Consider the following 57,671-nt stretch of genomic DNA (forward strand, 5'->3'; position numbering starts at 1 on the left):
ATATTATGTATCTTGAAGATGAAAAATTATTAACTATAACTCAAAAAAATAAAAAAAGTATATTAGAAGCATTAGAAAAAATAAATTCTACATTTAATGAACTTAATATAAAGGTAGCTTATATTAAAATACTTAATAATTTACTCAAATTTAATAAAGGAATAGAAAACTATTTTTATTCTAAGAAACCAGGTTATAATACTATATTTCAAAAAAGAATTGATCAAAATGATGATAGTGAATATTTATTTACTAAAATCAAGGCAAGTTTAAAATCTGACTTTAATTTAGAAGGTTTTAACTCATTAGAGGCTGAGAAATTTTTTAACATAATTGATGAAATTGAAAGTAATATTTTATTATTATTTAAAGATGAAGAAGTATATGAATTTAATAATTATCTTATAAATTTGATTAATGATAAAAAATTAGATGATTTTATTTGGTTAAATACTATTTATAATTTATATAAAGAAAATCAAAGCATCCGCAATATAGTAAATGATTATAGAACATTTAATTCTATTGAATTTTCAGATTTATATAAAATGTATTTATTTGTAACAGATTATAATATTAATGAACTTTTATTTATAGGTGAATCTAAAGTAATTAGTGATGAATATTTATTAGATGTTAATAAGTTTTTTAACTATATGTATGATTTAGTTGAAGATATGAAAAATTTTGTTGCAAAAGAGAATAAGAAAGATATATTAAGCTTTGATTCTAAATTCAATACATATACTAATATAAAAACTCCTACTAAGAGTGAATTTATTTCCATAGTTAGAAAAATATTTGTAGTTATGAGAGATTTATATGAGAATGATAATACTAAATTATTATTAGATAATGTTTATCCTGTCTTAGTTAAATCTTTTTACGCTCCACTAAAAAATAACGTCAAGATAAAATATGAATTTAATGAAGATTTTATTTTTGCTTTAGAGTATATTCAAATAATTATTGAAGTTATGAGTGATACTGATGAATAATTCCTTGCAAGAAAAAGATTATTATTTAGTATATAATGATTATTACAATTTTGATTATTCTAAAGAACTAAATGTTTTATACTTACCTTTAATTGGTGCAAACGCTATAAAAATTTATGAATTTCTTGCTACTAAACTTTTAAATGATAAGAATATGACTGTTAATTCCATTCACTATGAACTTATTGATATGTTGGGGATAAATATTAAACAATTTGTTCTTATTAGAAAAAAATTAGAAGCTCTTGGATTGTTACAAACATATTACTTTGAGAAAGATAATAAAAAATTCTACATATATAAAATTCTTAGACCACTTAATTTTTACGAATTTTTAAATAATACTTTGTTGTCAGAATTATTGCAAAATGCTATTGGTTATGAAGCATACACATTAATTAAAGATAGATTTAGTCTTAATAAAGTTTCATTCGAAAATTTTTTAGATATTACAGCTAAATTTTCAGAAGTTTATTCTGATGAAGAAGTAGAATATAATATAAATAAAAATTCTAAAATAAGCTATGGTCCCAATTTAGACCAATATTATTTTGATTTTTCAAAATTAAATTATCTACTTAGTAATAAGTATTTAGATGTGATATTAGAAGATAATTCAATTAAGAAGGATATTTTAAATTTAGCACATTTGTATAAGGTAAGTCCTGAAAATATGGCTGATGCTATTGAGCATTCTATTGAGGATATAACTTCTGGAACATCCATTAATATAGAAGTTTTGAAAGATTACTTAAATCAGTTATTTGTTACGGTAAAAAAACAAAAACCGCCTGTACTTGATAATATGATTAATAAACACTTGCTTGCTGATACATATAATCTTGAAAGAGAACTTGATGAAAAAGAAAAATTTGCCAAGTTACTAGATAATATTAATTATATAGAATTTTTAAATAGAAAATGGGGCTTAATTATATCTGAAATTGATAGCAAAAATATTATTTTTAAATTACAAGATAAATATAATCTTACATCGGGAGTCCTTAATGTTCTTTTAGATTATGCCCTAAGTGAAAGTAATTCTAAAGGATTACCTAGTTTTAACTATTTTGATAAAATTGCAAGTTCTTGGTCGTCAACTAAAATGGTTAGTGCTTTAGATGCAATTAATTTTGTAAATTCTCAAAGAGATAATTACAATAAAAATAAATTTAACAGAACAAAAAGTAAAAATTATAATAATCCAGGTAATTTTTCAAAATCTCATATTGTGCAAACTCCTGATTATATAAAAGAGCAATTAAATAGTTTGAGCAATGATACAAAATTAGAAACTAATAATGATAGTATTTCTCATGATGAATTTGAGAAATTTTTGAAGGAAAAAGGAATTAATTAATGAAAAAAATTTCTAGTATAACTAAGAGCTTTAGTGAAAAAATAAATGTAGAAGAATTTTTAACAAATAATATTTTAAAAGATAAGGATATTTTAAAATTTATAAAAAAAAATAATATTAATGATGAAATATTTGAAAATAATAAGCAGATATTTTTTGATTTTTATCTTAGCAAGAATAAGGCTAAAGAAATAGAATATTTACCAAAATTAAAGTATAATGATGGAACTGTTTATTTAGAATTTTCTGAAACACCTAAGCAAAAAAAATTAAATGAAGAAAGAAAATGGTCTAATAGAATTAAAACGGAATACATATCTAAAGGTATTTTATACTCTAATTTTGCTAATGTTTCTAAGAATATTAATAAAATAGAATTATCAAAAAAATTAATTGATATTTGTGATGAACATCTCGCTGGTAGACAAACACGAGGCATCTATGTTTATGGGAAAACAGGAATAGGTAAGTCATATTTAATGGGCTGTGTTTATAACTATTTAAAAGATAAGGGGAAAGAACCAGCAATAATTTATTTTCCGGAATTTGTTCGCAAAATAAAAACAATGATTTCTAGTGGTGATTATACTTATGTAATTGATAGTATAAGAGAACAAGATATACTTATTATTGACGATATAGGTGCAGAAAATATTACTGAGTTTGTTCGTGATGAAATATTAGTTCCTATTATAAATTATCGTTCTTCAGAAAATTTATTAACATTTTTCACGTCAAATTTAGGTATTGTTGATTTGAGCGATTTTCTTTCTGTTACTAAAAATACTATTGATGAAACTAAGGCTATGAGAATTTTGGACAGAATAAGATATTTAGCAAGTCCAATATATTTAGATTGTGATAATGAAAGAACAAAATAAAAAATTACCTCTTGCACAAAATTATTCTTTGTGGTAAAATCATTAGCATAATATGATTATACAAAAAGGACACGATGATAAAATCACTTATTAAAGAGAGAGTATGGTGCTGAAAATACTTATAAGATTTTATTCATTACTACCTTGTAATTTTAATTGTATAAAGTTTTACGAGCTTTAATCGTTAAATGAGGAAATTTTTATTTCAAAAATGGGTGGTACCACGATATTTATTCGTCCCTATCTAGTTATAAACTAGGTAGGGATTTTTATTTTTATTATAAAAAAATTTTAAGGAGATTATAAAATGGTAAAATTAATATTTCCAGATGGGAACATAAGAGAGTATGAAAATAAATCAGCTTTAGAAGTAGCTGAAAGTATTAGTGTAAGTTTGAAGAAAAAAGTAGTTGCTACTAAATTAAATGATGCTTATATTGAATTGGAAAAACCTATAGAAGAAGATGGTTCTTTAAAATTAATATTGGCAGATGATAAAGATTCTGACGCATTATATGTTTTACGTCATTCGTCTGCCCATTTATTAGCACAGGCATTAAGAAGATTGTACGGAGAAAATGTTTGTTTCGGAGTTGGACCTGTTATAGATGGTGGTTTTTATTATGACTTTGACTGTGAATATAAAGTAAATGAAGAAGATTTACGCAACATAGAAAAAGAGATGAAAAAACTTATTTCTGAAAATCATAAAATTGAAGGTAGAGTAGTTTCAAAAGAGGAAGCGTTAGAAATATTTTATCACGACCCATACAAAATTGAACTAATAAATGATTTACCACTAGGTGAAGAAATTACAGTATATAAGCAAGGTGAATTTACTGACCTTTGTCGTGGTGGTCATGTTCTATCAACATCAAAAATTAAAGAATTTAAATTGTTATCAGTTGCTGGTGCATACTGGAGAGGAAATAGTAATAATAAAATGTTGCAACGTATATACGGAACAGCATTTTATAGTAAAGAATCTTTAGAAGACCATTTGAGAAAATTAGAAGAAGCTAAAGAACGTGACCATAGAAAATTAGGAAAAGAATTGGGAATATTTACAACAAGCCAAAAAGTAGGGGCAGGATTACCATTATGGTTACCAAACGGAGCAACAATTCGTAGAACAATAGAAAGATATATTGTAGATAAGGAAGTTTCATCTGGGTACGATCACGTTTATACACCAGTTTTAGCATCAGTAGATTTGTATAAAACAAGTGGACACTGGGAGCATTATCAAGAAGATATGTTTCCTAAAATGACTATGGACCATGAAGAAATGGTTTTACGTCCAATGAACTGTCCACATCACATGATGATTTATAAAAATGAAAAACATTCTTATAGAGAATTACCTATTAGAATAGCAGAGTTGGGTATGATGCACCGTTACGAAGCTAGTGGAGCGGTGAGTGGCTTGCAACGTGTAAGAGGTATGACGTTAAATGATGCCCATATTTTTGTTAGACCAGACCAAATAAAAGATGAATTTAAACGTACGGTTGCACTTATACAAGAAGCCTATAAAGATTTAGGAATAGAAAATTACAGTTATCGTCTATCATATCGTGATCCTGAAAATACTGAAAAATATTTTAACGATGACAAAATGTGGGAAAATGCACAATCAATGTTAAAAGAAGCGGCTGATGAACTAGAACTTAATTATGTTGAAGCAGAAGGTGAAGCGGCATTTTATGGACCAAAATTAGATGTTCAAGTAGAAACAGCCATAGGAAAACAAGAAACATTGTCGTCAGTTCAGTTAGACTTTTTACTACCAGAACGCTTTGAATTAGAATATGTAGGTGAAGACGGAAAAATGCACAGACCTGTGGTAATTCATCGTGGTGTAGTTTCTACTATGGAACGTTTGGTTGCTTTCTTATTAGAAGAATACAAAGGAGATTTGCCAACTTGGCTAGCTCCTAACCAAGTTCGTATAATTCCTGTAAACAATGACTATCACTATGAATATTCTAAAGAAATTTTTGAAGATTTGAAACGAAATGGAGTAAGAGTTTCAATAGATGATAGAAATGAAAAATTAGGATATAAAATTCGTGAAGCAGCAAATAAAAAAATTCCTTACACAATCGTTATAGGAGACAAAGAAGTAGAAAATAAATCTGTAAATGTAAGAACATTTGGTTCTCAAGAACAAAAAATAAAATCTTTTGCTGAATTTAAAGAAAATATATTAAAAGAAATTAGTGAAAGAAAAATTAAAAAAGAGGCGTAGAAATGACTTTATCACAAAAAATAAAAACAATTCAAGATGGAGAAAGAAAAGTAATAATTAAAACAACTAAAGGAGATATGACTTTTAAATTATTTGAAAAAGATATACCTAAAACTGTAGAAAATTTTATTACTCATGCCAAAAATGGTTACTACAATGGAATTATATTTCATAGGGTAATTAAGGATTTTATGATTCAAGGAGGAGACCCAACTGGTACAGGAATGGGTGGTGAGTCTATTTGGAATTCTCCTTTTGAAGATGAATTTTCTCCAAATTATTTTAATTTTTATGGATCCTTATCTATGGCTAATTCAGGACCGAATACAAACGGAAGTCAATTTTTTGTTGTCCAAGCAAAACATGTTGATAGTATGATGTTATCACAATTAGAAGCTGGGGGTTGGTCAAAAGAGGCAATCGAAATATATGCAGAGCAAGGTGGTACTCCTTGGCTAGACCATCGTCATACAGTTTTTGGTCATATCATTGATGGTGTAGAAGTTTTAGAAAAAATTGCTAACGTTGAAACAGGATTTCAAGATAAACCTATTGAAGAAGTATCAATAATAGAGCTAGTAGTAGAATAAAAAAATGAGAATATTATTCTCATCTTTTTTTATTTTAATATTGTTTTAAATATTGTTCTACTTCCCAGTCGGTTACACGAGTTCTAAAAACATCCCACTCAATAGATTTAGCTTCTATAAAGTTTTGGAATATGTGGTCGCCTAAAGATTCTTTAATTATGGTAGAATCTTTAAGTTCTTTTAATGCAGTATATAAAGTTGAAGGTAGTTCATCAATTCCTTCTGCAATTCTTTCTTCTCTAGTCATTATATATATGTTACTATTTACTTCTTGCATAGGCTCAAGTTTATTTTCTATACCATCTAAACCTGCAGCTAATATTGTTGCCATAGCCAAGTATGGATTCGCTGCAGGATCTACTGAACGTATTTCTACACGAGTAGATTTACCACGTGAAGCAGGGATACGCACTAATGGCGACCTATTAGAAGTCGACCAAGCTACATAACAAGGAGCTTCATATCCAGGAACAAGACGCTTATAAGAGTTTACGGTAGGGTTACATATAGCAGTAAAACTACGGGCATGTTTTAGTATTCCAGCTATGAAATGATATGTTTCTTTCGATAATTTATTTTCAGAGTTTTCATCATAGAAACAATTTTCTCCATCTTTAAAAAGAGAAACGTTGCAGTGCATACCAGAACCGTTTATTCCGTATATAGGTTTTGGCATAAATGTTGCGTTTAATCCATGTTTACGAGCGATAGTCTTAACAATTAGTTTGAATGTTTGAATATTGTCGCAAGCACTTATTACATCTGCATATTTAAAATCAATTTCATGTTGTCCTGGTGCAACTTCGTGATGACTAGCTTCTATATCAAAACCTAAATTTTCTAATTCTAAAACTATATCGCGTCTTACATTTTCTCCTAAGTCAACGGGTGCAAGGTCAAAATAACCTCCATTATCATTCAAGTCTAAAGTAGGCTCACCATTTTCTTTTAGTTTGAATAAGAAAAATTCTGGTTCTGGTCCTAGATTTAGGGTATCAAATCCTAGGTCATTCATTTTTTTCAATATTCTTTTTAAATTTCCACGTGGGTCGCCTGCAAAAGGTTTTCTATCAGGAGTATAAACATCACAAATAAATCTTGCAACTTTTCCATATTCACTATCCCATGAAAATACTAAAAAAGTATCCAAGTCTGGATAAAGATACATATCACTCTCTTCAATGCGCACAAAACCTTCAATAGATGAACCATCAAACATCATATTATTATCTAGAACTTTATCGATTTGACTTACAGGAACTTCAACATTTTTTATAGTTCCTGTAATATCAGTAAATTGCAATCTAATGTATTTTACATTTTCCCTTTTAATTGTCTCTAGTATTTTCTGTCTTTTTGACATAATAAAATCTCCTTTTAATATTTTTATTTTTTATTATTATAAAACCTAGAAAGGTCGCCACGACCAATAGATTGTTCTCTATTTGAAGCGTTTGGTCCAATAAATATATCGTTATGAATAATTTGTCTAATTTTATTTATTTCTGAAGAAACTTTTTTATTATTAATTATTTCATCAACAGCCTTTATACTAAAACCTTTATTCAATAATTCTTTTATAGACAATAATTTTTCAACATCATTTATCGAAAATAATCTTGTATTTCCTGGAGTTCTTTCAGGATTTATAAGTTTTTTATCTTCGTAGTAACGAATTTGTCTAGCAGAAAGTTGTGTTATCCTTGTGACAACACTAATTGACAAGGCAGGTAGATTTTTTTGAAAATCTTTAAATCCCATAATTTCACCTTCCTATCTATATTTACAAAGGTATAATAACATAAAAAATATATAAAGTAAAAGTATATGTTAAATAATCTAACATTTTATTTTAGATTTTAATGAAATATTTTTATAATTGACAGAAAATTTTATTATTAAAAAATATAATTAGTGTAAATTTATTAAAAGTATGATAAAATGAATCTAATAAAATTTTATTGTGGAGGAAAATATGCTATTTGTGCTAAGTACTATATTAGTTTTTTTACTTACTTTTATTTGTTTTTCAGCCCTATATGTAATTTTAGTATCGAATAAATTTATTAATAAAAAAAGATTTGATAGATTATTTAGATTAATTTTAGTATATAGTGTATTTGTTACCCTTGTATATATTTTCCAATATTTGTATATTTAAAGGTTAAATTTTAATAGTGTTTGGAAGTGAATAATTTGAAAAAAGATTCCTTGTTTAAAGGAACATTTATTTTAAGTCTAAGCTTAATTTTAACAAAATTAATAGGTTTAATTTATATTATTCCCTACTATAGTATAGTGGGTGGTAAACCTAATATGATTTTGATAAATTATGCTTATAATTATTATGTATTATTATTAGAATTGTCTGCTGCTGGTATTCCCCTAGCAATATCAAAATTAATATCTAAATATAACGAAATAGGTAATTTTGAAAAAAGTAAAAGAATAGCAAAAACTGGTTCAAGTATTTTACTTGTATTTGGAATAATTGGATTTTTTATTTTTATTTTTGGTGCTAAGTATATGGCTGCATATACAATATCTACCGTTGATGTACCATTAAGATATACAGTAGAGGACTTGGAGTTAGTAATTCAAACTTTAAGTTTAGCAGTTCCTTTTGTTATGATAAATGGAGGTTTGCGTGGTATTTTTCAAGGTCATGAAATTATGCTTCCTTCAGCAATATCTCAATTTTTTGAACAGGTATTTAGAATAGCTGTTATGATGCTTGGAACTTATATAGTAATGCAAATAACAAAAGGTAATGTTGTATATGCAAATGCTATGGCAACTTTTGCTTCGGGTATTGGAGCCATAATTGCAGTGCTTATTTTATTATATTATTATGTAAGATTTAAAAACAATTTAGATTTTAATAATTATAATGATATTGTTTATAAAAAAGAAAAGACTGTATCTATAATTAAAGAAATATTTTCTGTTTCTGTCCCCTTTGTTATAGTATCATCATTTTTTTCTATTCTAACTTTGATAGACCAAAATACTATCATACCTGCTATGGATATATTGGGAAAAGCTCAAATTGGAGAAGACCAGTTTAATGTTTATAATAATTATATTAATAAATTGGTTATGATTTCTGTTTCTTTAGCACCGGCACTGACAGGGGCGTTTTTACCTGCTATTACAAGACTTTATGTCAATAAAAAGACTGACGAGGTTAGTATTCAAATCAATAAAGTTATTCTAGCCTTATTGATGATAGTAATGCCATCTCTTTTTGGCATGTATATACTAACAGAACCTATCTACGTTTCTTTTTATGAATTTGACCTTGAGGCTTTTTATTTGATGAGAATATATATACCATTAGCCTTATTTTATTCTGTGTATGGAATTACGAGTATCATAATGCAAGCCATAGACAAACAAAGAATAAATATCTACACAATAATTGTAGGAGTATGTTTTAAATTTTTCTTAAATGAGAAATTTATATTACACTTTGAAACAGAAGGAGCAATATATTGCTCAATTCTAACCTATATTTTGATGATATTTTTAAATTTTGTAGTTATAGAGTATGAGATAGGTTTAAGAATTAGGGAATTTGCTAAGAATTTTATAAAAATATTAATTTCTTGTTTTATAATGAGTTTTGTTATTTTAGCAATTTATGATTCGATAATATCTAATTTTAATATACATTTTAAAATAGATAGTTCTATTCTAGTTGCTATTTGTGCTGTATTTGGAGTAGTTATTTACTTTGTAGTTTTAAGTAAAAGTAAATTTGTAAGATATTTATTTGGCAAAAATATAAACTTAAAAACTATACTAAGGAGAGGATAATATGAGATTAGATAAATATATTAGTTCTTGTACAACTCTTAGTAGAAATGAAGTGAAAAAAGTTATAAAAAAAGGTGTATTAGTCAATAATATTCTTATCAAATCACCAAATTTTAAGGTTAATGAAGATGACAAAGTTCAAGTAGATGGAGAAATACTAGAATATAGAAAATATATTTACATAATGTTAAATAAGGAAAAGAATGTTGTAAGTGCCACACAAGATGCTAGAGATAAGGCGGTAATTGATTATTTAAGTGATAAAGATAAAATTTTAGCCACTTTTCCAGTCGGCAGACTAGATAAGGATACAGAGGGTTTAATACTTCTTACTAATAATGGAGATTTAGCACATAATTTATTATCCCCCAAGAAAAATATTGATAAAAAATATTATGTAGAAGTGGATGGTCAATTAAATAGTAGTATAGTAGATTTATTTTTACAAGGTGTACATATCGGAGATTATAAGTGTAAAAGTTCTAAGTTAGAAATTATTTTTTCTTCTGAAGAAAAAAGCAAAGCTTTTATTACTATATCCGAAGGTAAATTTCATCAGATAAAAAGAATGATGAAAGCAGTTAATTTAAATGTTATATATTTAAAAAGACTTACTATTGGAAACTTAGTATTAGATGAAAATTTAAAACTAGGTGAATATAGATATTTAACAAAAGAAGAAATAGAAAAAATACAAAATAAGTGAGGTAAATAAGATGAATATTAATTTTAAAGAAGAAGCCCTAAAATACAAAGAAGATTTATTAAAAGATTTGTTTGAACTTTTAAGAGTAGAGTCATATACTGGAGGAGAAATAAGTAAAGATGCTCCTTTTGGAAAAGGTCCAAGAGCAGGTTTGGATAAAATCTTGTCATTTGGTCAGCGTGATGGATATATTACTAAAAATGTAGGTAATGTTTCTGGACATATAGAAGTAGGAGAGGGTCAAGAAATTTTTGGTATATTAGGACACGTTGATGTAGTTCCTGCTAATCCTAGTGAGTGGGTATCAAAACCTTTTGAACCAGAAATTCGAGATGGTAAAATTTTTGCTCGTGGTGTCCTTGATGATAAGGGACCTACTATGGCAGCCTACTATGCAGTGAAATTACTTGATGACTTAGGTGTTGATTGGAAAAAACGTATTAGGTTAATAGTTGGAACAGATGAAGAAGTAGGATTTAGATGTGTAAAAAGATATTTTGAAACTGAAGAAAGACCAGATTTAGGGTTTACACCTGATGCTCATTATCCAGTAATATATGGAGAAAAAGCACACGCTAATTTTAGATATGATTTAAAATTTGTAAAAGATGAAAGTTTTTCAGATTTCAAATTACTGTCATTAAATTCTGGGCTAGCTAAGAATATGGTGCCTAGTGAAGCTATTGCAAAATTATCTGGTGATTTTGCTAAACTAGAAGAAAAATTAAAATCTTATTCTTACGATAATTACAAAGTAGAAGATGGTCAAGAAATAACTTTAATTTTTTATGGCAAAGCTGCTCATGGTTCTACTCCTGAATTAGGACTTAATGCTGCAACAATTATGGCAGAATTTTTAAATGCCTTATCACTTGATGTAAATGGAAAAAATTATGTAGAACACATAGCCTTGAATTTAGCAAATGACCCATTCGGAGAAAAGTTAGGTTTGAAATATAGTGATAATGAAATGGGAACAGCTACTTTTAATTATGGTATTTTTAAATATGATTTAGAAAAACAAGTTGCTAGTATAGAGACTGATACACGCTATCCTGCAAAGTATGATTTAGTATCAAAAGTAAATGCTTTATCATTTGAAAATTTTGATATTGACCTTTATGCTAATAAGGGTGCTCACTACGTTCCAAAAGAAGATGATTTAGTTCAAACTTTACTTTCTGTTTATAGAAAACATACTGGAGATTTTGAAAATGATGCTATGGTTATAGGTGGAGGAACCTATGCTAGATGTATGAAAAAAGCAGTAGCTTTTGGAGTTTTATTACCAGGAAGAGAAGATACAATGCACCAAGCAAATGAATATGTGTTTGTAGAAGATTTGTTACTATCAGTTGCAATTTTTGCAGAATCTATTTATGGAATTTGTTGTGAATAATATAAATAAAAAATCAGTGTAGATATAAAAATCTACACTGATTTTTTCATACTAATTATAAAAAAATAAAACTTTACTTTTAAATTTATTTTTATTAAAATATTTTTTTTAAATATTTATTTTTAAAATAATAACTTATTATAATAAAGTATAAAGAGAAAATAATTATTTTTTTTAATAAATAGTAATAATATTTTTGAAAATTTTAAGTTTAGTTTTAGAGATGTTATCTTGAAAAAATTAATTAAAAATTGTAAAATAGTAATGCATTATTAAAGAATATTATTAATTAGGAAAGGAGTGGTATTTTGGCTAGAGAATATTATCAGATGGGTTGGACGCTAGGTGAACAATACGAAGAAGATTATTATTTTTCAAGAGAAGATAATAAGTATTTTATAAAGAAAAATACCACTCCTTTAATAGCTACCTTATCCGCAGAAAAGATAGTTCCTAAATTAAAATGGACTAGAAGGCTTAGTAATGGTGATGTTATAATTGCTCAAGATTTTGAGAATGGTCGTACTCTTTTAGCAGATGAAATGACTGACCCAAGAATACCTAAAATACTTAGTAGAGTTCATAATTCTGTTAAGATAAAAAAATTGATGCAAACTCAAGGTTTTAAAGAAACCACAGCACTTAGTTCTTTGAGAAATCTTGAAAAAATATTGTCAGAAGAACTACTTAGAAATAGTGATATTGCTATGGTATTTAATTATTTAAAAAATAATGTTCCTATTACTGAAACTTTTTCTCCTTGCCATGCTGATTTGCACAAGGATAATTGGTTATTATCAGATAGTGGAAAGTTGTTTTTAGTTGATTGGGAGCAGTCTATACTTGGAGATGCTGCCATAGATATTTCATTTATTTTGTATCGTTATATTCCTCAAAAAGATTGGGATTTATGGCTTGAAAGCTATGGAATAAAATCAAGTTTAGCTTACAGGTTGAAACTTAAATGGTATATGTCTTTTCAGTCCTTAGTAATGGTTGTTTGGTATCATGAAAAACAACAATTCGCTGAAATGAATGAATGGTTATTATTTATCAATAAAATATTTTTAGAATATGTATAAGAGATATATAAAAATATCTCTTTTTTTGTTAATAAAAAATTATTAATATCCTATTTTGATATTTAAAGTATAGCAGTAAATTATGATAAAATGATTTATTTTAAATTTTTTATTTTATATTTTTCAAAAAAATTTTAATTTATTTATCTGGCTATGTTATAATTATGGTAATATTTTTATTTTGAAGGTGTAATAATGAAGATAAAAAAATATAGTTTATATCTAATAGATTTAGATGGAACAATGTATAACGGTAATGAAAAAATAAAATACGCAAAAGAATTTATTGATTATCTAAATTCTAATAATATAGATTACTTATTTTTAACTAATAATTCTACAAAAACAGAAAGTGATGTAGTTAAAAAATTAAAAAGTTTAGATATAGAAACTAGCGAAAAAAATATATTTACTTCATCAGAAGCAGCGGCTTTATATATGAAGAAAAAATCTTATAAAAAATCATATCTTATAGGAGAAGATGGTTTAAGAGAAACTTTATTAAGAAATGATATATCAATTACTAATAAAGATGATGCACAAGCTGTTGTTGTAGGTTTGGATAGAAATTTAACTTATGAAAAATTAAAACAAGCCTGCTTTATAATTAGGAATGGTGCAGAGTTTATAGGAACAAATCCAGACAAACTACTTCCCACAGAAGAAGGTATGGCACCTAGTAATGGAGGACAGGTAAAATATTTAGAGTATGTAACTGGTGTTAAACCTACTGTAATTGGCAAACCCAACAAGATTATTATGGATTTAGCTATTTCTAAATTTAATTATAATATGGAAGATATAGTAATGGTTGGTGATAATTATGATACGGATATTATGTCTGGAATAAATGCAGGAATAGATACCATTCATGTACAAACAGGAGTTACAATTAAGGAAGCTTTGAAAGCAAAAGCAAAACAACCTACATACAGTATAAAAAATTTGAGTGAATTAATAAATAATTTTAATTAAATTATAATATAAAGGAGCCAAATAATGATAATAACTAATGAAGAACAACTTGAAAAAATGAAAGAAATAGGTAGAATTTGTGCAATAATAAGAGATACAATGAAAGTAGCGGCAGTACCTGGAGTATCAACAAAAGAATTAGATAATATAGCAAAAAAATTATTTGAAGAGTATGGAGCAAGTTCAGCACCAATAACTGAATATGATTTCCCAGGTTATACATGTATATCACTTAACAATCAAGCAGCACACGGTATACCAGCAAATAATAAAATATTAAAAGATGGAGATTTACTTAATATTGATGTTTCTGGTTGTAAAGACGGATATTATGCAGATACTGGAGTATCTTTTGTAGTTGGTAAATGTGATAACGATATGAAGCAAAAAGTATGCGATGTAGCAAAAGAAGCATTTTTTGAAGGAGTTAAGTATGCCCAAGCAGGAAAAAAAATAAATCAAATAGGTAAAAATATCCATAAAAAAATAAAAGAACATAAATTGCAAGTAATAGAAAACTTAACAGGACATGGGATAGGAACAAGTCTACATCAGGAACCACAACACGTATTTAATTATTTTGACCCTTGGGATAATCTTATTTTAAAAAATGGAATGTGTTTAGCTGTTGAACCCTTTGTTTCTACAAAAGCAAAAGAAGTTTCTAATAGCGACAGAGATGAATGGGAATTGGTAACAAAAGATAACTCATTTGTAGCCCAGTACGAGCATACAATAATGGTTAGAGAAAATGAAGAACCATTTATTTTAACAAAAATAGATTAAAAATTAATTATAGGTAAGTGTTATTGACAATTTAAAAAAAATAAATTATCATACTTATTATAAAATTTTAGGAGAAAAATAAAATGGCTGAAAATTTAGTAATTGTCGAGTCTCCGTCGAAAGCTAAAACAATAGAAAAGTATCTGGGTAAAAAATATAAGGTAATTTCTTCAAAAGGACATATAAAAGATCTTCCAAAAAGTAGAATGGGTGTAGAGGTGCTTGACAAAGAAAATATCCAAGCAGACTACATATCTATAAGAGGCAAGGGAGATGTTATAAAGTTTTTAAAAAAAGAAGCAAAGGGTATGAAAAAAATATATCTTGCTTCCGACCCTGATAGAGAAGGTGAAGCTATTGCTTGGCACATATCAAGTATTTTAGATTTACCACAAGAAAAAAATAGAATAATTTTTAATGAAATAACTAAAGATTCTGTAAAAGAAGCGATAAAACATCCTAGAGAAATAGATGAAAATTTAGTTGACTCACAGCAGGCAAGACGTGTTCTTGATAGGTTGGTAGGTTATAATATTTCGCCAGTCTTGTGGAAAAAAGTAAAACCAAAACTATCTGCTGGTAGAGTTCAAAGTACAGCTTTAAAACTTATTGTTGATAAAGAAAATGAAATTCGCAATTTTATACCAGAAGAATATTGGTCTTTACAGATAGATTTTATTAAGGATAGAAAAATTTTATCTGCTAATTTTTATTCTTATGATGATGAAAAAATAAAATTAAAAACTAAAAAAGATGTGGATAAGGTAAAAAAATCTATTACTAGTAATGAATTTTTAGTAGTAGATGTTATAAAAGTAAATAAAAATAGAAATTCTCCTAATGTATTTACAACATCAACTATGCAACAAGATGCTTCTAGGAAAATTAACTTTAAAACTAGAAAAACAATGAGTCTTGCTCAAGAATTGTATGAAGGAATAAATCTTAAAAAGTTAGGAGGAGTTACTGGACTTATAACTTATATGAGAACAGACTCTACTAGGATATCAGATGACGCTAAAAATCAAGCATATAATTTTATCTTGAAAAATTTTGGAAAAGAGTATTGTTCTACTTCTGCTAAAAAAACTAAGGAAAATAAAAATATTCAAGATGCACATGAGGGGATTAGACCAACCAATGTTGAGTTTACTCCTGATAGGGTTAAAGAATATTTAAGTCCTGACCAATACAAGTTATATAAATTGATTTGGGAAAGATTTGTGGCTAGTCAGATGTCGGATGCTATTTATGAAACGACAACAACAACTTTTAAAAATAATAAGGTCATTTTTAAAGCTAGTGAATCTAAAATTATATTTGAAGGATTTTTAAAAATTCTTAATGACAAAGAAAAAGTTAAAAAAGTGGCAGAATTTGAAAAAGGAGAATTTGCCAAAATAAAAAATATTAAAGAGCAACAACATTTTACGCAACCACCCGCTAGATATTCAGAAGCAAGACTAATAGCGACGTTAGAAGAATTAGGTATAGGCAGACCATCAACTTATGTTACTATTATTGATACCTTGCAAAAAAGATATTATGCAAAAATAACAAATAAAGTTTTTTATCCTACCGAGTTAGGAGAAGTTGTTTGTAAAATGATAGCAGAATATTTTCCTGACATTATCAATGCTGAATTTACAGCTAATTTAGAAACTGATTTAGATAAAATAGCTGATGGTGAAATTAGATGGCAACATGCAATTTATAATTTTTATAATGATTTTTATAAAGATGTAGTCAAGGCAGAAAAAGAATTAGATAAGGTAGAAATACAAAAAGAATATACTGGTGAAAACTGTCCAGATTGTAGTTCGCCCTTGTTGTTTAAGTTAGGAAAATTTGGAAAATTTGTGGCTTGTTCAAACTTTCCAGATTGTAGATATACAGAGACAATACAGAAAAAAGTTGGTGTAACTTGTCCTAAGTGTAGTAAACACGAAATATTAGAAAAAAAATCAAAAAAAGGAAAAGTATTTTACGGTTGTGAATCTTTTCCAGAATGCGATTTTGTTTCTTGGGATAAGCCGATAAATAGAATTTGCCCTAAATGTAAAAACTTGTTATTTGAGGGTAAAAAATATGTATACTGTAATCAGTGTGATTACAAGGAAGATAGCAAAGAGAAAACTAATATGTTATAATATATTTAGATAGATAAAAATAGAGGTTATTTATGACATTACAATTCAAAGAATTTAGAAAAAAAATAGCTCGTAAAAAATATTTAGATTTAGATTTTACACTAGAAGAAAACTCTTCATTAACTATAATTAATGACAATGACAAAGTATTAGAATTAATAAAAAAAGTATTTAAGAGAAGTTTACGTTATGATGGTAAAGTATTTATAAACGAAAAAGATATAAAAAAAATTAAAAACTATTATCCATATTTTAAAAATAATATAGGATTTTATAATAATTTTTCCCTATACCAAAACTTAAAAACAAGTTTATCCTTATTTAAAATTAAGTATACAAAAAAACAAATATTAGAAATTTTATCCTTAGCAAATTTGGATTATAAGTCTAATTACGCTAAGTTAGATTTATCTTCTAAAGAAAAATTTAGTATATTATTTTCGTCATTAGTATCTCAAAAAATATTTATAGTAGATATAACGGATACAAAATTAAATGTTAAAGACATGGCTTATATAACAAGTTTTCTAAAAAAAGAAATAGCCAAAAACAATAGAAATATAGTCATATTATCTAAAAAGTTAAATGACCTTGGTCTTTTATGTGAAAAAACTTTAGTTATTTCAGAAGATAAACAAGTTTATTTTGATGATACAAATAAACTCTCTGTGATTAAAGATTTAGTTGTTTTAGAAATTACAGACTACAAAGAAGAAGATTTATATAAAGATTTACATTTTGATTTTAAAACTATTGATAAAAAATTAATAATTAGAAGAGATAACCTAGAAGACGCCCTGTATTATTTTGTAAAATCTAATATTGAAGTATTAAATATAAGTGATTTTAATGAAGATGCAGATTTATATGAAGTAGAGGAGTAGTTAGATGTTAAAAATAGAGATTTTAAAAGTTTTAAAAAGAAAATTAAATTATATTTATTTTGTATTCTTGCTCCTAGTAAGTGGTTTGTCAGCATATAAGTACCAAAGTATAATAAATTGTTTAGAAGTAGATTTTGAAACTTATTTGTATAATTATGTTTTGAAAGTTTTATTAATTCTAGTTGCTTTTATTTTAGGGCTTAATATAATATTTAGTTATAGAGAAGACTATAAGACTAAGGTAAATAATATTATTTATAACTCAAAAGTAACTAATTTTTCAAATATCTTTTCTAAGCTACTTGTTAATTTTATTAATTTTACATTATATTATTTCTTAATATTAGCTATAAATCTAGCTTATTTCCACTACATAAAAATTTTCGATTTAATATCTTTTTTAAAGAATGTGAATTATTTATATAGTTTGGGATTAGCTTGTGCAATATTATTATTTGTTGCTAATTTTGTTTTGTTTATTCTATCTATGTTCAATAATACAAATTTGGCAGTAGCTATATCTTTATTATTCTTTGCTGGTTCAAAATATGTTGTAGCTTACTTAGTATCTTTTAACAATATATTCAAATATTTAAAATATACATTTACAGATATTCATAATATTGCTATTGCACAAATATTTTTAGAGCAAAAAAATACATTACTTTTAACAATCATAACTTTAATTATAAATTCACTTATTTTGTTTTTACTATCACTAATACTAAAATGGCTTAAGCAAAAATAATTGACAAGTATTAAAATTTTAAATAAAATATTATCATAGTTCCAAAGGGGAGTAACTTAACTCTTTTGAGTTTCTGATATCGTCATTACATAGATAAAATTCTATCGGTATTAGAGATAACGTTGTTATTTAGTAAGACCTTTGCTTTTAATTTAAAAGCGGGGGTCTTTTTATATTTTGAAAGGAGAAAAAATGGACACACAAATTTTAATTCAATACCTTATAGTATTATTAAGTTTAATATTATTGGAGGGCTTATTATCAGCTGATAATGCGATAGTCTTGGCAATAATGGTAAGGCATTTACCACTAATTCAGCAGAAAAAAGCACTTATGTATGGTTTGGTTGGGGCGTTAGTATTTCGTATTATAGCTATTTTCTTAATTACAGTTTTGGTTCAGTATTGGCAAATACAAGTAGTGGGTGGCTTATATCTATTATATATGTCTATCACACACATAAAAGAATTTTATAAAAAATTAAACGCTTATCAAGAATACGAAGAAAATGGAAACACAAAAAATCAAAGTGGTTTTTGGGATACAGTAATAAAAGTAGAATTAACTGACATTGCATTTGCAGTTGATTCAATTTTAGCGGCAGTTGCCATAGCCATAACACTACCACACATTTCAGAAACTTCAATAGGCGGAATAAACTTAGGGCAATTTGTAGTTATGGTATTAGGTGGAATTATTGGTGTAATTATAATGCGTTTTGCCGCCAATATATTCATAAAAATATTGAATGACCAACCAGGTCTTGAACTTGCAGCCTTTTTAATTGTTGCTTGGGTTGGTATTAAATTGTTTGTAATTGCAGCGGCAAACAAAAAATTAGGATATTTACCACATGAATTTCCACATTCAACTTTATGGACAGTAATTTTTTGGGTTGTTTTATTCGGCTTACTTTTATTTGGAATTTGGTATTCTAAAAAATTAAATAGTAAAATTAATGAAATTAATAAATAAAAAGTGAGCAAATATTTTGCTCGCTTTTTTTATTTATCGTAAAATTATTTTTATAAATATTAAATTAAGGAGATATTCTTATGTCGTTTAACGAATATATAAAAGATTTTCAAGTTATAAATTCTTCATACTTAGAAAAGTTAATAGAAGAAAAAGAAAAATTAATAGTATTTTTAGGTAGGTCAACTTGTCCTTTCTGTCAAATATTTGCACCAAAAATAAGTAAAGTTTCTAAAGATTTAGCAAAACAAACTTTCTTCGTAAATACAGAAGATTTTACCGATGAGAACTTAGCTATTTTTAGAGAGAAGCATAATATAAAAACAGTTCCAGCTTTATTTGTTTCTAAGAAAGGAAATACAAAAGTAGTTTGTGATTCTTCTCTTTCAGAAAAAGCAATAATTTCTTTTATAGAAGAATAATTAAAAATCTTAAATTCTATTTTATAGAATTTAAGATTTTTTTATTTTTTAGAAAAATAAAATAAAAAGACAAATTTTAAAAAAGTTTAATATTTTTTAAAATAATAGTGGAAAAAAGTGGGGAAGTGTGGTAAATTATATATTAAAGGTGGTGAGACGCGTGTTTATCGGTCAATATAACAATAAAATGGATAATAAAGGGCGTATTAGTATGCCTGTTAAATTCAGGGAAGAACTAGGAAATACATTTATTGTAACAAGAGGACTTGACTCTTGTTTATTTGGCTATACGCTTCAAGAGTGGCAAAAAATAGAAAGTAAAATTAAGTCGCTACCACTTACAAAGAAAAATGCCCGTGCCTTTCAACGTTTCTTCTTCTCTGGTGCAGTAGAAGTTGAAGTTGATAAACAGGGTCGAATAAATATTCCACAAGCACTAATTGAACACGCCAGTTTAGAAAAAGAATGTGTTGTCAATGGAGTATCCAATAGAATTGAAATATGGAATAAAGAAAAATGGCAAGTACAATTACTTGATAGTGAAATTACTTTTGAAGAAATGGCAGAAGAACTTGAAAATTTTGATTTTTAGTGGGGGATATTATGTTTAAACATTATAGTGTGCTACTTCATGAAGCAATAAGTGGACTAAATATAAAAGAAAATGGAATATACGTTGACTGTACTCTAGGAGGAGCAGGACATAGCTTAGAAATTTTAAAAAAATTAAAAAATGGAAAATTGTACGCATTTGACCAAGATGATTTGGCAGTTTCTAATGCAAAAATTAAATTGAAAGATTATGAAGATAAGGTAGTATTTATAAAATCAAATTTTGAAAATTTAAAATTTGAATTAGCTAAATTAGGAATAGAAAAGGTAGATGGAGTACTATATGATTTAGGTGTTTCATCTCCCCAGTTAGATACTCCAGAACGTGGTTTTAGTTATAACTATGACACTAGACTTGATATGAGAATGGATACTACTTCAGAATTAAGTGCTTATGAAGTTGTTAATAACTATACCTATAATGATTTAGTAAGAATATTTTATCGTTATGGTGAAGAAAAATTTTCTAAGCAAATAGCTAGGAATATTGAGACGAGAAGACTAGAAAAAAATATAGAAACAACTTTTGAATTAGTAGATATAATAAAAAATTCAATACCTGCCGCCGCTAGGAGAAAAGGTGGACATCCAGCAAAAAGAATATTTCAAGCCATAAGAATAGAAGTAAATAATGAATTAGGTGTTTTAGAAAATTCATTAGAACAGGCAATAGATTTGGTAAATATGGGAGGAAGAATTTCTGTTATAACTTTTCACTCTTTAGAAGACAGGATTTGCAAACAAATATTTAATGAGCATTTAAAAGAAAAAGATTTACCAAAAGGACTACCTATAATTCCAACTGAAAACAAAACTAAATTAAAAAATATTACAAAAAAACCAATAACACCTAGTGATGAAGAATTAGAAGAAAATAATAGGTCTAGAAGTGCTAAATTAAGAATAGTAGAAGTGCAGAAATAACCTAAGAAAGGGAACAAAAGTGGCAACGTTAAAAGTATATAGTAGAGAATACGGAGTTAAGAAAATTGAAGAAAAGGTTTCACTTACTCGTTCAGAATTAACCATATATATAGCTTTTCCAATTACAGTAATAGTTTCAATATATATTATGTTAAGTTATGTAGGTGATATATATTCGCTTAGAAATTTAGAAACTAAAAATAATAATGAAATTAGTAAGATAGAAAGTAGTAATGAAGAACAAAGAGTTATAATAAATGACTTGTCATCATATGAAAGAGTAAAGAAAATCGCAGAAATGTTAGGAATGGCTTCACATAAAGATAATGTAAAGGTAGTGAGATAATTGAGAAAATTAAGAAAACTTTTAACTTTAAAATTTTTAGAAGATCAGCAAAGTATTGAGAATGAATCAAATATATCTAAAAAAAGAACAAAAATGATATTTACAACTCTTTTTGTTTTTTTCTTTGTATGGATACTTATTTATAATATTGGTCAAATGAGTTTTTTGGGAACTATTAGAGGGAAGAATTTATCTGAAATCGCAGATAAGAAGTATAAAATAGACTCGGTATTAGAACCAAATCGCGGGAAAATTTATGATAGAAATGGTAATGTTCTAGCAGATAATATTGAATCGTATAAACTTATTGCTGTAGTTTCTGATAAGGCCTCTGAAGGTTTAGAAGATGATGCACCTAGAAAACATGTTGTTGATGTAAGTAAAACAGCAGAAGAATTATCTAAATTAATTAATCTATCAAAAGAAGCTATTGAAAAAATTTTAAAAAATGATAAAGCATATCAAGTAGAATTTGGAAGTTACGGAAAAGATATTAATGTAGAAACTAAAAGAAAAATAGAAGATTTAAAACTACCAGGTATAAAATTTGAAACAACTACTAAAAGATATTATCCTAATGGATCTCTTTTAGGAAATTTTTTAGGATTTGCACAGACTTCTAGTGATGATAGTGATTTAATTGTTGGTAAGTTGGGGATAGAAAGAGTTTTTGATTATTATCTCAGAGGTAAGAGTGGTAGAATAGTTTATGCAAGAGATGCTTGGGGGAAAGTAGTATCTAATATTCCAGCAACAGAGGTAAAACCTGTAAACGGGGCAGATTTATATCTGACAATAGATAAAAATATTCAAGGTTTTGTTGACAACACTCTAAAAGATATTCATGATAAGTATGAACCAGAGAGTGCATTTGCAGTAGTTATGAGTGCCAAGACGGGAGAAATACTTGGTATAGGGCAAACTCCTGCATTTAATCCTAATACGAAAGAAAATTTAGACAAGGCATGGACAAATGCAGTTTTCAATTCAGCTGTAGAACCTGGTTCTACAATGAAGACTTTTTCTCTTGCAATAATGATGGAAAATAATATATTTGACCCAAATAAATATTACAAATCTGGTTCCTATAAAGTGTATGATACTACTATATATGACCATAATAAAAATGGATGGGGTACAATATCTTATAGACATGGTTTTCAAGAATCTTCTAATACACTAATGTTGACTATGCTTGAACAACTAGGAAGAGATAAATTTAAATTAGGTCTTGAAAAATTTGGTTTTGGTAAAAAAACTGGCTCTTTGTATGAAAACGAAGCGTCAGGACAATTAGCTTTTAATAATGTGGTGTCAGCTTCTACAAGTGTGTTTGGTCAAGGTAGTACAGTAACTCCAATTCAAATGTTACAAGCAGAAACTGCAATATTGAATGAGGGAAATATGTTAAAACCTTACTTTGTAAAAAGGATACATGATAATTACCAAAATATTGATGTCAATGTAGGTCGAAAAGAAATTGTTGGTAATCCAATATCAAAAAATACCGCTGAAAGAGTTAAGGAAGAATTATATGGAGTAGTCAATGGAGAATGGTCAGCTGGGGGTAAAAAATATAGGTTAGATGATTATGTTGTAGCTGGTAAAACTGGGACTGCCGAAGTGGTTAATCCTGAAACAGGAGTCTACTACAAGAGTACATATAAAGTTATGCATTCATTTTTAGGTTATGCCCCTAGTGATAATCCTGAAATAGTTGTTTATGCAGTAATAAAATTACCGAGTAAAAAAGAAAATGAATCTTATAGCAATTCTGTAAAAGAATTATTTAATCCAGTCATGCAAAGTAGCTTAGACTATCTTAATATAAAAAAAGTTAACGAAAATATTTCAAAAGATACTTATTCAATAAATAACTACATAGGTAATAATATTAATAATAGTATAAATGATTTATCTACTAACACTAAAAATATAGTAGTTTTAGGTTCTGGAAATAGTGTAACAAATCAATTTCCATCTGCTGACAATATTGTTAATAAAAACGACAAGGTATTTTTATTAACTGAGGATACGCAATACATTTTACCAAACTTTAAAGGTTGGTCAAAAGCTGATGTTTTAAGATATGCAGAGTTGGCAAACATAAAAATTAGTATTGAAGGGAATGGCTATGTAAAAGAACAATCTATTTTACCTGGAAAGTATATTAAGCCAGATGAAGAACTAAAATTAAAATTATCTTAAGGAGAAAAAGATGAATATACAATTTGGTATAATAATATTATTTTTTTCATTTTTTGTAACAGTATTATCACTTCCAAGATTAATAAAATATTTGCACAAATTAAAATTTGGACAAGCTATTAGAGAAGAAGGTCCTAAAAGTCATATAAAAAAACAAGGTACGCCTACAATGGGGGGCATATCTTTTATAATAGCAATAACATTAACATTAGTTTTAGCTTCAATATTCAATGTAGAAAATATTAAATATTACTTTATTTTAATTTACACTACATTGTCATTTGCATTTGTAGGTTATATTGATGATATTCTTATTGTTGTGAAAAAAAAAAATAATGGACTATCTCCTAAAAAAAAATTATTTTTACAAATTTTATTTTCTGCAATTTTTTATATACTAATAAAAATCAGTTATGTAGAAGTTGATTATATAAATATTCCATTTATAGATTACAAGATTAATATGTATTTCTTATATATGATATTCGTTATTTTTTGGCAAACAGGATTTTCAAATGCAGTAAATTTAACTGACGGTCTTGACGGATTGGCAAGTAGTGTAACTATAATTACAACATTTGTTTTTCTACTATTTAGCTATAAAGAAAATAATTATCCAATTTTTATATTTTGTTTAGCAATAATAGGTGGCTTGTCTGGATTTTTAATTTTCAATAAAAAACCAGCAAAAATATTTATGGGAGATACTGGTTCTCTTGCACTTGGTGGTATTCTTGCAGCTATATCAATAATTTTACATAAAGAAATTGCATTTCTTTTTATAGGTTTAGTATATATATTAGAAACCATATCAGTTATGATTCAGGTTATATACTTTAAAAAAACAGGGAAAAGAATATTTAAAATGGCACCACTTCATCATCACTTTGAATTATCAGGTTATGGGGAAGTTAAAACAGTATATTTATTTGTAATAATAGCTTGTATATCTTCGCTTATAGGTTATTATTTAGGAGTAGTGTAATGAACATTGAAGAATTAGAAAAAATTAAAAACAAAGTAGTTTTAGTGTTGGGCTTTGCAAGAAGTGGCTATAAAACAGCTCTTGTATTAACTAAATTAGGAGTAAAGGTTGTTTTAAACGCTAGTGAAGATTTATCAGAGGATACTGAAGCACTTAGTTTAGAAAAATTAGGAGTTAAGATTATCTCTGGAGGACACCATCTATCTTTATTAGATAAAATAGATTTAATAGTTAAAAATCCAGGAATACCTTATAATATAGAAATAATAGAAACAGCAAAAAATAAAAATATTCCAATAATAACAGAAATAGAACTAACAAGTTTACTTTTTAATAATAGAATAATAGGCATAACGGGAACTAATGGGAAAACAACAACTGCTAAACTAATTTATGAGATGTTAAGTCTAAAAAATAAAAAAGTCAAATTAGCGGGTAATATTGGATTTCCTGCCATAGAGGTAGCTTATGAAAATGGAGAAGATACAATTTTAGTTACAGAAATATCTTCTTTTCAACTTAATGGAACAGAGAAATTCAAGCCATATATAAGCCTTATTACAAATTTAGGAGAGGCACATTTAGATTATCACGGTAGTAAAGAAAATTATCAAAATATAAAAAAAAGGATATTTAAAAATCAAGATAAAAATGATTTTTTAGTTTTAAATATACAAGATAAAAATAATTATGAAGTAGAAAAGATAAATGCAAATATAATTTATTATAGCAGTAAAAATGATAAAAACGCAGATGCTTATGTTGAATCTGGCTGGTTAAAATATAAGAATACCGATATATTTGAAATATCAAAAGTAAAACTTCCAGGCCAACATAATTTAGAAAACATAATAAATGCTACTATTGTAGCTATATTAGAAAATGTATCTATTGCTGATATTCAGAAAATTGTGTATAATTTTATAGGAGTGGAGCATAGACTGCAGTATATTGGAGACATAGATGGTGTAAAATATTATAATGATTCAAAAGCAACTAATCCTGTGTCTACACTAAAAGCTCTATCAGGTTTTGAAAGAAATGTTATTTTAATTGCAGGTGGTAAAGATAGGGGAATAAATTTTCAAGAACTTGCTTCTGAATTGCATAAAGTTAAGTTGCTTATATGTTTCGGAGAAAGTAAGAATATCCTTATAAATCTTGCTAAAAAAAATAATATTAAGTATATTGAAGCTAGTAAAGTTGATAATGCTGCTATCATAGCTTTTAAAAAATCTGAAAATGGAGACACAGTATTGCTTTCTCCCGCTTGTGCCTCTTGGGATCAGTATAAAAATTTTGAAGTAAGAGGTCAAGAATTTATTGATACCTTTAATAAAATAAAAAATAAAGAGTTGAATTAAAATGAATTTAAAATTTAATAAAAATAACTTTTTGTACAAGGCAGAACGTAAAAAGAAGTTTATAAGTGCTGTAGATAAATACAAAAACAAAAGAAAAAAAGAAACAACTATACTATTATCAATATTAACAATCTTATCTGCTATATTTATATTTTTCAACAGTAGCCTAGTAAAATTAAAAAACATTAATTTACAAGGTAATGTCCAGGTAGAAAAAGAAAATTTATTAAATGAAGTAGGAATAAATAATAATGTTAAAATTTGGGAAGTTGATGAAGATAATGTAAAAGATATAATATTAAAAAAATATAATATTGTATCTGAAGTTAATATTCAAAAAGAATATTTTCAAACTATAACTATTGCAATAAAAGAAAAAAAATTATTAGCTTTGGAAAAAAATGAGGATAATTCTTATAGTGTATTAATGTCTGATGGTCAAATATATGTAGGTAAGGTAAGCAACAGTAATAGTTTGCCTATTATTGAAAATTTTAACAATGAAGAATTTAAAAAGAATGAAATTTTAAATAATCTTTCAAACTTAAAGGTGGAAGTTTTATCTCAAATTTCAGAAATAACACCAGATAAACATAATAAAGATTTATCCATAATATATATGAGAGATGGTCAAAAAGTTAAGGTAACTACATCAAATTTTTCAGAGAAATTAAATTATTATTTTGAAATGGAAAAACACATAACAGATAAGACTAATACAACCTTAAATTTAGTCAATGGAGCTTATGTAGAAACTGAAAAAACTATAACTCAAAAAGAGTCAAAAATTAATAATTTATTAAAAAATAATATAAATATAAAAAATAATTCAACAAAAACTAATTAAACAATAAATATATAAAATCTTGTAATAGAAAGTCACTCAACAGGGTACGTCTTTTTATTACAAGTGTGTAAAAATATAAAAAAATTAAAAAAAAATTTGTATTTTCGTACTTTTTTTAATTGTTTTATGTTATAATCTATTGTATGTAATAATAATTGGCGTAATAGTGTCAATTTCATTATAAAATAATGGGAAATTTTAAGGAAGGAGTGTCTAACTTGAGTTCACAATTGTACACTGCACTTGATCTTGGCTCATCTAGTATAAAAGTAATAATAGCTGATGTAGTTTATGAAAAATTAAATATATTGGGTGTTGGTATTGTTAAAACTAATGCTATAAAACGAGGCAATATAGTTGATGTGGAAACAGCCGCAAAAGATATAGAAAAAGCATTAGATATGGCTAAAAGTGAAGCTAATAAAGATATTAGATCTCTTTATGTAGCAGTTCCAAGTATTCACACTCATATTAAGAAAAGTGTAGCTGAAATTAAATTTGATAATAAACACGATATTGACGGAAGAGACATAGAAGAGGTAATCGAAGAAGCAAAAGTTCTTCCTTTACCAAAAGAAAGAGAAGTAGTTCAGATAATTCCTGATTATTATAGAGTTGATGATATAGAGCATATTACCCAACCAAAAGGTATGACAGGGCATCATGCTTTTGAGGTTACTGGAAATAGAGTTATGACATCAAAAACACATTTACATACTATTTATAAAAGTATAGAAAAATTAAGAGTTGACTGTAATGAAACTTTTATAACTTCTCATTCATTGGGGGAACTTCTTATAAGTGACGAAGAAAGAGATTATGGTTCGGTTATAATTGATATTGGAGCAGGATTAACAACTGTAAGTTATTATGAAGACAATATATTACAATTATCTCAATCTATAGAACTTGCTGGAGATGATATTACTCGTATGATTTCTGATGTTTTAAATGTTTCATTTAAAAAAGCTGAAGAAATAAAACATAATCAAGGTCATAGTTTTTATGATTTAGCATCTAGTGATATAATAATAGACTTAGATAATTTAGAAGCTGACGAAGAACCCTTTACTCAAAAAGAACTATCTGATTATATAGAAGAAATAGTTGAAGAAATAATGCTTAGAGCTTTTGACGTTTTAAGAAAATTTGGTATAAATAGAGTAAAAGGAAATGTTGTATTAACTGGTGGGACAACATTAATGCCTGGTGTATTAGAATTAGCACGTGATATGTTGAAAAAAATGAATGTTAGAATTGGCACTCCAAAAATAATAGGAGCAAATTCTCCAGAATTATCAGTAGCAGTTGGAACCCTAACAAGTAGTTACAATATAGAAAAATTATTTGGATATCAAAGTTTTGCTGAGGTGGCTATAATAAAAGAAAGTACAAATACAGTATTTGAAGACATAGAGGAAATAGAAGAAATTGGAGTATCTTCAGTTGAAACAGACAAAAATTCAGATGAATATTATGAAGATGAATATTATGAAGAAAAAGAAGAAGCAAGTGTTTTTGGAAAATTTAGAAAAAAATACAGTTCATTCTTTGAATAAGATTTAGGAGGATAAATTATAATGGTAAATAGCTTTTTAGATAGCGAATTTGGGCAAACAGCCAATATTAAAGTAGTGGGTGTTGGTGGTGGCGGTGGTAACGCCGTTGACAGAATGGTTGAAAGTGGTTTGCAAAATGTAGAATTTATTACAATTAATACAGATGCACAAGCTTTAAGACGTTCAAAAGCAGATGTAAGAATTCAAATAGGAGAAAAACTTACAAAAGGGTTAGGAGCTGGAGCGAATCCTGAAATAGGACGCAAAGCAGCAGAAGAAACAAAAGATAAAATAGAAGCTGCTTTAGAAGGTGCAGATATGGTATTCGTTACTTCTGGAATGGGAGGAGGAACTGGTACTGGCGCCGCACCTATAGTTGCTAGTGTAGCCAAACAATTAGGAGCTTTGACAGTTGGTGTTGTTACACGTCCATTCAATTTTGAAGGTAAAAAACGTCAAGTACAATCAACAGCTGGGATTAATGCGCTTAAGGGAGCAGTTGATACACTTATTGTAATTCCTAACGAAAGATTACTTGATATTGTAGATAAATCTACTCCTATGATGCAGGCCTTTTTAGAAGCAGATAATATTTTACGCCAAGGTGTTCAAGGTATTTCTGATTTAATAAATGTATCGGGTGCAGTTAATTTAGACTTCGCTGATGTTAAAGCTATTATGTCAGATCAAGGGTCAGCCCTAATGGGCATTGGTGTAGCTTCTGGAGAAAACAGAGCTGTTGAAGCCGCTAAAAAAGCAATTTCATCTCCTTTACTAGAAACTTCAATTGTAGGAGCAAAAGGAGTATTATTAAATATCACAGGTGGACCATCGTTAAGTTTATTTGAAGCACAAGCAGCTGCAAGTATAGTTCAAGAAGCTAGTGATGAAGAAGTAAACATGATTTTTGGTACAGTTATAAATGAAGAATTAGAGCAAACTGATGAAATAATTGTTACTGTAATTGCTACTGGTTTTGATGAAGATAAAAATGATAGAGATTTATCTCAAAGAGCTAACATTGCATCAACATCATTTACAAGTAATTACGCTAAAGACGAAACAGAATCAGAAATGTTTCCTCGTCCTCGTAGAACAAGAAGAAGAGAATTGTAATATTAATTTAGGTGAAGAACTATTTAGTTTCTTCACTTTTTTTTGAAAGTATGTTATAATAACTAAGTTATATTCGGGGGATGTTTAGGATTCGACAGGGGCATTGGTCTGTTTGATTGCACGTAAGAGGCTCGGCTCTTTAAAAACGAAACAGTTTAAATATAACTGACAACAATAAATCATTAGCTTTAGCAGCTTAATTGCTAAAGGCTGGTTAATTGGTTTGACTATGACTAATATAACTGGTTCATTTAATAATAGTCTATAATTTATTACTTCCGTTTGCAGTGATAAGTAAGAATTTAATCAAACTCGTTTTTTACAGCCTGTTTACTGGCATAAGTAAAAAATTAAATTTAATAGGTAAACTAAACGTGTAGAAGTTAAATAGAGGTGTTTTTGGACGCGGGTTCAAATCCCGCCATCTCCATAAAATATCTATTTTCATAATATGAAAATAGATATTTTTTTATTTTATAAATAAAGTATTGATTTTTTAAAAAAAATAATATAAAATAATTCTTGTTAAAAATAAACAATAAGTTTTATTTTACTAAACTTTATAAACAATAAGTTTTATTATACTTAACTAAGTATACATAAAGTTTTTTAATACTAAACTAAAAGGAGAAAAATGTATTCAATAGGCTATAGATTAAAAAAATTACGTATTCAAAAAGGATTAACTCAAGAAGAATTAGGAGAAAGAACAGATTTATCTAAGGGTTATATATCCCAAATAGAAAGAGACTTATCATCTCCATCGATGGAAACTTTTTTTGATATACTTCAAGTATTAGGTTGCGAACCAAAAGATTTTTTTGATAAAAAAAGTGCAGAACAACAAATTCTTTATAAAAAAGAAAATCAAACACTTTATGAAGAAACAGATGATTATTATAAATTGAATTGGCTGGTGCCAGAATCAAATGAAAAAGAGATGGAGTCTTTGATATTGACCTTATCAAGTAAGAGTAGTTATAAAACTTTTTCTCCATCTGAATCGGACACTTTGTGCTATATCTTAAAAGGAAAATGTATGTTGACCTTTGGTGAAAAAGAATATGTTGCAGATACCAACGAAACATTTTATTTTACGGCTACGGATAATCATACCTTATCAAATCCTTTTGAAGATGAGTGTAAAGTATTAATAGTAGCGACAAATTCATATTTATAGGAGGAAAAAATGACAAATATTGTTGAATTTAAAGATGTATCAATGTCTTTTGGTAATAATAAAGTTTTAAAAAATATTGATTTAGAAATTGAAAAAGGAAAATTTTACACATTATTAGGCCCCAGTGGTTGTGGTAAAAGTACAATTCTAAAATTAATTGGTGGTTTCTTACAACCTACAAGTGGTCAAGTAAAAATTTCTGGAAAAGTTGTTAATGATGTTTCAGCAAATTTACGTCAAGTAAATACTGTATTTCAAGACTATGCCTTATTTCCTCACATGAATGTTTTTGAAAATATTGCTTTTGGATTAAAGGTAAAAAATGAAAAAAAAGAAATAATAGAAAAAAAAGTAAAACAAGCTTTAAAATTAGTAAACTTATCTGATTTTGAAAAACGTGAAATTTCTGAAATGAGTGGAGGGCAAAAACAACGTGTTGCTATTGCTAGAGCCATAGTAAATAAACCTGAAATAATTTTGTTAGATGAATCGTTATCAGCTTTGGATTTAAAACTTCGCCAAGAAATGCAATATGAATTACGTGAATTACAACAACAAACAGGTATAACATTTATTTATGTAACTCATGACCAAGAAGAAGCATTGGCGATGAGCGATTATATTTTTGTAATGAATAATGGAGAAATTCAACAAAGTGGTAGTCCTTTAGATATTTACGACGAACCAGTAAATAGATTTGTTGCTGATTTTATTGGCGAATCTAATATAGTAAATGCGGTAATGTTAGAAGATTATTTAGTTGAAATATACGGCAAAGAATATGAATGTGTAGATGCGGGCTTACCTAAAAATAAAAGAGTTGAAGTTGTAATCCGTCCAGAAGACTTAGAAATTACTTCAGTAGAAAAAGGAAAAATAAAAGTTGTTGTAGATACCCAACTATTTAGAGGAGTTCATTATGAAATTTGTTGCTTAGATGATCAATATAATGAGTGGATAGTTCACTCTACAAAAGCAGCAGAAGTAGGAAAAGCTGTTGCTCTTGATTTTGAACCAGAAGCAATTCATATCATGGTTCCTGGAGAAACAGAAGAAGAGTTTGATGCACGTTTAGAAGCATACGAAGAGGAGGAATAAAAGTGTTTGATAAAAAGATACGTTCATTTTTTATTGTTCCTTACGCGTTATGGATGCTGGTGTTCGTAGTTTTTCCAATAGGACTTATAGTATATTATTCTTTTAAAGATACTCAAGGGAATTTTACATTATTAAATTATACAGAATTTTTTGGTAAAACTTATATGTGGATGACTTTTTATAGTTTTTGGTATGCTTTTTTAGTAACTTTAGTTTGTTTAATGCTTAGTTATCCACTTGCTTTTATAATTAGCAGAAGTAAATACAAAGAAATATTGTTATTACTAATTATCTTACCTACTTGGATAAATATACTTTTAAAAACTTATGCCTTTATAGGATTATTTGGTAAACATGGAGCGATTAATTCATTTTTAGAATTTATCGGTATTGGAACTCAAAATTTATTATTCAATTCATTTGGTTTTATTTTTGTAGCTAGTTATATATTTTTACCATTTATGTTACTGCCTATTTATAATTCTGTTGCAGGTATTAATAAAAATTTTATAGATGCTTCTTATGACTTGGGGGCAGACTTAAAAACAACATTTACAAAAATAATTTTACCACTTAGTATTGAGGGTGTAAAAACCGGTATTCAGGTAACCTTTATACCTGCACTTTCTATATTTATGATTACAAGGCTTATTGCAGGTAATAAAATTATCAATTTAGGAACAGCTATTGAAGAACATTTTTTAGTTACTCAAAATGTAGGATTAGGTTCTACAATAGCAGTATTCTTAATTATAGTAATGGGAGTAATTATGGTTTTAACAAATAATAAAAATAGGATAGGAGTAAAAAAATAATGAAAAATATACTATCAAAATTATATTTAATACTTGTCTTTGTTATTTTATATATTCCTATTATTTATTTGGCTTATTTTTCTTTTAGTTCAGGAAAAACAATGGTTGTATTTGAAGATTTTTCTTTTATTCATTACAAAGAGTTAATAGAAAATACTAGAATGATAGTTATACTCATTAACACCATAGTTATTGCCTTACTTTGCGGTATTTTTTCAGCAGTATTAGGAACTTTAGGAGCTTTAGGAATATTTTCTTTAAAAACTAATAAATTTAAAAATTCTTATTTAGTAGGAAATAATATTTTAATAGTTAGTCCTGATGTTATTATTGGTTGTTCTTTTTTATTGGTGTTTACTTTTATATCTGACAAGTTAGGATTAGAAAGTTTACAAGGATTTTGGTCAGTTTTAATTTCTCATATTGCCTTTAGTGTTCCGATAGTAGTTTTAATGGTTTTACCAAAATTATATGAAATGCCTATTTCAATGATTGATGCCGCGGTTGATTTGGGAGCAACTTATCCACAAGTTATAACTAAGGTAATTATCCCCTATATAACCCCAGGAATTTTAGCAGGATTTTTTATGGGACTTACTTATTCATTAGATGATTTTGCTGTTACTTTTTTTGTAACTGGTAATGGATTCCAAACTTTATCTGTGGAAATTTATTCTATGGCAAGACAAGGAATTAATTTGCAGATAAATGCACTTTCAACAGTAATAACATTATTTGTTATAATTGCCGTATTAATTTACTATGTAATTAGTATGAGTAAATTAAAAAAGGAGGTAACTAGATAATATGAAAAAATTAGTAGTTTCAGCCATATCAATTATTTTATTATGTATCGGATTGCTAGAAAGTAGAACTTATATAGATTCTTCACAAGCAGGAAGTCAAAACACACTCACTATTTTTAATTGGGGAGAATACATTTCTCCGGATTTGCTTAAAAAATTTACTGAAGAAACTGGTATTGAAGTAATATATGAAACTTTTGATTCTAATGAGGCTCTATTAACTAAGTTAAAATCAGGTTCAACTTCTTATGATTTAGTTGTACCCTCTGATTATATGATTAAAAAAATGATAGATTTTAATTTGTTACAAGAAATAGATAAATCTAAATTAACAAATTTTAATAAAATAAATCCAGAGTTATTAAATAAAAGTTTTGATATGAATAATAAATATTCAATTCCTTATTTTTGGGGAACTCTTGGAATAATTTATAATCCAGACTTGCTTGATAAAGACCAAAAATTTGAAAAATGGGATGACCTTTGGGACGAACGTCTTAAAAATGAAGTAATACTCATAGATGGAGCAAGGGAAATGTTAGGTTTATCTTTGCAATCGCAAGGCGAATCAGTAAATGAAACTGATGAAATAAAATTAAAGTTGGCAGAGAAAAAATTAGAGTTGATGGGGGCTAATATAAAAGCTATTAACAATGATGAAAAAACTATGTTAATGGTCAATGAAGATGCCAAAGTTGCAATTACTTATTCTGGAAGTGCTGCACAGATGATAGCAGAAAATGAAAAATTAGTTTATTCAGTTCCTAAAGAAGGAAGCAACATTTGGTTTGATAATATGGTAATTCCAAAAGTAGCAAAAAATGTAGAAGCAGCCCATAAATTTATAGATTTTATTTTAAGACCAGAAAATGCTGCTAAAAATGCTGAATTTGTTGGCTATGCTACACCTATTTTGGACGCTTATGAGATATTAGGTGAAGAAATTACTTCAGATGAGCAATTTTATCCTAGTGAAGAAACAATGAATCATTTAGAAGTATATGACGCACAAAGTCAAAAAATTGTTCAAATGCAAAATGATTTGTTTTTAGAATTTAAAATAAATATTAATAGACCTTAGTTCTATAAATTGTGCATACTAAATTAATTTTATAATTATAAAAAAATTGAAATTCAGTTTATGTTTGTAAATTTAGTTTTAAAATATTTATCAATAGAATTTTTTATAAAATAATAAATATAAAATAAATTATTAAAAATAAAAATTATAAGAATATATTAAACAAAAATATCTCATGCTAAATATTTAGTATGAGATATTTTATTATGATAATTTAAAAAACATTAGAAATATGTTATAATGAATAGAATTTATTTAATAAAAATATTTGAAAGGTTAGAATGTATGTTTATAGATGAGGTAAAAATATATATAAGGTCTGGTGATGGAGGAAATGGCTTAGTAGCATTTAGGCGTGAAAAATATGTTCCTAAGGGAGGTCCAGCTGGAGGGGACGGAGGTAGAGGTGCCAATATTGTCTTTAAAGTTGACGAAGGTTTGAGAACATTTATGGATTATAGATACCAAAAACGTTTTGTTGCTCCAAATGGTGATAATGGTATGAGTAAAGGAATGCACGGAAGAAAATCAAAAGATTTATATCTTATAGTACCACCAGGAACAATTATTAAAGATACGGATACTGGTGAAATTCTAGGTGATGTAACAATACATGAACAAGAAGTAATTGTTGCACGAGGTGGGCGTGGAGGCAGAGGTAATTGTCGCTTTGCAACACCTTCAAATCCAGCTCCTGAAATAGCAGAAAATGGTGAACCAGGAGAAGAAAGAAATATAACATTAGAATTAAAATTAATGGCTGATGTAGGGTTAGTCGGTTTCCCATCAGTAGGAAAATCTACCTTATTATCTATAACTTCAAAAGCAAAACCAAAAATTGCTGATTATCATTTTACAACCCTAGTTCCAAATTTAGGAGTAGTAGAAACAAAAGATAACAAGAGTTTTGTTATGGCAGACTTACCTGGACTTATCGAAGGAGCAAGTCAAGGTGTAGGATTAGGTTATCAATTTTTAAGACACATAGAAAGAACAAAAGTAATAGTTCATATTATAGATATGTCAGCAACTGATGGAAGAGACCCTTATGAAGATTATAAAATAATTAATAAGGAACTAGAAGATTACAATATGCGTTTACTAGAGCGCCCACAAATAGTTGTTGCAAATAAAATGGATATGCCAGAATCAAAAGAAAATCTAAAAATTTTCAAAGAAAAAATTGCAGAAAATAATGAAGAAATAGATTTAATAGAAATATCGGCATTTACTCATTCTAATATTGATAACTTACTTTATAAGATAAGTGATTTATTAGAAAAAACTAACTATAATACTTTATATGAAATTGATATTAATAAAGAAGAAACTATTGAAAATAGAGTTTTATATAAGCATAAACCGAATGATGAAACATTTAATATAAGTCGTGATGATACTGGTGCTTACGTTGTTAGTGGTGCTGGAATAGAAAGAGCATTTATGATGACAGACTTTAATCGTGATGCTTCAGTAAGAAGATTTGCACAACAAATGCGTTCTATGGGAGTAGATGATGCCCTAAGAGCAAGAGGTTGTTCAAATGGGGATACCGTTAAAATATTAAAAGGCGAATTTGAATTTGTAGAGTAAGTATGAAAGAAAATAAAAATTATTACATAATAAGAGAAGACGTTTTACCAGAAGCTGTTCAAAAAACAATAAAAATAAAAAAAGAATTGGAAAAAAATCCAAATTTATCAATATTAGAGGCTTCTAAAAAATATGATTTGAGCAGAAGTGCTTTTTATAAATATAGGGATACTATATTTCCTATTCAAGATTTTAAAAAGGAATCTATTTTATCATTATCTATTAATGTAGATGACATAGTAGGAATGCTAGGAAAAGTTTTGAGTATTATTCACGGAGAAAAGTGTAATGTTATTACCATACACCAAACAGTTCCTATTAACGATAGAGCAACGATAATTTTATCATTGAATATGAATATAAATTTTACAAATATAGAAAAATTAAAATCATTACTAGAAAATTTGCCCCATGTAAATTCTGTAAAAGTTATAGGCTTTAATATTTAGATAAGGAAATTTATGAAAAAAATTTTTAATATTTTTAAAAAAATCCTAGAAGTATGAATAATAAAGAAGGATTGCTAGAATACTATATAAAATTTGCCAATATAATAACAGATAGCAATCAAAAAGTTTTGCAGAAAGTAGAAAAGTTAATTTTACAGACTGAAACCTATATAAATGAAAATACTAATTTTTTAGAAAATAGGGGAATAGATAAAAATAATATAGCTAAAGAAGAACTTATTTGGATATTATTTTCAGATATTTTAATTGAAAATTCCTATGCAGAAAAAGTTGATTGGCAATGTGAGTTAGAAGATTTTGAATATCTACTTATGAATTTAAATCAATTTAAAACTAAATTTCAAAACTTGAAATTTTCTAATTTAAGGAAGATGATAGCCTAGAAGGATATATCAAACAAATAATAAATTTTTGGCAAAAAGAAAATCTATTAGCATCTGAGCATTTGATATATTTCAAAAATATGGTGGCAAGAGTTAATAATTTAGGGCAAGAAAATATAGCTAGATTGGTAGAAAGTAAAGGAATAGAAGTCAATGATTTAAGAGATAAGATAGATGACTTAGACTTTTTTATGATAGAGCAGAATTTAGATGAATTAAGTTCAGACTTTTTAAGAAATCACAAAGATTTATATGCCTTACCTTTTAATCAAATATATATAGAAATAGAAAAATTTTTAGGATATAAATTTACAAATTATTAAAATAATAGTAATGGCTTTACCATTACTATTTTTAAATTACAAGGTGAATTAAATGAAGAAAAATGATGAATTTATTGCTGAAGTAATAGACTATACTCATGACGGACTAGGAGTTATAAAGATAGATAATTTTCCGCTATTTGTAGAAGATGTTATAGTAGGCGAAAAAATAAGAGTAAAAATTACAAAACTTAAAAAAAATTTAGGATATGCTAGATTAATAGAGATAATTTCTTCTTCTCCTAATAGGGTTGAAGTAGAAGAGAAAACATCAGGTGCTAACTTAATGCACATGAGATATCAAGAACAACTTTCTTTTAAAACAAATAAGGTGAAAAACATTATAAATAAAATAGTTGGAGCTAACAAGATAGAAGTTTTATCTACACTAGGAATGGCCAAACCAACTTATTATAGAAATAAATCAGTAGTGCCTGTACAAGTAAAAAATAATGAAGTTAAAATGGGTTATTATAGACCTAGAAGTCATGACGTTATAAATACAAATGATTGTAAAATACAGTATAAAGAACATAATTTTTTGGTAAATAACATAAGAAAAATCATTTCTGATATGCAGCTTTCAATATACGATGAGGAAAAACATGAGGGAGCAATAAGACATATTATGTTTAGAACAAATAGCTCCAAAACAGAAATTATGGTTGGTATTATAGCCAAAGAAAAATTTTTTAATTTAGATAGATTTGTTGAAAAAATTATTGAACTGGATAAAAGAATAGTTAGCATTATGTTAAATATAAATTCTAAAAAAACTAATGTAATACTCGGAGAAAAAAGTATTAAACTTTATGGAAAAGATTTTATAGAAGATGCTATTAATGGTATAAAGTTCAATATTTCTCTAGCATCTTTTTATCAAGTAAATCCCACTCAAACTAAGATTTTATATTCAAAAGCAATAGAACTTGCAAATTTAAAAAATACTGATGTGATAATTGACGCATACTGCGGTATAGGAACAATAAGTTTATTTGCTGCTAAGTTGGTAAATAAGGTATACGGTATAGAAGTAGTAGAAGATGCTGTTATAAATGCCAAAGAAAATGCCAAAATAAATAATATAAAAAATGTTGAATTTTTACTCGGTAAAAGCGAAGATAAGATAAGAGAATTAATAGAAAAAAAAATAAAAATAGATGCTGTTATCGTAGACCCTCCTAGAAAGGGATGTGATGAAAGTTTTTTACGCAACATGGCAGACATTAATATACCTAAAATAGTTTATGTAAGTTGCAATCCAGCAAGTCTAGCTCGTGATTTGCAAATTATGATAGATTTAGGTTATAATGTGGATAAAATTCAACCTATTGATATGTTTCCACAAACAAGTGAAGTGGAAGCAGTAACGCTATTGACTAAATAAAATGTAATATTAATAGGATAATTAAAAAATTAGGAGATAATAATGAATATTAAATTATTGAAAGAATATCTTTATGTAAGTCGTGAGGCATACTATTACAATGAAAAAAATGAATTTCGCTGGCAATCTGTACAAGGGAAAGACTGTCCCAGATTTAAAACTTCAAAGGAGTAATTAAAAAATTATAGAGGAACAGCCGTTAAATCAACAGTGAAAGAAATAGGGGAATTAGTTTTAAATTTTTTATCGGGTTTAGGAGTTATTGATAAAATTTTCGCCCAAACTTATAATTCAATATTTAATCTTAATAATCTTGATTATAAAGATATTAAAAAAAAATATAATTTGAATGATGAAAGAGATATAGTATGGATGAAATTTACTAAAGAAGGATGTTTAGGAGTTGTTGCTTGCAGTAATGATATAAACTTTGATATTCCAAAAAATGCAAAACAATATGACGAAAAAGATATTTACGATAAGCGTAAGTGGAAATATAATACTTCAGGAATAATAATTCATCAATTAAAACAAGAATGGAATGAAAACTTTGTATTATTATTTCCTTTAGAAAAAATTCCTAAAGATTACAACAGACTACATATTGAATGGGCAGTTGGAAATTACTTGATTGAAAACAAAATTCCTATTTTAGACCTATATTCTCATCAAATGAATAAGTTTTCTAAAGAAGAAATTAATAAAAATATATAATTAACTAAGTATTAAATATTATAATAAATATAAGAAAAGGAGAAAATACTTATGAAAGATGAATTAGTAAAAAAATATATAGAAATGGAGCAAAAACGTCAGTGTGAAAATATTGAACTTATTGCTTCTGAAAATTTTGTTTCTGAAGATATTTTAGAAGCTTGTGGTAGTATTCTAACAAATAAATACGCTGAGGGTTATCCTAATGCACGTTATTATGATGGTTGCGAAAATGTTGATTTAATTGAACAGTTGGCTATTGACCGTTTAAAAACTTTATTTAAGGCAGAGCATGCTAATGTTCAGGCTCATTCTGGTTCACAGGCTAATATGGCAGTTTATATGGCTATTTTAAATCCTGGTGATAAGGTGTTGGGAATGGATTTAAATGCTGGAGGACATTTAACGCACGGTCATACAATGAATTTTTCTGGAGTTTTATATGATTTCTATGCTTATGGAGTAAATAAAGAAACAGAAATGTTAGATTATGAAGAAATTAGAAAGTTGGCTTTAGAAATTAAACCTAAGTTAATCGTTGCTGGGGCAAGTGCTTATTCACGCATAATTGATTTTAAAAAATTTGGAGAAATTGCTGATGAAGTAGGAGCGTATTTAATGGTAGACATGGCTCATATAGCGGGCTTAATAGCTACAGGCTTACATCCTAATCCAGTTCCTTATGCTGATTTTGTAACTAGCACAACTCATAAAACTTTAAGAGGCCCGAGAGGTGGAATTATTCTTTGTAAGGAAGAATATGCAAAAAAAATAAATTCACGCATCTTTCCTGGTACCCAAGGCGGTCCTTTACAACACATTATAGCCGCTAAAGCAATTTGTTTCCAAGAAGCAATGCAAGATGAATATAAAGAATATATCAAACAAGTAGTGGCTAACATGCAGGCTATGGCTCAGAGATTTATCGAAAAAGGGGTAAGAGTAGTTTCAAATGGAACGGATAATCATTTGTTGATGATAGATGTAAAAAATAAATTTAACATCACCGGTAAAGAAGCTGCTTCTTTACTAAGTAAAGTTAATATTACATGTAATAAAAACAGCATTCCTTTTGATAATGAAAAACCAGTATACACTAGTGGTATCCGTTTAGGTAGTGCTGCTATGACTACAAAGGGATATAAAGAAAAAGAATTTATTCAAATAGCAGATTGGATTTGTGAACTTTTAGAACATAAAGAAGTTGTTGTAGAAAAAATTGCAGCTGAAGTATTAAATTTAACTAAGAATTTTAAAGGATAATATTATATACTTACTTAATTAAGTAAGTATATATAAAAAGGGAAATATAATTTTAAGATTGTATTCCCCTTTTATTTTTTGTAAGATTACATAAATATAAATATTAATAAAAAGTATTGGTAGAAAAATTAGAACATGTCCTCAAAAACTAGACACAAAAATAATAAATGTGTTGGTAGAAAAAGAACATGTTTTTATTATGGGGAAAAAGTAAAAATATACTATAAGAAAAGAAATAGTTAAAAAAGGATTAATTAAGGAAAAATTATTTCACGTTTATCAATAATTACTTTTTTATTTTAAAATCTTTGAATATTTCTTCTACTATATTAGTCCATGAATTAATTTCTTCCTCTGAAAATCTATTAAATTTTACAGAATCTATATCTAATAATGCTACGACTTTATCTTTATCCAATATCGGTATTACAAGTTCACTGTTTGAAGCAGAGTCACAGGCAATATGACCAGGAAATTTGTGTACATTTTCTACATAAATAGTTTTTTTATCTGTGTAACATTTTCCACAAACTCCCTTATTAAATGGTATTCTAACACATGCAACTTTACCTTGAAATGGACCTAAAACCAAATTTTTGTTTTCAAAGTCAACTAAATAAAATCCTACCCAATTAGTATCTGGTAAATATTCTTTAAATAATGCTGATAAATTTGCTAGATTTGCATATAAATTATTTTCTTCATTTATTAAAGATTTAGCTTGAGCGATTATAATATTTTTTTTCATAATTTCATATACACTCCTAAAAATATTTTTAATAATTATCACATAAAAATAAAAAAATTAAAAGTAATTAATATTCCATATTATAGATAAAAATAAGTATATATGATAAAATTAAAACAAATAAACTTATTGGAGCGTGTATGTTAAAAGAAAGAGCTGATGTTCTTTGTGTAAGTCAAGGATTATTTGATTCTAGAGAAAAAGCAAAAAGAGCAATAATGGCAGGTATAATTTTTTATGATTCTAATCGTGTCGACAAACCTGGTGAAAAAATAGATGTTAATGTTAATTTGAGAATAAAAGGAAAAACTTTACCTTATGTTAGTAGGGGAGGTTTAAAATTAGAAAAAGCAATAAAATATTTTAATTTTAATGTTGCTGATAAAATTATGTTGGATATTGGTGCTTCTACTGGTGGTTTTACAGATTGTGCATTGCAAAACGGAGCATCTTATGTGTATGCACTAGATGTGGGTACAAATCAGTTATCATGGAAATTAAGGTCTGATAGTAGAGTTTATGTAATGGAAAAAACTAATTTTAGATATTGCACCAAAGATAATTTTTCAAAATCGATTGAGCGAGTTTCTATTGATGTATCTTTTATATCGTTAAATTTAATATTACCTACTCTTGCAGAAATAATTGAAATTTCTGGAGAAGTTTGTACTCTTATAAAACCTCAGTTTGAAGCCGGTAAAGACAAGGTAGGAAAAGGTGGAATAGTTAGAGATAAATTTGTTCATCAAGAAGTAGTTGAAAATATATTTTATTTATCTAATAATCTAGGATTTAGTGTTAAGGAATTAACTTATTCACCGATTACAGGTGGAGATGGAAATATTGAATATTTAATGATTTTAAAATATACACCTGATAATGTAATTAATAAGGATATAAATATAAAAAAAATAGTAGAAGAAGCAAATAGACAATTTAAGTAAGGAGCATTAATTAATGTTATTACAATTAAATATAAAACAATTTGGAATTATTGAACAGGCTAGTATTGATTTTAATAATGGTTTTACAGTATTAACTGGTGAAACTGGCGCAGGAAAATCTATGATTTTATCTGCCATATCGCAATTATCAGGTCAAAGAACCTCAATTAGTTATATAAGACATGGTGAAGAAAAGTCTACTATTGAAGGAGTTTTTGATTTTCCTGGGAATGAGGAATTAAATGATATTTTTTCTTCTTTGGATATTGAACTTGATGATTTGATTATAATAAAAAGAGATATATTTTCTAATGGGAAAAGTATTTGTCGTATAAACAATACGGTAGTTAATTTATCTACTTTGAAAAAAATATCTTCTTTTTTAATAGATATTCATGAACAGCACGACAATCAAACTTTGTTATTAGAAAAAAAACATTTATTTTTAATAGATTCTTACGGTGAAAAAATTTTAAGTCCCTTTATAGAAAATTATAAAAATAATTATTTTGAATATAGGAAACTGTACAAAAAAATAGAAGAATTGGAAGAAGATAGTAGTGAAATATCAAAAAAAATAGATTTTACTAAATACCAAATTAATGAAATAGAAGCAATAAATTTGCAGAAAAATGAAGTAGAAAATCTTAAATCAGAGATAGATTACTTATCTAATTATGAAAAAATAAATTCATTAATTTTAGGAATAAATCAAAATTTGAATACTGATGGCGGTGTTCTTGAAAAAACATATAATATCAAAACTCTATTAGAGAAGTTGTCAAGGCATAATGGAGATTTTTCTTCTAAATATCAAGAAATAAATGATTTTTACTACATTTTAGAAGACCTTAAGTATGATTTATCAAGATTTAATGATAATTTAGATTATGACGAGGCAAGACTAAATGAAATGGGAAATCGTCTTTTAACCATAAAATCACTTGAAAAGAAATATATGAAAAATGCAGATGAACTTTTGATATATAAAGATGAATTAAAAAACGAATTATTTTACTTAGAAAATTATAGTTCTAATTTAGATGAATTAAAATTAAAATTACATACTTTAGAGAAAAATCTTTTAGATAGTGCCAAGTTACTATCAGATAATAGAAAAAAAATTGCTGAAATATTAGAAAAGAAAATCCAATCAGAACTTAAATTTTTATGTATGGAAAAAAGTACTATTAAAATAGATTTTAAATATAAAGATTTTTCTGCAGACGGGATAGATGATTTGAAAATTTTAATCAGCGCTAACTTAGGAGAACCTTTGAAATCACTATCTAAAGTTGCTTCTGGAGGAGAACTTTCAAGAATTATGCTGGCATTAAAAATTATTTTTTCTGATAATATTAAAGGACTATCAATAATATTTGATGAAATTGATACCGGCGTTAGCGGTAAGGTTTCGCAAAGAATGGCAGAAAAAATTTATCAATTATCTCAAAAAAATCAAATTTTATCTATATCACACTTACCTCAAACTACGGCTTTATCTGATTATAACTTATATATAGAGAAATCTATAATTGATAATCGTACGATTTCTAAGGTTAAATATTTAGATGAGGAAGAAAAGGTTAATGAAATATCTAGAATGATTTCAGGTAACAATACAACGAAATTATCTAAAGAACATGCAATAGAGATGATTAAGATTTCAGAAAAAATAAAAAAAAGAAATTGCAGGTAGTGTGGCAAATGATATCTAAAGAGGGAAAAATAATCAAAGCTATGAGTGGATTTTATTATGTTTTGTCTGATGATGAAATAATTACTTGTAGAGCAAGAGGAAATTTTAGAAATAAGGATATAGAACCCTTGGTAGGAGATTATGTAACAATAAAAATAGAAGAAGATTCTCTTGGATATATTATAGATATAAAAGATAGAAAAAATGAGCTGCTTAGACCTAAAGTATCTAATATAGATTATGGAATTATAACCGTATCAGTTAAAGAACCTGATTTTTCAAGTAAATTACTTGATAAGATGATTATTTTAAATGAATATAGCAATATTAAAACAATTATAATTTTCACAAAATTAGATAAGTTAAATGAAATTGAATTTAAGAATTTTACTAACATAATAAATTATTATAAAAAAATAGGTTATATCATTTTTTCTAATAAAGATGAGGATATAAGAGATTTAAAAAATAAAATAAAAGATAAATTTGTATCTATTTCAGGGCAATCTGGTTCTGGCAAATCAACTTTTATTAATAAATTATCCAATAATAAACTTGAACTTAAAACTTCAGAAATATCTAAACATCTAGGTAGGGGAAAACACACTACTAGACATATAGAATTTCATAAAATAGATAATTTTTATATTGCAGACACCCCAGGTTTTTCTTCTTTAGATATAAACTTTATTGAAAAAGAAGAATTAAAATATTTATTTTCAGATTTTTATAATATAGAATGTAAATTTAAAACTTGTAACCATATTGACGAACCTAATTGCAATGTAAAAAATAATTTAGAAGATGATTATTCTAAAGAAAGATACAATAATTATAAGATGTTTTTTGAAGAAATTAAAGAAACAAAAAGGAGATAATAATGAAAAAAATATTACCATCACTACTAGCGGCTGATTTTTCAAATTTACAAAAAGATATTAGGGAAATGGAAGATATTGGAATAGATATGTTTCATTTAGATGTTATGGATGGACATTTTGTTCCTAATATTTCATTTGGTTTTCCAGTTATAGAATCAATAAGAAAAACTACAAATAAAACTTTAGATGTACATTTAATGGTTGCTAATCCTGATATATATGTAGAAGAATTTTGTAATATAGGTTCTGATATGGTTTCTTTTCATATAGAAGCAACAAATCATGCAGATAGACTAATTGATGTTATAAAAAATAAAGGGAAAAGAGCAGGAATAGTATTAAACCCTCAAACGCCTATATCAACTATTAAACATATTCTTCACAAGGTTGATTATGTCTTATTAATGACCGTTAATCCAGGTTTTGGTGGACAAAAATTTATTGAAGGAATGCTAGAAAAAATCGAAGAATTGGATAAGATAAGAAAAGACAAGAAATATAATTTTTTAATACAAGTCGATGGGGGAATAAATATAGTAACCTCTAAATTGTGTCGAGATAGGGGGGCAGATTTAATAGTATGTGGTTCATTTTTGTTTAATTCTAGCAATAAAGAAAAAACACTGAGCCAATTATTAAAATAATATTATGAATATGAATGAAATATTAGAAATAAATGTCATGCTAGGTGGATTAAAACCTACTTTTTTACCAGAAAAAGATGTTTGGATAGGGGTAGATTCAGGTGCTGAATTTTTAATAGATAATAATATACAACCAATTTTAATCTGTGGAGATTTAGATTCTTTTGATTATGCTACCTATAAAAAAATATTAAAAAATACTAGAATTATAAAAAAAGAAAATCAAGATTTAACAGACGCAGAGTTTTCCTTGAATATTATAATAAAAAATTTTTCTAAAGTAAAAAAAATAAATATTTTTGGGGCAACAGGAAGGAGATTAGACCATTTTTTTGGTAATATCTTATTGCTTAACAATTCAAAATATGAACACTTAGAAATTACACTTTATGATAATAATAATATTATTTTTGTTTCAAAATTAGGTGTTAATAAATTAACAAACAATAAAGAATACAAGTATATATCTTTTGTACCTATTTTTGAAAATACTGTAATAAGTATACATAATGCAAAATATAGCGTTGAAAATTTTAAACTGACATTAGATAGGGCAAACGCTACAAGTAATGAATTTTTTGAAGACAGTAATATAATTTTAAATACAAATAAAAAATGTTTAATAATATATTCAAAGGATTAATTTAGGGAGATGATAAAGTTATGAGTATTTTTTACTTAATATTATGGTCTATACTAGCAGGATTTATAGGTTCTTTAGTGGGACTTGGGGGAGGATTAATAGTAACTCCTGTACTCACAATATTTTTTGGAGTAGATATAAAATATGCAATAGGAGCTAGCATTATTGCCGTAATTGCAACAAGCAGTGGTTCTGCAATAGCCTTTGTTAAAGACGGAATTTCTAATATAAAAATAGGATTGTTTTTAGAAATTTTTACAACTGTTGGAGGAATAATAGGGGCATTACTTTCTGGTATCTTTTCTTCAAAATTATTATATATTTTCTTTTCTATAATTTTATTAAATTCATTTTATGGAATGTTAAAAAAATCAGGAATAATAAAAAAATTCAAGGTGAAAAATGAATTTGTAGAAAACGATAAATACTCAAAAAAATTTGAATTTTCATCCTCATATTATGACAAGGCAGAAAAAAAAGAAGTTTCTTATAATGTTACAAATGTTGAAAAAGGTTCTTTAGTGATGTTTGGAGCAGGTATGGCTAGTGGGTTACTAGGTATAGGAAGTGGAGCTTTCAAAGTAATAGCATTAGATGATTATATGAAATTACCTTTAAAAGTCAGTACAGCAACAAGTAATTTTATGATGGGAGTAACAGCTTGTGCTAGCGCCCTTATATATTTTTTCAATGGAACTATAAATCCATTTATAGCTGCTCCTGTCGCAATAGGTACTTTAATAGGGTCTAGGTTCGGAGCTAAAGTTATGCAAAAAATCAATGCCAAATATATAAGATTAATTTTTTTACCGATACTATTATTTACTATTATTAATATGTTTTTGAAAGGTTTAGGGCTACTATAAATGAATTATGTTAATAAAAAAATTTCAAATATTTTGCTTTCTGGAGTTTTAGCTAGTTCTTTTTTTATTGTTATTGGAATACTATTGTCTATAAAAGAAAATAAAGATTTTTTTCACTATGAAAAATTTAATTACTATTCATTAATTGATAATTTAATAAATTTTAAAGCAGAATTTTTCTTATTAATAGGACTTTTTATACTGATATTAACTCCGATAATAAGAGTCTTAGGTATGATGTTTCAATTTTATATTGAAAAAAATTCTGTATATGTAAAAATTTCATTAATTGTACTCTTTATTTTATTTTTAAGTTTATTTTTGGGTGTAAGCCACAATTAAAATTAATATAATTGTCTAAATTGTGAACTTTTATTGTTTTTTTTGAAAAATCATCTTTGAAATATATATAAAATTCTTTTTAATACAAAGATAATATAATAAAATTAAAGTATAATAAAATTTACTTATTATTATAATTAATATTTTAAGGAGGTATAAAAGTGGACTTATTATTTCTTTCGAGATTACAGTTTGCGGCAACAACCGTATTTCACTTTTTCTTTGTACCTATAACTATAGGGATGGTTTTCTTAATAGCAATCTTTGAAACCATGTATGTTAAAAGTGGTGATGAACACTATAAAAGAATAACTAAGTTTTTTGGACATTTATTCTTGATAAACTTTGCCGTAGGTGTTGTAACGGGTATACTACAAGAATTTCAATTTGGAATGAACTGGTCTGAGTATTCTTCATTTGTAGGTGATGTTTTCGGACCATCATTAGCTATAGAAGCTTTATTGGCCTTCTATTTGGAATCAACTTTTATAGGTATTTGGATTTTTTCATGGGAAAAAATCAATAAAAAATTACACGCTATGTGTATATGGTTAGTGTCAATCGGTACTATCTTATCAGCATTTTGGATTTTATCTGCGAACTCATTTATGCAAAGACCAGTAGGATTTAAAATAGTTGAAAATGATATTATTGGTAAAAAAGCAGAGATGGTGGATTTTCTTTCAATAATTACTAATAGATATTTGTGGAATCAATTTCCACATGTAATGTTTACATCATTAACAGTAGGGGCTTTTGTAATATCAGGTATAGCAGCATGGAAAATGGCTAAAGGACATGAAGTTACACTATTTAGAAAAGCATTCAAAGTTTCTATAATTGCTGCCTTAATAGGTTCTTTAGGTTTAGGAGTTACAGGACATTCACAAATGCAATATCTTGTTCGTGAATATCCTATGAAAGTTGCCGCAGCGGAAGCACTTTATGAAAATTCTGCTGATCCAGCACCTTTTACAGTATTAGCTTTAATTAATGAAAAACAACAAGAATCAAAACCTTTAATTGAAATTCCAGGTTTACTTAGTTTCTTATCATTTGATAAATTCGAAGGTTCTTTAAAAGGTATGAAAGAACTTCAAAAAGAATTGGATCAAAAATATTATCCAGTTGTTGGAGAACATTTGAATTATATACCAGATGTAACGACAATATTTTATTCATTTAGAGTAATGTCAGGTTCTGTTTCGATTCTTTTAGCTGTATCTTTATTCGGAACTATAGCTTCTTTAAGAAAAACAGAACTTAAAAGAAAGTGGTTTTTAAAAAGTGTTCCTTGGATGATTTTAATAGCTGAAGTAGCAACTGCGGCTGGTTGGATTTATGCCGAGATGGGACGTCAGCCTTTTATAATTTTTGGTATTCTGCCAACAAGTAAAGGAGTTTCTCCTATTGCAGCAGAATCGGTACTATTTTCATTAGTAGTATTTTGTGGATTATATACTGTTTTAGGTATTGCACAATTTGTATTATTTAGATATATGATGAAGAAAAAAGAAGCAACAATAAAGGAGGTAATCTAAAATGGATTTAGCGGTTGTATTACCTAATATTTGGTTTCTTTTAATAACTATTTTATTTACAGGATTTTTTATTTTAGAAGGTTATGACTTCGGAGTAGGTGTACTATCTCAAGCATTAGGTCGTAATGATTTAGAAAAAAGATTATACTTTAATACAATAGGACCTTTTTGGGATGCTAACGAGGTTTGGTTGTTGACAGGTGGAGGTGCTATGTTTGCTGCTTTCCCCATATGGTATGGAAAATTATTTAGTGGTTATTACATAGCTTTTGTTTTAATGCTTGTTGCACTTATCTTGCGAGGCGTATCATTTGAATTTAGAGGAAAATTAGGCGATAATAGATTATGGATTAGATTTTGTGATTTTTCTATGCTTATTGGTAGTGCATTGCCACCGATTCTTTGGGGGGTAGCAGTTGCTAATTTCATGACTGGAGCTAGATTAAGTGAAAATAAAGCCTTATTAGACGGCTTTTTAGGATTGTTATCACCATTTACAATATTGGGTGGTTTAATGATGTTTTTACTTATGTTAGTTCATGGTTCTCAATTCCTTGTTTTAAAAACAGAGGGAGGTTTGAGAAAATCAGCACAAAAAATCTCAACTTTACTATTCCCTATATCTGCTGTGGTTACTTTGGTATTCGCTGGCTGGGCATTTATTAAGACAGACATATTTACTAATAACTATTATGTTGGTGCTGTTTTAGCAGTAATTGCAGTAGTATTTTATGTAGCATCATTTTTCCTTAACAGAAGTAATAAAGACTTACTAGCATTTTTATCTACTTCAGGCACTTTAGGTTTTTTAACTTTAAGTGTTTTCGCAGGAATGTTCCCAAGAGCTATTATAAATAGTGAAGATGTTACAAAATCATTATTTATATATGACGCTGCAAGTGGAATTTACACTTTAAAACTTATGACTTATGTGGCATGTTTTATGTTACCTTTTGTCCTAGGTTATCAAGTGTGGTCGTACATTATTTTCAGAAAACGACTTAGAAAAGAAGATGAATTGGAGTATTAATTAATGAAAGAAGCAAGGAAGAAAAAAATAAAACTTCCTGTAAAGAAAAACTTGAACATTTTATTAATATTACTATCTATTTTAGAAGCAGTTTGTATAATTATGCAAACTGCTTTTTTAGCTAAAGTAATTGTTAGTCTATTTTATGGAGATTATAATATTTTTAAAAATTCAATATTTTTCTTTTTAGGATATTTATTTAAAACTATATTTTTACATTTGCAACAGTATGTAACAGAATTAGAATCGGTAAAATTAGAAAAAAAATTGCGTAGGGAATTAATAGATGTTTATCTTGTTAATGGTACTGATTTTTCTAGTAAACAAGGGACAGGTAAGTTAGTAACTTTATTGATAGAAGGTATAGGTCAAGTGAAAAATTTCTTTGAACTTAATGTTTCAAAAAAAATGCGTAGTGTAATTATTCCAGTTTTCACATCATTTTTTATTTTTTATACAGATAAGGTTTCTGCTATTATGATATTTTCTTTTATTCCAGTTATTGTTATTTTTATGATTTTATTAGGTGTTACTGCAAAAGAAATGGCAGACCGCCAATATAAAAAATATCGTATGCTTTCTAACAATTTTATTGATACTATAAGAGGTATAGAATCTTTAAAATTTTTAGGTATTTCTAAAAAATATTTACCAATCATGGAAAATAAAAATAGAGAATATCGTAGAAGCACTATGAATACTTTAAAATATGCTTTTTTAAATAGTTTTGCATTAGATATTTTAACTACTTTAGCAATAGCATTTTTAGCTGTGAGATTAGGAATATTATTATTGGACGGAGAAACTTATCTATTGCCATCTTTAACGGTTTTACTAATAGCACCAGAATTTTTCTTGCCTATGAAGCAAGCAGCAACTGATTATCATGCTAGTTTAAATGGTCAGATTGCCTATGAAGAAATATGTAGAATTATAAATAGCAAAAAACAATCAGAAAAAGAATATGTAAAAATAGATAAATTTAATAAAATAGAATTTAAAAATGTGGATTTAATAAAAGAAGAAAATAAAATTTTAAGTAATTTGAATTTTACTGTTAAGTCTGGGGATAAATTATGTTTAATAGGGCATAGTGGTTCTGGGAAGTCATCTTTAATTTCAATATTATCGGGCTTATCTAGTTTTAATGGTGGAAATATCTTATTAAATGATAAAGATATTGATTTGAAAAATTCTAATTGGTTAAATAAAATTTCTTATATCCCTCAGTTCCCTTATATTTTTCCAGACACTATAAAAAATAATATATTATTCTATACTAAAGAAAAAATTAGTGAGAATAAATTGTTAGAAATTTGTAATATAGTTGGCCTTCAAGAATTTATAGAAAATTTAGAAGACGGATTGGAAACTTATATAGGAGAGGGTGGTCTTGAGCTAAGTGGTGGTCAATCACAACGTATAGCTACTGCAAGAGCATTAATAAGTAATAGAGAAGTGGTAATATTAGACGAACCTACTAGCCATTTAGATATTGAAACTGAATTTGAAATAAAAGAAAAGTTATTAGAATTATTTAAAGGAAGAACAGTTATTATTGCTACTCATAGATTGCACTGGCTAAATAATATGGACTATGCTTTACATATTGACAAAGGAAATATCAAAAGAATTATAAATCTTAATGATTATAAAAATTCTAGTTATTATAAAGAATTAAAACTATCTCTAACAGGAGGTTTTTATGAAAGTAAATAATTCTATAGTAAGAAGTGAAATTTCAAAAAATAATAAGCAGATGAGTTTAATAATTTTTCTTGGTTTGATTTCTGCTGTTTCAAGCGTAGCCCTTATGTTTGTATCTGGTTACTTGATAAGTAAATCATCTTTAAGGATAGGAAATATTTTATTGTTACAAGTTCCTACCGTTCTAACCAGAACTTTTTCATTATCCCAATCAGTATTTTCTTATGTTCAAAGATTATTTAGTCATAATTTAGTACTAAAAATTATAGAAAAAATGAGAAGCAGGGTTTATTCTATTTTAGAACCCATGTCATTAAAATTAAAAAAAGAATATAAATCAGGAGATTTACTGGGATTAATTGCTGAAGATATTGACCATTTGCAAAATATTTATTTAAAAAGTATATTTCCTAGCATAATTTCTTTGCTATTATATACTATATTTATTACTATGATGTTTGGATATGATGCTAATTATGCTATACTAGCTCTTATTTTCGGAATTTTTATAATTTTTGTTATACCATTTTTATCACTAATATTTACTAAAAAAAATCTACATGTAATGAAAAAATCTAAACATAACCTATATAGAGATTTTACAAATGCTATTTTTGGTATAACGGATTTAGTATCTGCGGGAAAAGTTGATAAATTAATTTCAGATTATTCTAGCAAGGAAAAATTACTCTTAAAGAAAGAACATAAAATAAAAATATTTATTCACTTTAGAGAAATATTTATTCAATTTTTTGCTGCTTTAATTGCAGTATTTATGATTTATTCATGCCGTAATATGATGATTAATGATGTTATTAGTAATATTTATATTGCTTCTTTTTGTATGGTTAGTTTATCAGTTTTAGCCGTAGTTACAATGGTAGGAGATGCCGTTTCTCAAATTCCAGCATATCAAATATCTATCGACAGGGTAAAAGATTTTTATAAAAATGAAAAAGAAAATAGTGATAAAATTAATTTTGAAGATGTAGATTATGAAAATATTATAGAAATAGATAATTTAAGCTTTTCTTACGATAAGAGTTCAAAAGTTTTGGATAATATTTCTCTTAATATAAAAAAAGGAGAAAAAGTAGCTATATTAGGGCGTAGTGGTGTAGGAAAATCTACATTAATAAAATTATTAACAGGAACTTACAATAATTATGAAGGTCAAATAAAAGTTTTTGGCAATAAACCAAATGAAGAATTACTTGGTAATAAAATATCCATGCTTAGTCAAAAACCTTACTTGTTTGATATGACAATTAAAGAAAATATCGAACTTGCAGTTCTTAATTCTGATATTGATACTGAAATTTTGAATAAACAAATTGATGAAAGTCTTGATAAATCAAAAATAAAAGATTTAATTTATAGTTTGCCAGAAAAAATAAATACAAGTGTTTATGAAACTGGTTCAAGATTTTCTGGTGGAGAAAGACAAAGAATAGCATTCGCTAGAACTTTGATACAGGAAAATGAAGTTTTATTTTTAGATGAGCCAACCGTTGGACTGGATCCTAAAACAGAAACTGAATTATTAAAAACTATTTTTGAAAATTCAAAAGAAAAAACAATTTTATGGATTACTCATCATCTAAATTCAATAGAAGAAATGGATAGAATAATTTTCTTAAAAGATGGAAAGATAGAACTTGATGGTAGTCATGATTATCTCTATAAAAATAGTGATAAGTATCGTAATTTATATGATATGGATATGGGATATTAATATAAGGCTAGAGTCAATTTATTGACTCTAGCTATTTTTATGTTATTATTTTAAAGTGATAAAATAAATATAAAGAGGTTTTTATGAGAGTTCTACTTTTTTGTAGATATGACGGAAGTAATTATTTTGGATTTCAAATTCAACCAAATCATATAACAGTTCAGGAAGTAATAGAAAAAAGTTTAAAGAAAATTCACAAAGGAAATGATGTTAAAATTCACATGAGCGGTCGAACAGATAGTGGTGTTCACGCCTATATTCAACCTATACATTTTGACACTTATTTAAATATAAATGAATCAGGGTGGGTTGATTCTGTTAATGCTTACTTACCAAAAGACGTTAGAATATTAGGAGCTAAAATTGTTGATGATAATTTTCATGTTAGATTTAATAGTCTTGCAAAAACATACGAATACAGACTATGTATTTCTAAAAATGTTGACCCTTTTTTAGCTAACTATGTTGGACATTTCCCATATAATTTTGATTATAACAAAGCTGAAGAGTGCTTAAATTTATTTTTGGGAACTCACGACTTCACTTCCTTTTGTTCTAAAAATAGCAGTATAGAAAATAAAATAAGAACAATAACTAATTTTACTATAAAAAAAGAAGGGGATATTGTTATTTTTGAAATAAGTGGAGATGGTTTTTTATATAATATGGTTAGGATAATAATAGGAACTATAATTAATGTAGCTAATAATAAATATCCTAAAGAATATATTGTTGATATATTAAAAGCAAAAGATAGAAGTTTAGCTGGGAAAAGAGCTGAAGCTAGTGGACTATTCTTAAAAAAAGTAAAATATGATAATGAAAATATTAATAAATTTATAGATACATTAGTTTAAAATGAAAAATATAAAAAAATAACTAAAAAACTTTGTTTTTATTTAAGAAAAGTGTTATAATTTCATTAATAATGTATTTATAAAAAATAATAGTGGAGGTTTTAATATGGTATATGTTTATTCTATTATTTTCATAGTGATTATAGTAGGAATTGCTTATTTATTTATAATAAAAAATAGAAAAAAGCAGGATTTGTTACCTTTGTTTGAAACTAAAGATAATTTAGAAAGAGAAACTTTATCTGATGAGTTAAGAGAAGTAAAGAATCTTAATATGGCAGGTAAAGCACAAGTTTTATATGACGGTTGGGAGAGTTCTTGGTATGAAATACAAAGTATTGATATAGATGAATTAGATAAAGATTTATATCTTGCAGATAGTTATATAGATAAATTCAATTTTAAAAAAGCAGATGAAATAATTTTCAACTGTGGAGAATCGGTATCTAAAATCAAAGAAAAAATCTCTACTATAAGAAAAGAAATAAAAGAATTATCTGAAATAGAGCCTAAAAACAAAGAAAAATATGAAGAGATAGTTCAAGAATATAAAGAAATGAATAGGGAATTGTTGGCAAAAAGACACCAATACGGAGGTGCTGCTGATAATTTTGAACAAGAGATTAAAAATTTAGCTCCTAAGTTAGATGAATTTAAAAATTTAACAGCAAGTGGAAAATACATAGAAGCAAAAGAACAACTTGATATTATTAATGATGAACTCTTGAATTTAAAAGAAAAAATGACTATTCTACCAGAAGTGTTGAAAGAAATCGAGAAAACAACGCCTACACAAATACAAACGCTTAGATTAAATGTAGAGCAAATGGAAAAAAAAGGATTTAAGTTATCTCATTTAGAAATTCCTAATAAGATTGAAAGTTGTGTTTGGCAATTAAATGATGCTCGAGAAAAAATTAAATCTGGAAATATTGATTTGGTAGAATCTATACTAGATGGTATATATGATATTATAGAAGAAGTTTCTAATAATCTAAAAAAAGAACTTGAATATAAAAAGTATGTAGAAGAAAACTATTCTGATGTTACTAATAAAATAAAAGTACAGGATAAGTTAAATGAGGCTCTATATAATAATATACAAGAAATAAAAAATAGGTATCAAATCTATTCACAAGATGAAGAAATGATTGCTAGAAATTTTGAATCGATAAGTAATATAATAGATGATAAATATGAGATAGATGTTTATATCGGCAATCAGCCTAAATTAAATTATAAAGATTTAAAAAATAAAATTCATGCACTATTAGAAGAAATAGAAAAAATAGAAGATGAACAAACAGCTTATTCTAGGTATCTTACAAGTCTTAGAGAAGAAGAATTATCAGCTAGAAAAAAATTAAATTATATAAATCAAGAAAAAGAAGTTGTTAAACGTAAATTATCTAATTCTAGAGTTCCAGGTTTTAGTGATAGATTTGTTGTTTTATATAAAGAAGTAAGGGATAGTTATAAGTATGCACTTGAAGAACTTAAAAAAGAACCAATGAACATAGATTTGGTAAAAGAAGCAGTTGAAGAAGTTGAAGAATCATTGAATGTTTACAAATCTGAAGTTGATAATATTCTTACAGATATAGAATTAGTAGAAAAACTAATAAGATATACAAATAGATATAGAAAAGATAATATTGAATTACATAAACAATTAACAATAGCAGAACAATATTATAAAGAATATAGATATAACAAAACATTAGACATTATAAAAAATTCTCTTGATAAAATAGAATTAGGAGCCTATGAAAGGATAAAAGAAACCGTTAAAAATAAAAAGTTGTAACTAATATTAGTTACAACTTTTTATTTTATGATTTGAAAATTAATATTAATAACTTTTTTTACCTCTGGTATTTTTCTAACCAAGCTTGCCTCGATAGCATGTTCCATAGTCAGATGTGCTATTGGGCAACTTGCACATTCTCCTAGCATTCTAACTTTAACAGTGCCATTTTTAAAATTTAAAAATTCGATGCTTCCATTATCTTTTTCTAATTTTGGTTTTAATTTTTCAATTTCTAATTTTATTTTATTTATTATTTCTAAATCATTATTAAGCATAGTATTCTCTTTTCCAAAAATTTTATAAAATTATAATTTTTTTTAAGCGTTATACTATCATTTTACTATAAAAAGCGTTATAATAATAGCATAAAGTAAAAAGAGGGAAAAATTTAATGGTTTCAGAAAAAATAAATCTAGTTCATATAACAGAAGTTGCCATAGAAAAATTTAAAACAATGCTTTTAGATGCAGGTGATGAAAATCTGTACCTAAAATTATCTGTTGCAATTGATGGTACACAAATGCATTATAATATTGATACAGTAGATACTGAACTGTCAGGAGATAAAATTTATAATTATAAGGACTTAAAAGTTTTAATCAATGAAGATGATGAAGAATTATTAAGCGGGGCAGTTATTGATTATATTATCGACGATGAGGGAGAAAATATAATTATAGACAATCCTAATCTTATTCAATATGATGGGAGTGATGACGGTGGTTGCTGTGGTCGTGGATGTTGTTTCGGAAATTAGACAAACAAATAAAATATAAAATATAAAATATAAAAAATTAATATAAGGAGAAAATAAAATGAAAAATATTGTTATTTTAGGAGCAGGATACGGAGGACTAACTACTCTTAAAGGTTTAAAAAAAGTTATTAAAAGTGGGGAGGCTAAAGTTACTTTAGTAAATAAAAATTCATATCATTATGATAGTGTTAATTTACATGAAGTTTCTGCTGGTAACATTTCAAGTAGTGAAATATGTATAGAGATAAAAGATATCTTAGAAACTGGTGTAAACTTTTTACAAGATGAAGTAGTTAAAATTGATACTGATAAAAAGTTAGTTCATACAAAAACTAAAGAGTTAGCTTATGATATTTTAGTTGTGGGA

Annotated in this window: 57 protein-coding genes and 1 other RNA gene (1 of these 58 running past the window's edge); 54 read left to right on the forward strand and 4 right to left on the reverse strand. The window is 26.8% G+C overall.

Going from position 1 to position 57,671, the window contains the following annotated elements:
• The 5 genes from KMP12_RS04035 to KMP12_RS04055 form a co-directional block, all read left to right on the forward strand.
• Nucleotides 1–998: hypothetical protein (locus KMP12_RS04035; RefSeq protein ID WP_252344698.1), on the forward strand; the 998-nt coding region annotated here is incomplete at its 5' end.
• The gene (locus KMP12_RS04040) at nucleotides 991–2,358 is read left to right on the forward strand and encodes a DnaD domain protein (protein WP_215756463.1); all 1,368 of its coding nucleotides are present in this window, start codon (nucleotides 991–993) and stop codon (nucleotides 2,356–2,358) included. The genes KMP12_RS04035 and KMP12_RS04040, both read left to right, overlap by 8 nt.
• A complete protein-coding gene (gene dnaI / locus KMP12_RS04045; protein WP_215756464.1) occupies nucleotides 2,358–3,239 on the forward strand; it encodes a primosomal protein DnaI in 882 nt (293 codons plus the stop codon). Before KMP12_RS04040 ends, dnaI begins: the two co-directional genes overlap by 1 nt.
• A 307-nt stretch (nucleotides 3,240–3,546) precedes the next feature.
• Nucleotides 3,547–5,490 carry a threonine--tRNA ligase gene (gene thrS, locus KMP12_RS04050; RefSeq protein WP_215756465.1) on the forward strand — a complete coding sequence of 648 codons (1,944 nt, stop codon included), beginning with the start codon at nucleotides 3,547–3,549 and terminating at the stop codon, nucleotides 5,488–5,490.
• A 2-nt stretch (nucleotides 5,491–5,492) separates the two neighbouring features.
• Entirely contained in the window at nucleotides 5,493–6,080 is a 588-nt protein-coding gene (locus KMP12_RS04055) for a peptidylprolyl isomerase (protein ID WP_215756466.1), read from the forward strand.
• 34 nt (nucleotides 6,081–6,114) lie between these two features.
• Here the strand turns inward: KMP12_RS04055 and glnA are convergent, their stop codons facing one another.
• Both glnA and KMP12_RS04065 read right to left on the reverse strand, forming a co-directional pair.
• Nucleotides 6,115–7,443, reverse strand: a complete 1,329-nt coding sequence (gene glnA, locus KMP12_RS04060) for a type I glutamate--ammonia ligase (RefSeq protein ID WP_215756467.1) — start codon at nucleotides 7,441–7,443, stop codon at nucleotides 6,115–6,117.
• A gap of 23 nt (nucleotides 7,444–7,466) precedes the next feature.
• The gene (locus KMP12_RS04065) at nucleotides 7,467–7,841 is read right to left on the reverse strand and encodes a MerR family transcriptional regulator (RefSeq protein WP_215756468.1); all 375 of its coding nucleotides are present in this window, start codon (nucleotides 7,839–7,841) and stop codon (nucleotides 7,467–7,469) included.
• A gap of 435 nt (nucleotides 7,842–8,276) precedes the next feature.
• Here KMP12_RS04065 and KMP12_RS04070 point away from each other — a divergent pair, with 435 nt between their 5' ends.
• The 34 genes from KMP12_RS04070 to glyA all read left to right on the forward strand — a co-directional run bounded on the left by KMP12_RS04070 (nucleotide 8,277) and on the right by glyA (nucleotide 41,100).
• On the forward strand, nucleotides 8,277–9,899 hold the full coding sequence (locus KMP12_RS04070; RefSeq protein WP_215756469.1) for a putative polysaccharide biosynthesis protein: 1,623 nt from the start codon (nucleotides 8,277–8,279) through the stop codon (nucleotides 9,897–9,899).
• Nucleotide 9,900: 1 nt separating this feature from the next.
• Nucleotides 9,901–10,605, forward strand: a complete 705-nt coding sequence (locus KMP12_RS04075) for a pseudouridine synthase (RefSeq protein WP_215756470.1) — start codon at nucleotides 9,901–9,903, stop codon at nucleotides 10,603–10,605.
• A 10-nt stretch (nucleotides 10,606–10,615) separates the two neighbouring features.
• A complete protein-coding gene (gene pepV, locus KMP12_RS04080) occupies nucleotides 10,616–12,004 on the forward strand; it encodes a dipeptidase PepV (RefSeq protein WP_215756471.1) in 1,389 nt (462 codons plus the stop codon).
• A gap of 308 nt (nucleotides 12,005–12,312) precedes the next feature.
• Nucleotides 12,313–13,086, forward strand: a complete 774-nt coding sequence (locus tag KMP12_RS04085; protein WP_215756472.1) for a phosphotransferase family protein — start codon at nucleotides 12,313–12,315, stop codon at nucleotides 13,084–13,086.
• A 195-nt stretch (nucleotides 13,087–13,281) separates the two neighbouring features.
• Nucleotides 13,282–14,061 (forward strand): TIGR01457 family HAD-type hydrolase, encoded by a 780-nt coding sequence (locus tag KMP12_RS04090; protein ID WP_215756473.1) that lies wholly within the window; start codon nucleotides 13,282–13,284, stop codon nucleotides 14,059–14,061.
• Between the two features lie 24 nt (nucleotides 14,062–14,085).
• Nucleotides 14,086–14,847, forward strand: a complete 762-nt coding sequence (map, locus tag KMP12_RS04095; RefSeq protein ID WP_215756474.1) for a type I methionyl aminopeptidase — start codon at nucleotides 14,086–14,088, stop codon at nucleotides 14,845–14,847.
• Between the two features lie 83 nt (nucleotides 14,848–14,930).
• Nucleotides 14,931–16,997, forward strand: coding sequence for a type I DNA topoisomerase (topA, locus tag KMP12_RS04100; protein ID WP_215756475.1), 2,067 nt, complete (start codon nucleotides 14,931–14,933; stop codon nucleotides 16,995–16,997).
• Nucleotides 16,998–17,029: 32 nt separating this feature from the next.
• Complete coding sequence (locus KMP12_RS04105) at nucleotides 17,030–17,881, forward strand: hypothetical protein (RefSeq protein ID WP_215756476.1); 852 nt, start codon at nucleotides 17,030–17,032, stop codon at nucleotides 17,879–17,881.
• Between the two features lie 4 nt (nucleotides 17,882–17,885).
• Nucleotides 17,886–18,629, forward strand: a complete 744-nt coding sequence (locus KMP12_RS04110) for a hypothetical protein (protein ID WP_215756477.1) — start codon at nucleotides 17,886–17,888, stop codon at nucleotides 18,627–18,629.
• Nucleotides 18,630–18,821: 192 nt separating this feature from the next.
• Nucleotides 18,822–19,604 (forward strand): TerC family protein, encoded by a 783-nt coding sequence (locus KMP12_RS04115; protein WP_215756478.1) that lies wholly within the window; start codon nucleotides 18,822–18,824, stop codon nucleotides 19,602–19,604.
• 80 nt (nucleotides 19,605–19,684) lie between these two features.
• Nucleotides 19,685–20,026 carry a thioredoxin family protein gene (locus tag KMP12_RS04120; protein ID WP_215756479.1) on the forward strand — a complete coding sequence of 114 codons (342 nt, stop codon included), beginning with the start codon at nucleotides 19,685–19,687 and terminating at the stop codon, nucleotides 20,024–20,026.
• A 160-nt stretch (nucleotides 20,027–20,186) separates the two neighbouring features.
• Entirely contained in the window at nucleotides 20,187–20,618 is a 432-nt protein-coding gene (mraZ, locus tag KMP12_RS04125) for a division/cell wall cluster transcriptional repressor MraZ (RefSeq protein WP_215756480.1), read from the forward strand.
• Between the two features lie 11 nt (nucleotides 20,619–20,629).
• Complete coding sequence (gene rsmH, locus KMP12_RS04130; RefSeq protein WP_215756481.1) at nucleotides 20,630–21,562, forward strand: 16S rRNA (cytosine(1402)-N(4))-methyltransferase RsmH; 933 nt, start codon at nucleotides 20,630–20,632, stop codon at nucleotides 21,560–21,562.
• A gap of 19 nt (nucleotides 21,563–21,581) precedes the next feature.
• Complete coding sequence (locus KMP12_RS04135) at nucleotides 21,582–21,908, forward strand: cell division protein FtsL (RefSeq protein ID WP_215756482.1); 327 nt, start codon at nucleotides 21,582–21,584, stop codon at nucleotides 21,906–21,908.
• A complete protein-coding gene (locus tag KMP12_RS04140) occupies nucleotides 21,909–24,116 on the forward strand; it encodes a penicillin-binding transpeptidase domain-containing protein (protein ID WP_215756483.1) in 2,208 nt (735 codons plus the stop codon).
• Between the two features lie 10 nt (nucleotides 24,117–24,126).
• The gene (mraY, locus tag KMP12_RS04145; RefSeq protein ID WP_215756484.1) at nucleotides 24,127–25,101 is read left to right on the forward strand and encodes a phospho-N-acetylmuramoyl-pentapeptide-transferase; all 975 of its coding nucleotides are present in this window, start codon (nucleotides 24,127–24,129) and stop codon (nucleotides 25,099–25,101) included.
• Nucleotides 25,101–26,465, forward strand: coding sequence for a UDP-N-acetylmuramoyl-L-alanine--D-glutamate ligase (gene murD / locus KMP12_RS04150; RefSeq protein ID WP_215756485.1), 1,365 nt, complete (start codon nucleotides 25,101–25,103; stop codon nucleotides 26,463–26,465). The genes mraY and murD overlap by 1 nt, the downstream gene beginning before the upstream one ends.
• 1 nt (nucleotide 26,466) lies before the next feature.
• Nucleotides 26,467–27,312, forward strand: coding sequence for a cell division protein FtsQ/DivIB (locus tag KMP12_RS04155; RefSeq protein WP_215756486.1), 846 nt, complete (start codon nucleotides 26,467–26,469; stop codon nucleotides 27,310–27,312).
• A gap of 209 nt (nucleotides 27,313–27,521) precedes the next feature.
• Nucleotides 27,522–28,871, forward strand: coding sequence for a cell division protein FtsA (gene ftsA / locus KMP12_RS04160; protein WP_371821663.1), 1,350 nt, complete (start codon nucleotides 27,522–27,524; stop codon nucleotides 28,869–28,871).
• Nucleotides 28,872–28,892: 21 nt separating this feature from the next.
• Nucleotides 28,893–29,987: a cell division protein FtsZ gene (gene ftsZ, locus KMP12_RS04165; protein ID WP_215756488.1), complete on the forward strand. Its 1,095-nt coding sequence runs from the start codon at nucleotides 28,893–28,895 to the stop codon at nucleotides 29,985–29,987.
• Between the two features lie 76 nt (nucleotides 29,988–30,063).
• Nucleotides 30,064–30,420: a transfer-messenger RNA gene (gene ssrA, locus KMP12_RS04170) on the forward strand.
• A 201-nt stretch (nucleotides 30,421–30,621) separates the two neighbouring features.
• Nucleotides 30,622–31,167, forward strand: a complete 546-nt coding sequence (locus tag KMP12_RS04175) for a helix-turn-helix domain-containing protein (protein ID WP_215756489.1) — start codon at nucleotides 30,622–30,624, stop codon at nucleotides 31,165–31,167.
• Between the two features lie 9 nt (nucleotides 31,168–31,176).
• Complete coding sequence (locus KMP12_RS04180) at nucleotides 31,177–32,265, forward strand: ABC transporter ATP-binding protein (RefSeq protein ID WP_215756490.1); 1,089 nt, start codon at nucleotides 31,177–31,179, stop codon at nucleotides 32,263–32,265.
• A gap of 53 nt (nucleotides 32,266–32,318) precedes the next feature.
• The gene (locus KMP12_RS04185) at nucleotides 32,319–33,080 is read left to right on the forward strand and encodes an ABC transporter permease (protein WP_252344703.1); all 762 of its coding nucleotides are present in this window, start codon (nucleotides 32,319–32,321) and stop codon (nucleotides 33,078–33,080) included.
• Nucleotides 33,080–33,886, forward strand: coding sequence for an ABC transporter permease (locus KMP12_RS04190; protein ID WP_215756492.1), 807 nt, complete (start codon nucleotides 33,080–33,082; stop codon nucleotides 33,884–33,886). Before KMP12_RS04185 ends, KMP12_RS04190 begins: the two co-directional genes overlap by 1 nt.
• Nucleotide 33,887: 1 nt before the next feature.
• Nucleotides 33,888–34,967 carry an ABC transporter substrate-binding protein gene (locus tag KMP12_RS04195; RefSeq protein ID WP_215756493.1) on the forward strand — a complete coding sequence of 360 codons (1,080 nt, stop codon included), beginning with the start codon at nucleotides 33,888–33,890 and terminating at the stop codon, nucleotides 34,965–34,967.
• Between the two features lie 285 nt (nucleotides 34,968–35,252).
• Nucleotides 35,253–36,560: a GTPase ObgE gene (gene obgE / locus KMP12_RS04200; protein ID WP_215756522.1), complete on the forward strand. Its 1,308-nt coding sequence runs from the start codon at nucleotides 35,253–35,255 to the stop codon at nucleotides 36,558–36,560.
• 2 nt (nucleotides 36,561–36,562) lie between these two features.
• Entirely contained in the window at nucleotides 36,563–37,009 is a 447-nt protein-coding gene (locus KMP12_RS04205) for an ACT domain-containing protein (protein ID WP_215756494.1), read from the forward strand.
• Between the two features lie 53 nt (nucleotides 37,010–37,062).
• Nucleotides 37,063–37,413 carry a DUF6630 family protein gene (locus KMP12_RS04210; protein WP_215756495.1) on the forward strand — a complete coding sequence of 117 codons (351 nt, stop codon included), beginning with the start codon at nucleotides 37,063–37,065 and terminating at the stop codon, nucleotides 37,411–37,413.
• An 80-nt stretch (nucleotides 37,414–37,493) separates the two neighbouring features.
• Nucleotides 37,494–37,736, forward strand: coding sequence for a hypothetical protein (locus KMP12_RS04215; protein ID WP_215756496.1), 243 nt, complete (start codon nucleotides 37,494–37,496; stop codon nucleotides 37,734–37,736).
• Nucleotides 37,737–37,788: 52 nt separating this feature from the next.
• Nucleotides 37,789–39,123 carry a 23S rRNA (uracil(1939)-C(5))-methyltransferase RlmD gene (gene rlmD, locus KMP12_RS04220; RefSeq protein ID WP_215756497.1) on the forward strand — a complete coding sequence of 445 codons (1,335 nt, stop codon included), beginning with the start codon at nucleotides 37,789–37,791 and terminating at the stop codon, nucleotides 39,121–39,123.
• A 42-nt stretch (nucleotides 39,124–39,165) separates the two neighbouring features.
• Nucleotides 39,166–39,297, forward strand: coding sequence for a hypothetical protein (locus tag KMP12_RS07705; protein ID WP_256442621.1), 132 nt, complete (start codon nucleotides 39,166–39,168; stop codon nucleotides 39,295–39,297).
• 36 nt (nucleotides 39,298–39,333) lie between these two features.
• Complete coding sequence (locus KMP12_RS04225) at nucleotides 39,334–39,837, forward strand: hypothetical protein (RefSeq protein WP_215756498.1); 504 nt, start codon at nucleotides 39,334–39,336, stop codon at nucleotides 39,835–39,837.
• Between the two features lie 51 nt (nucleotides 39,838–39,888).
• Nucleotides 39,889–41,100, forward strand: a complete 1,212-nt coding sequence (gene glyA, locus KMP12_RS04230; RefSeq protein ID WP_215756499.1) for a serine hydroxymethyltransferase — start codon at nucleotides 39,889–39,891, stop codon at nucleotides 41,098–41,100.
• Nucleotides 41,101–41,386: 286 nt separating this feature from the next.
• Here the strand turns inward: glyA and KMP12_RS04235 are convergent, their stop codons facing one another.
• Nucleotides 41,387–41,848 carry a GAF domain-containing protein gene (locus KMP12_RS04235; RefSeq protein WP_215756500.1) on the reverse strand — a complete coding sequence of 154 codons (462 nt, stop codon included), beginning with the start codon at nucleotides 41,846–41,848 and terminating at the stop codon, nucleotides 41,387–41,389.
• Nucleotides 41,849–41,988: 140 nt separating this feature from the next.
• On the opposite strand from KMP12_RS04235, the gene KMP12_RS04240 reads away from it, so the two are divergent.
• The 13 genes from KMP12_RS04240 (at nucleotide 41,989) to KMP12_RS04300 (ending at nucleotide 56,544) form a co-directional block, all read left to right on the forward strand.
• On the forward strand, nucleotides 41,989–42,792 hold the full coding sequence (locus tag KMP12_RS04240; protein WP_215756501.1) for a TlyA family RNA methyltransferase: 804 nt from the start codon (nucleotides 41,989–41,991) through the stop codon (nucleotides 42,790–42,792).
• A gap of 13 nt (nucleotides 42,793–42,805) precedes the next feature.
• A complete protein-coding gene (recN, locus tag KMP12_RS04245) occupies nucleotides 42,806–44,491 on the forward strand; it encodes a DNA repair protein RecN (protein WP_215756502.1) in 1,686 nt (561 codons plus the stop codon).
• 8 nt (nucleotides 44,492–44,499) lie between these two features.
• Nucleotides 44,500–45,369: a ribosome small subunit-dependent GTPase A gene (rsgA, locus tag KMP12_RS04250; protein ID WP_252344699.1), complete on the forward strand. Its 870-nt coding sequence runs from the start codon at nucleotides 44,500–44,502 to the stop codon at nucleotides 45,367–45,369.
• Between the two features lie 2 nt (nucleotides 45,370–45,371).
• Complete coding sequence (gene rpe, locus KMP12_RS04255) at nucleotides 45,372–46,016, forward strand: ribulose-phosphate 3-epimerase (protein ID WP_215756503.1); 645 nt, start codon at nucleotides 45,372–45,374, stop codon at nucleotides 46,014–46,016.
• Between the two features lie 4 nt (nucleotides 46,017–46,020).
• The gene (locus KMP12_RS04260) at nucleotides 46,021–46,659 is read left to right on the forward strand and encodes a thiamine diphosphokinase (RefSeq protein WP_252344700.1); all 639 of its coding nucleotides are present in this window, start codon (nucleotides 46,021–46,023) and stop codon (nucleotides 46,657–46,659) included.
• A 20-nt stretch (nucleotides 46,660–46,679) separates the two neighbouring features.
• Nucleotides 46,680–47,525 carry a sulfite exporter TauE/SafE family protein gene (locus KMP12_RS04265; RefSeq protein WP_215756504.1) on the forward strand — a complete coding sequence of 282 codons (846 nt, stop codon included), beginning with the start codon at nucleotides 46,680–46,682 and terminating at the stop codon, nucleotides 47,523–47,525.
• Nucleotides 47,526–47,867, forward strand: a complete 342-nt coding sequence (locus KMP12_RS04270) for a DUF1634 domain-containing protein (protein ID WP_215756505.1) — start codon at nucleotides 47,526–47,528, stop codon at nucleotides 47,865–47,867.
• 161 nt (nucleotides 47,868–48,028) lie between these two features.
• Nucleotides 48,029–49,408 (forward strand): cytochrome ubiquinol oxidase subunit I, encoded by a 1,380-nt coding sequence (locus tag KMP12_RS04275; protein ID WP_215756506.1) that lies wholly within the window; start codon nucleotides 48,029–48,031, stop codon nucleotides 49,406–49,408.
• 1 nt (nucleotide 49,409) lies between these two features.
• A complete protein-coding gene (gene cydB / locus KMP12_RS04280) occupies nucleotides 49,410–50,438 on the forward strand; it encodes a cytochrome d ubiquinol oxidase subunit II (protein ID WP_215756507.1) in 1,029 nt (342 codons plus the stop codon).
• 3 nt (nucleotides 50,439–50,441) lie between these two features.
• Complete coding sequence (gene cydD, locus KMP12_RS04285) at nucleotides 50,442–52,157, forward strand: thiol reductant ABC exporter subunit CydD (protein WP_215756508.1); 1,716 nt, start codon at nucleotides 50,442–50,444, stop codon at nucleotides 52,155–52,157.
• Nucleotides 52,144–53,880: a thiol reductant ABC exporter subunit CydC gene (gene cydC / locus KMP12_RS04290; RefSeq protein ID WP_215756509.1), complete on the forward strand. Its 1,737-nt coding sequence runs from the start codon at nucleotides 52,144–52,146 to the stop codon at nucleotides 53,878–53,880. Before cydD ends, cydC begins: the two co-directional genes overlap by 14 nt.
• 83 nt (nucleotides 53,881–53,963) lie before the next feature.
• Complete coding sequence (gene truA, locus KMP12_RS04295) at nucleotides 53,964–54,737, forward strand: tRNA pseudouridine(38-40) synthase TruA (RefSeq protein ID WP_215756510.1); 774 nt, start codon at nucleotides 53,964–53,966, stop codon at nucleotides 54,735–54,737.
• A 106-nt stretch (nucleotides 54,738–54,843) separates the two neighbouring features.
• Nucleotides 54,844–56,544: a septation ring formation regulator EzrA gene (locus tag KMP12_RS04300; protein ID WP_215756511.1), complete on the forward strand. Its 1,701-nt coding sequence runs from the start codon at nucleotides 54,844–54,846 to the stop codon at nucleotides 56,542–56,544.
• 20 nt (nucleotides 56,545–56,564) lie between these two features.
• Here KMP12_RS04300 and KMP12_RS04305 read toward each other — a convergent pair whose 3' ends face one another.
• The gene (locus tag KMP12_RS04305; RefSeq protein WP_215756512.1) at nucleotides 56,565–56,822 is read right to left on the reverse strand and encodes a NifU family protein; all 258 of its coding nucleotides are present in this window, start codon (nucleotides 56,820–56,822) and stop codon (nucleotides 56,565–56,567) included.
• A 116-nt stretch (nucleotides 56,823–56,938) separates the two neighbouring features.
• Here KMP12_RS04305 and KMP12_RS04310 point away from each other — a divergent pair, with 116 nt between their 5' ends.
• Complete coding sequence (locus KMP12_RS04310) at nucleotides 56,939–57,304, forward strand: HesB/IscA family protein (RefSeq protein ID WP_215756513.1); 366 nt, start codon at nucleotides 56,939–56,941, stop codon at nucleotides 57,302–57,304.
• Nucleotides 57,305–57,362: 58 nt separating this feature from the next.
• Nucleotides 57,363–57,671, forward strand: the 5' end (the start) of a protein-coding gene (locus tag KMP12_RS04315; protein ID WP_215756514.1) for an NAD(P)/FAD-dependent oxidoreductase. It continues 894 nt past the right edge of the window; 309 of the gene's 1,203 nt are visible here — the first part of the coding sequence; its start codon is at nucleotides 57,363–57,365; the stop codon falls past the right edge of the window.

The sequence above is a fragment of the Gemella sp. zg-1178 genome, from assembly GCF_018790995.1.
GTDB lineage: Bacteria > Bacillota > Bacilli > Staphylococcales > Gemellaceae > Gemelliphila.

Excerpts from the sequence above, each read along its gene's own strand:
- KMP12_RS04040 (WP_215756463.1), top strand. The coding sequence starts at position 991 with ATGAATAATTCCTTGCAAGAAAAAGATTATTATTTAGTATATAATGAT.
- dnaI (WP_215756464.1), top strand. The coding sequence starts at position 2,358 with ATGAAAAAAATTTCTAGTATAACTAAGAGCTTTAGTGAAAAAATAAAT.
- thrS (WP_215756465.1), top strand. The coding sequence starts at position 3,547 with ATGGTAAAATTAATATTTCCAGATGGGAACATAAGAGAGTATGAAAAT.
- KMP12_RS04055 (WP_215756466.1), top strand. The coding sequence starts at position 5,493 with ATGACTTTATCACAAAAAATAAAAACAATTCAAGATGGAGAAAGAAAA.
- glnA (WP_215756467.1), bottom strand. The coding sequence starts at position 7,443 with ATGTCAAAAAGACAGAAAATACTAGAGACAATTAAAAGGGAAAATGTA.
- KMP12_RS04065 (WP_215756468.1), bottom strand. The coding sequence starts at position 7,841 with ATGGGATTTAAAGATTTTCAAAAAAATCTACCTGCCTTGTCAATTAGT.
- KMP12_RS04075 (WP_215756470.1), top strand. The coding sequence starts at position 9,901 with ATGAGATTAGATAAATATATTAGTTCTTGTACAACTCTTAGTAGAAAT.
- pepV (WP_215756471.1), top strand. The coding sequence starts at position 10,616 with ATGAATATTAATTTTAAAGAAGAAGCCCTAAAATACAAAGAAGATTTA.
- KMP12_RS04090 (WP_215756473.1), top strand. The coding sequence starts at position 13,282 with ATGAAGATAAAAAAATATAGTTTATATCTAATAGATTTAGATGGAACA.
- map (WP_215756474.1), top strand. The coding sequence starts at position 14,086 with ATGATAATAACTAATGAAGAACAACTTGAAAAAATGAAAGAAATAGGT.
- topA (WP_215756475.1), top strand. The coding sequence starts at position 14,931 with ATGGCTGAAAATTTAGTAATTGTCGAGTCTCCGTCGAAAGCTAAAACA.
- KMP12_RS04105 (WP_215756476.1), top strand. The coding sequence starts at position 17,030 with ATGACATTACAATTCAAAGAATTTAGAAAAAAAATAGCTCGTAAAAAA.
- KMP12_RS04110 (WP_215756477.1), top strand. The coding sequence starts at position 17,886 with ATGTTAAAAATAGAGATTTTAAAAGTTTTAAAAAGAAAATTAAATTAT.
- KMP12_RS04115 (WP_215756478.1), top strand. The coding sequence starts at position 18,822 with ATGGACACACAAATTTTAATTCAATACCTTATAGTATTATTAAGTTTA.
- KMP12_RS04120 (WP_215756479.1), top strand. The coding sequence starts at position 19,685 with ATGTCGTTTAACGAATATATAAAAGATTTTCAAGTTATAAATTCTTCA.
- rsmH (WP_215756481.1), top strand. The coding sequence starts at position 20,630 with ATGTTTAAACATTATAGTGTGCTACTTCATGAAGCAATAAGTGGACTA.
- mraY (WP_215756484.1), top strand. The coding sequence starts at position 24,127 with ATGAATATACAATTTGGTATAATAATATTATTTTTTTCATTTTTTGTA.
- murD (WP_215756485.1), top strand. The coding sequence starts at position 25,101 with ATGAACATTGAAGAATTAGAAAAAATTAAAAACAAAGTAGTTTTAGTG.
- KMP12_RS04155 (WP_215756486.1), top strand. The coding sequence starts at position 26,467 with ATGAATTTAAAATTTAATAAAAATAACTTTTTGTACAAGGCAGAACGT.
- ftsZ (WP_215756488.1), top strand. The coding sequence starts at position 28,893 with ATGGTAAATAGCTTTTTAGATAGCGAATTTGGGCAAACAGCCAATATT.
- KMP12_RS04175 (WP_215756489.1), top strand. The coding sequence starts at position 30,622 with ATGTATTCAATAGGCTATAGATTAAAAAAATTACGTATTCAAAAAGGA.
- KMP12_RS04180 (WP_215756490.1), top strand. The coding sequence starts at position 31,177 with ATGACAAATATTGTTGAATTTAAAGATGTATCAATGTCTTTTGGTAAT.
- KMP12_RS04185 (WP_252344703.1), top strand. The coding sequence starts at position 32,319 with ATGCTGGTGTTCGTAGTTTTTCCAATAGGACTTATAGTATATTATTCT.
- KMP12_RS04190 (WP_215756492.1), top strand. The coding sequence starts at position 33,080 with ATGAAAAATATACTATCAAAATTATATTTAATACTTGTCTTTGTTATT.
- KMP12_RS04195 (WP_215756493.1), top strand. The coding sequence starts at position 33,888 with ATGAAAAAATTAGTAGTTTCAGCCATATCAATTATTTTATTATGTATC.
- obgE (WP_215756522.1), top strand. The coding sequence starts at position 35,253 with ATGTTTATAGATGAGGTAAAAATATATATAAGGTCTGGTGATGGAGGA.
- KMP12_RS04205 (WP_215756494.1), top strand. The coding sequence starts at position 36,563 with ATGAAAGAAAATAAAAATTATTACATAATAAGAGAAGACGTTTTACCA.
- KMP12_RS04210 (WP_215756495.1), top strand. The coding sequence starts at position 37,063 with ATGAATAATAAAGAAGGATTGCTAGAATACTATATAAAATTTGCCAAT.
- KMP12_RS04215 (WP_215756496.1), top strand. The coding sequence starts at position 37,494 with ATGGTGGCAAGAGTTAATAATTTAGGGCAAGAAAATATAGCTAGATTG.
- rlmD (WP_215756497.1), top strand. The coding sequence starts at position 37,789 with ATGAAGAAAAATGATGAATTTATTGCTGAAGTAATAGACTATACTCAT.
- KMP12_RS07705 (WP_256442621.1), top strand. The coding sequence starts at position 39,166 with ATGAATATTAAATTATTGAAAGAATATCTTTATGTAAGTCGTGAGGCA.
- glyA (WP_215756499.1), top strand. The coding sequence starts at position 39,889 with ATGAAAGATGAATTAGTAAAAAAATATATAGAAATGGAGCAAAAACGT.
- KMP12_RS04235 (WP_215756500.1), bottom strand. The coding sequence starts at position 41,848 with ATGAAAAAAAATATTATAATCGCTCAAGCTAAATCTTTAATAAATGAA.
- KMP12_RS04240 (WP_215756501.1), top strand. The coding sequence starts at position 41,989 with ATGTTAAAAGAAAGAGCTGATGTTCTTTGTGTAAGTCAAGGATTATTT.
- recN (WP_215756502.1), top strand. The coding sequence starts at position 42,806 with ATGTTATTACAATTAAATATAAAACAATTTGGAATTATTGAACAGGCT.
- rsgA (WP_252344699.1), top strand. The coding sequence starts at position 44,500 with ATGATATCTAAAGAGGGAAAAATAATCAAAGCTATGAGTGGATTTTAT.
- rpe (WP_215756503.1), top strand. The coding sequence starts at position 45,372 with ATGAAAAAAATATTACCATCACTACTAGCGGCTGATTTTTCAAATTTA.
- KMP12_RS04260 (WP_252344700.1), top strand. The coding sequence starts at position 46,021 with ATGAATATGAATGAAATATTAGAAATAAATGTCATGCTAGGTGGATTA.
- KMP12_RS04265 (WP_215756504.1), top strand. The coding sequence starts at position 46,680 with ATGAGTATTTTTTACTTAATATTATGGTCTATACTAGCAGGATTTATA.
- KMP12_RS04270 (WP_215756505.1), top strand. The coding sequence starts at position 47,526 with ATGAATTATGTTAATAAAAAAATTTCAAATATTTTGCTTTCTGGAGTT.
- cydB (WP_215756507.1), top strand. The coding sequence starts at position 49,410 with ATGGATTTAGCGGTTGTATTACCTAATATTTGGTTTCTTTTAATAACT.
- cydD (WP_215756508.1), top strand. The coding sequence starts at position 50,442 with ATGAAAGAAGCAAGGAAGAAAAAAATAAAACTTCCTGTAAAGAAAAAC.
- cydC (WP_215756509.1), top strand. The coding sequence starts at position 52,144 with ATGAAAGTAAATAATTCTATAGTAAGAAGTGAAATTTCAAAAAATAAT.
- truA (WP_215756510.1), top strand. The coding sequence starts at position 53,964 with ATGAGAGTTCTACTTTTTTGTAGATATGACGGAAGTAATTATTTTGGA.
- KMP12_RS04300 (WP_215756511.1), top strand. The coding sequence starts at position 54,844 with ATGGTATATGTTTATTCTATTATTTTCATAGTGATTATAGTAGGAATT.
- KMP12_RS04305 (WP_215756512.1), bottom strand. The coding sequence starts at position 56,822 with ATGCTTAATAATGATTTAGAAATAATAAATAAAATAAAATTAGAAATT.
- KMP12_RS04310 (WP_215756513.1), top strand. The coding sequence starts at position 56,939 with ATGGTTTCAGAAAAAATAAATCTAGTTCATATAACAGAAGTTGCCATA.